The following is a 57,216-nucleotide window of genomic DNA, read 5'->3' as shown; positions in this document are numbered from 1 at the left end:
GTGACGACCAGCCTGACCTGCGCGTACGTGCCGGAGACGGGGATCGTCGCGGAGTTGCCGGTGGAGGGGGTGAAGTTCCGGTCCACGGTCGGGGCCAGCGTGGTCCACGCACCGGTGGAGGAGTTGCGGCCCTCGACGCCGATCTTCTGGGTGCGGGCGCCCCAGGCCTGGTCGGGGTTCAGCTTGACCAGGACGGAGTCGAGGACGCCCTTGGCGCCCAGGTCGACCGCGAGGGTCGCCGGGTAGGCGCCGCCCGCCGACTCCCAGTACGTGGCGAGGCTGCCGTCGTTGGCGTTCGGGCCGAGGAAGGTGAAGACCGTCGAGGAGGCGGTGATGGGCTTGCCCGCCGCAAGGTTGGAGAAGGTGCCGGTGCCCTGGCGGGTGACGGTGTTGGAGTTCCCCGACACGTTGCCCGCGGCGTCCCTGGCGCGCACGGTGTAGGAGACCGTCGCGCTCGTGGGCTGGCCGTCGGTGTAGGTCAGGACGTTGCCCGCGACGCTGCCGCGCAGCTGGTCGTTGGCGTAGACGTCGTAACCGGTGACGCCGACGAGGTCCGAGGAGGCGCCCCACGTCAGCTTGACCTGGCCGGGCGTCTGCTCGGTGAAGGCCAGTCCGGACGGGGCGGTCGGGGCGGTCTGGTCGCCGGCCGACGGGCCGTAGACCTCGACCTCCGAGAGCTGCCCCGCGGGCCAGCCGGTGTTCCCGGTGACGTTGATCCGCACGTAGCGGGTCGGCGTGGAGCCGTAGTTCAGCGTCACGGTGTTGTTCGCCGCGGGGTCGAAGACCCGGCCGCCGGAGCCGACGAGGTCGGTGAAGCTCGTGCCGTTGGTGCTGCCCTGGACCGAGAGCGTCTCGGTGCGGGCGCCCCAGTTCGCGGCGGGCAGCTTCAGCACGACCTTGTTGGTGTCCACCGAGGAACCGAGGTCGATCTGCACCCACTGCGGGAAGGCGTTGTTCGCGCTCTCCCAGTAGGTGCCCTGGTCGCCGTCGGTGACGTTGGGCGGGTTGTAGGGGTTGGTGCTGGTGCTGGCCGACGTGGCCCTGCCCAGCGCCAGGTTGGTCTCCGCCGCGGCGGCCGGCGCCGTCAGCACGAAGGTTCCTGGTACGGCCAGCGCTATCGCCAGCAGCAGACGGGAGTGCCTGGATCTCATCCCGGATCCGCAACCTCTCAGGTCAGCGCGCAGCCGTGCGCCGCGCGTCGGGGGGTGGCACCTGCCGTGGGAGGGCGGCATGTGGGACGCGTCACAGACGATAAGGAACTGGACAGAACAATGCAAGAGTTCAACAGCAATGAGAAAAATCTGTGCAAGAGAGGTTCACTCTCGCGAGGGAGGGCACTCGCCCGGGTGAGGGAAGTGGTCTTCCGGGCGACGGCGCAGGCTGGACCCCATGAGCGTCACGTGGAAGTGGGCGCCGGTCGCGTGGCTCGGCGGATACGCGGCTCTGCGCGTCTGGTGGGCGGCCTCCGGGCTGCCCGGCGGCCTGTCGGGCAGGTTCGGCGACCTGGTCGTCTTCACCGGCTGGGGCGCCGCGGGACTGTGCCTCGCGGCGCTGGTCACGGCCGTCGCGGTGGCCTCCAGCGACCCCGCCGGGGCACCGCGCCCGGCACTGCTGGGCGCGGGATGGGCCGCGAGCGCCGCGCTGGCAGCGGCGGCGGCCATGCTGCTCCTGGACGCCGTAGGCGCGATCTTTCCCGGCCTCGGCCTGGACTTCTCCTTCGCCGAGGCGCTGAACCGGGCGGCCTGCGCGCTGGGCGGCGTGCTGCTCGGCCGGGCCACCCTGACCGCGCAGCGCCGGTGGGGAGGAGGCCCCGCATCGGCGCTCGACCGCACCCCGGCCTGGGCCTACGCGGCGGCCCACGGCGCGGTCGTCGGCTGCCTGGTGCGGATCCTCGCCCAGGCCGTCGTCGGGTTCGGCTCGTCGCCGCTCGACATGGCGTCGGCGCTGGCGTTCGAGGCGGCGTTCCTGCTCGCGGGGACCCTGCTGCCGCTGGCGCTCGTGCACCGGTGGGGACGGATCTGGCCGCGCTGGGTGCCGTTCCTGCGCGGCCGGGCGGTGCCGCGCAGGCTGGTGCTGTGGCCCGCGACCGGGGTGGCCTCGGGCATCGTCGTCTACTTCGGGCTCATGCTGCTCCAGATGGTGTGGGAACGGCAGCACGGCCGCAACCCGTTCCCCGCGGGGAACGGGCTCGACCTGCCGGAGACGTTCTTCTGGGTGGCCGTCCCGGCGTACTTCGCGTGGGGGGTGGGGCTGGCGTTCGCGGCCGTCGCCGACGACCGCGGGACGCGTCCCGGCTCAGGGCAGCAGGCGCCGCTCCAGCCTGCGGACCCCGAAACGCAGGCCCGCCAGCCCCATCACTGACAGATAGACCACCGGGACCAGCAGTCCCGGCCCGACGTCGCCGAGCGCGGGGCCGCGCAGCAGCTCGATGCACTGGTAGAGCGGCAGGCAGGCGATCAGCGGCCGGAGCCATCCCGGATAGACCGACAGCGGGTAGAAGGTCGTCGCGAACAGGAACATCGGCAGCATCACGAGCTGGACGAGCTGGAAGTCGTGCCAGTCCCGCAGCCAGGTCACCGCGTACAGTCCCGCCCCCGCGAACGCGAACCCGATCAGGGCCGCGCCCGGTACGGTCAGCACCGCCCACGGCGAGTGGACCAGGCCGAAGACCGTCACGAGCACCAGGAACCCGCACGAGGCGATCAGCCCGCGCAGCACCGCCCACCAGGCCTCGCCCATCGCGACGTCCCGGACGGTCATCGGCGTCGCGAGGATCGGGGTGTAGGTCCGGTCGGCCGTGATCCGGCCGAAGACCGTGAACACGGTCTCGTTGACGGCGCCGTTCATCGCCGAGGTGGCCAGCAGGGCCGGCGCCACGAACTCCGCGTACGGGACGCCGTCGAGACCGGGCACGTCGCCCACCAGCTTCCCGACGCCCACCCCGATCGAGAACAGGTAGAGCAGCGGTTCGAGCACCTCGGCCGCGAGATAGGGCCAGCCGCGCCGGTAGACGAGCAGATTGCGCTCCACCATCAGACGTGCGCTCACGCGTGCAGCCTCCTCCGGTAACGGTGGGCCCCTGCGACGAGACCGGCGCCCGCGAGGACGCACAGATAGGTGACATGGATCGCGGCCGGGCCCGCGGCCGCGGTGCCGAGGGACAGGGACCTGCACAGCTCCACCCCGTGCCACAGCGGCAGCGCCTCGACGATCCAGCGGGGCACGTCCGGCAACGAGTCCGTCTCGAAGAAGGTGCCGGAGAACATGTACATCGGCATGATCCCGAACCTGAACAGCGCCTCCAGCGCCTGCGGCCGGTCGAGCCCGACCGCCCAGGCCGTGATCGGCGTCGCGAACGCGAGACCGGTCAGCAGCGAGGCCGCCAGCAGCGGCGCCGCCCGCGCCGGGCCGGTCACCCGGAACAGGACCATGACCAGCACGAACGCCGCGCCGCTGGTCACGATCCTGAAGGCCTGGAAGGACAGGTGGGCGCGCTGGATCGCGCCGGGGCCGAGCGGGGTCGCGGCGGCGGCGAGGTAGCTGCCGCGCACCGCCCGGTAGACCGGCCGCATCGCCTCGACGGCCGCCGTCTGCATCATCGCGGCGGCCAGCAGCCCCGGTGCGAGGAAGGCGACGTAGTCCATGCGGTCGACCAGAGCGCCGAGCCCCACCCCGAGCCCGGACAGGAACAGCAGCGGATTGAGCACACTGATCACGAACGTGCCGCGCCAGATCCGCCGGTAGTGGAGCATCCAGTAGGCGAACATCTCACTCCACCAGGCTTCGGCCGGTCAGGGTCAGGAAGACGTCCTCCAGGGTGGCCCTGCGGACCAGCGAGGTGATCGGCGAGACCGCGCGGCCGTGCGCGGCGGCCAGCGCCCGCTCACCGTCGTCGGCGTAGAGCAGCACCCGGTCGGGCAGGACCTCGAGCCGTTCGGCGATCCCGCCGAGCTTGTCGGCTGCTGCCTCCTGCTCGCCCGGAGCGAAGCGCAGTTCGAGGACCTCGCGGGTGGAGTGGGCCTCGATCAGTTCACGCGGCGAGCCCTCCGCCACGAACCTCCCCTGGTCCATCACGGCGATCCGGTCGCAGAGCTGCTCGGCCTCGTCCATGTAGTGGGTGGTCAGGACGAGGGTGACCCCGTCCTGCTTGAGGCGGAACAGCCGGTCCCACAGCACGTGCCTGGCCTGCGGGTCGAGGCCCGTGGTCGGCTCGTCCAGGAGCAGGATCTCCGGTTCGTTGATCAACGACCGGGCGATCGTCAGGCGGCGCTTCATGCCGCCCGACAGGGCCGACACCCGGTCGTCGAGCTTCTCGGTGAGCTGGGCGAACTCCAGCAGCCGGGCGGAGCGCTCCCTGATCTCGGGGCGCCTCAGCCCGAAGTACCTGCCGTAGATGTAGAGGTTCTCCGCCACGGTCAGCTCGTCGTCGAGCGTGTCCTCCTGCGGGACGACGCCCAGCCTGGCCCGGATCCGGGGACCGTCCGCGACGGGGTCGAGCCCCAGCAGGGAGAGCGATCCGCCGGACGGCCGGGACACGCACGCGATCATGCGCATGGTCGTCGACTTCCCCGCACCGTTCGGGCCGAGGAAACCGAAGGCCTCGCCGCGCCGGAGTTCGAAGGAGATGCCGTCGACGGCCGTCAGGCCGGTTCCGTGGATCTTGGTCAGTGCTTCGGCGCGGACGAGGACGTCGGTCATCGCAGCCACACCGCCGTGTCCGGTGGCAGGAGGGCGCCGTCGAGCTGGCCGCTGGCCAGCAGCACCTCGCCCTCGAACGGCACCGCGACCTGGGACAGGTTCACCACGACCCGGACGCCGTTCTCGCGCCGGAAGGCCAGCACGTCCCCCTCCGACGGCAGCCAGCTCATCGAGCCGTCGCCGAGCTCGGCCGAGCGGATCGCCAGGCCCTGCCGGTAGAGGGCGAGCATCGAGGACGGGTCGGCGTCCTGCGCCTCGACCGTCAGGTCCTTCCAGTCCGCCGGCTGCGGCAGCCACGGGTCGCCGTCGCCGAAGCCGAACGGGGCCTCTCCGCCCGACCACGGGAGCGGGACCCGGCAGCCGTCGCGGCCCCGGTCGGTGTGGCCGGAACGTTCCCAGATCGGGTCCTGCAGCAGGTGGTCAGGAAGATCCTCGACCTCGGGCAGCCCCAGCTCCTCCCCCTGGTAGACGTAGACCGAGCCGGGCAGCGCCAGTGACAGCAGCGCGGCGGCGCGGGCGCGGCGGGTGCCGAGGACCGGATCGGTCTCCATGCCGTGCTTGCGGTCCTCGTGCGAGAAGGACGTGTCGGTCCGGCCGTAGCGGGTCGGCGGGCGGGTCACGTCGTGGTTGGACAGCACCCAGGTCGCCGGGGCGTCGCCGAGCGTCGCGAAGGTGTCGTCGATGACGGCCCTGAGCGCGGGTGCCTCCCACGGCGCGCCGAGGAAGGGGAAGTTGAAGACGGTGTGCAGCTCGTCCGGGCGCAGGTAGCGGGCCAGCCGCTCGGCGTCGGGGAGCCAGACCTCGCCGATCAGCATCCGGTCGGCGTAGCCGTCGGACAGCCGGCGCCAGGCGCGGTAGACGTCGTGGCAGGCGTCGCGGTCGGTGTAGGGGTCGAGGCCGTCGGGCTCGGCGTCCGGGTCCTTGATGAGGACGGCCGCCGAGTCGATGCGGATGCCGTCCACGCCCCTGTCGAACCAGAAACGGAGCACGTCGAGGAAGTCCTGGTGGACCTCGGGATGGGTCCAGTTGAAGTCGGGCTGCTCCGGAGCGAACAGGTGGAGGTACCACTCGCCGTCCGGGACCTGCGTCCACGCGGGGCCGCCGAAGATCGACTGCCAGTCGTTGGGCGGCCCGTCGCCTGTTCCCGGGCGGAACCAGAAGCGGGCGCGCTCCGGGGAGCCCGGTGCCGCTGCGAGCGCCTGCCGGAACCAGTCGCTCGCCACGGACGTGTGGTTCGGCACGACGTCGATGATCACGCGTATGCCCAGGTCGTGGGCCTCTTCGATGAAGGTCTCGGCCTCGCCGAGCGTCCCGAAGGAGGGCTCGATGTCCCGGTAGTCGGCCACGTCGTAGCCGCCGTCGGCCATCGGCGAGGGGTACCAGGGGTTCAGCCAGATCGCGTCGATCCCCAGCTCTGCGAGGTAGGGCAGGCGGGCGCGCAGCCCGGCCAGGTCACCCACACCGTCGCCGTTACCGTCGGCGAAACTCCGCAGGTAGACCTGGTAGATCGCGGCTCCCCGCCACCACGTTTCGGGCATGCTGACGCACTCCTTATTGCAAATGGATTGGATGACTGCTTTGGGAGGAGGTGGATCAGCCCTTCAGGCTTCCGGCCGTGAGTCCGGCCATGATGTGCCTTTGGAACAGGAAGAAGACCAGGATCGTCGGCACGCTGGCGATCACGAGTCCGGCCGTGAGCGTGGTCTGCGGCATGTTCGCCGAGGAGTGCACGAGGCCGACGCTGATCGTCATCTTGTCCGGGTCGGACAGCGTGATCAACGGCCACGCGTAGTCCTTCCAGACCGCGACGACCGTGAAGATCGACACCACGCCCAGGATGGGGCGCGAGATCGGCAGGATGATCGACCACAGGATCCGGAACGCCGACGCGCCGTCGAGCTGGGCGGCCTCGAGCAGATCCGTCGGGATCGAGTCGAAGAACCGCTTGAGCAGGAAGATGCTGAAGCCGTTGGCGACCGCCGGGAGCCACAGGGCCCACGGGCTGTTCTGCAGGTCGAGATGGACGATCGGGACGTCCTTGATGGTCAGGTAGGCCGGCAGCAGGATCACCAGCGGCGGGATCATCAGGGTCGACAGCATCATGAACAGCACGACGTTGCCGAACACCGGACGCAGCTTGGACAGCGCGTAGGCCGCCGCCACGTCGAAGCCCAGCGAGAACGCCCAGGCGCCGCCCGCGTAGTAGATCGTGTTGACCAGGTACCGGTCGAGGTTCATCAGGTTCCAGGCGTCCTTGTAGGACTGGAAGTTGAAACTCGACGGGAAGTAGGTCGGCGGTACCTTCGCGAACTCCTCGCCCGACTTCAGCGCCCCGGTGACCATCCAGTACAGCGGGAAGACGAAGACGGCGGTGAAGAGGACGACCATGAACACGACGGTCGCCCAGTAGATCCGCCTGCCCCAGCGCGAGCTGAGCTGGAGCGGCGAGACGATGGTCCGGTTGACGGAGCTCACTTCTCCTCCCGGGAGATGCGCAGGTAGGCGGCCGAGAAGACCAGCAGGACGAGCATGAGCATCACGCCGAGCGCGCTGCCGCCGCCGTAGTTACCGAAGTTGAAGGCGTACTGGTACATCAGGTACACGACCGAGACCGTGGCGTCCTCGGGCCCGCCGCCGGTCAGCAGCATCGGCTCGATGAACACCTGCATGGTCGCGATGATCTGGATCAGCAGCATGACCAGCAGGATCAGCCGGGTCTGCGGGATCGTCACATGCCAGATCCGGCGGAAGATGCCCGCCCCGTCCAGTTCGGCGGCCTCGTACAGTTCCGGCGGCACCGACTGGAGCGCCGCGAGGTAGATCAGGGTGCCGCTGCCGAGGTTCATCCACGTGCTCACGATCACCAGCGAGATCAGCGCGGTGTCCGTGGAGTCCAGCCAGGCCAGGGTCGGCAGGTGGAACAGGTCGAGGATCTGGTTGAACAGCCCGGGTCCCGGGTCGTAGAACCACTTGAACAGCAGCACGGAGACGGCCGGCGGAAGCATGACCGGCAGGTACACCACGAAGCGGAGGTAGCCGCGGGCGTGGCGCAGCTCGTTCAGGACCAGGGCGATCACGAACGGGATGATGTATCCGCACAGCAGGGCCAGCAGGGTGAACATCGCGGTGTTCTTCCAGGCCGGCGCGAAGGCGGAGTCCTGGAAGACGTCCGTGTAGTTCTGCGTGCCGACCCAGACCGGCGGGTCGACGAAGTTGTTCTCCTGGAAGCTCAGGATGATCTCGCGGATCATCGGATACCAGGAGAACAGCGCGAAGCAGATCAGCGCACCGCTCAGGAAGCCGTAGGCCGTCAGGTTGTCGCGGACCTTCCGGCCCCCCTTGCGGGGCTTTCTCTCCACCACCTCTGGCACGGGGCGGAAGTCGTTCTTCTGCAGAACCGTCATGGTCGTCCTCATCGGGAGGGCCCGGAGGCGCGGTTCGCGCGCCTCCGGGCGTCCGGTGCTCTGTTACTTGGTGCGGGCGAGAAGGGTGTTGACCTTCTTCTCCGCGTCGCTCAGGAGCTTGGCGATGTCCGCGTCCTTACGGGTGAGCACGGCCGACATGACCGTGTCGAGGATCGCGTAGACGGCCTGCGCGTTCGGGGGCTCGGTCCGCGGGGTGATGCCGACGGAACCCTGGATGTAGGGCGAGAAGTTCTCGGTCGGAACGGTGCTGTACTGCTTGGCCAGCTCCTGCTCCTTCTGACCGGTGGCGTTGGCGCCCCAGAGGATGTTCTCCGGGATGCCGACCGGGCGTCCGCTGGTCTTGTTGCGGGCGTAGTCGAACTGGCCCTGGCCGAGGGTGAGCTCGTGGAAGTCGAGCCACATGACGGCGGCCTTGATCTCGTCCGGGGTCGCCTTCGGGTTGATCATGTAGCCGTCGCCGCCGAGCAGGGAGCCCTGGGCCTCGGGGAGGGTGGTGACGCCGATGTTCTTGGGGTCGGCGCCGAAGTTGTTGAACGTCTCGGTGACCACGTCAGGGGCGCCGATCATCATGCCGAGCTTGCCGGAGCCCATGAGCTTCATGAGGTCCTCCCAGCGGTACAGCTGCTTGGTGCCCATGCTGTCGTCGGTCCAGCGCATGTCCTTGAGGTTCTGCAGGACGGCCTGGCCCTCGGGGGTGTTGAAGGCGGCGGTCTTGCCGTCCTCGGACACGACGCTGCCGCCGCGGCCGTAGATCGAGGTGGTGAAGTGCCAGCCGCCGGTGTTGCCCGCGGAGTACTCGCCGTAGCCGATGGTGCCGTTGCCGAGACCGGCGATCTTCTTGGCGGCGTCGCGGACCTCGGCCCAGGTCTTGGGCGGATTCGCCGGGTCGAGACCGGCGTCGGTGAAGAGCTTGCGGTTGAAGACCAGGCCGGTGGTGTAGGCCTTGCGCGGCAGGCCGTAGGTCTTGCCGCCGGTGTCCTGGAAGGCCTTCATGAACAGCGGGTTGACGTCCTTCACGGACTGGAGGCCCGCGATGTAGGGCGTGATGTCCGCGGCCTGCTTGTTGTTGATGATCCGCTGTGTGTCCGTGTAGTAGACGTAGTACGCGGTGTCCATCTGACCGCCGGCCAGCTTCGCGTTGAACGTCTCGGGGACGATGCAGGGGAACGCGTCGTCACTCTTGATCGTGATGTTCGGGTGCTGCTGGGTGAACTTCGCGATGTCGGCGTCCCAGTCGGCGCGGAAGGCCTTCGCCGTCTTGGGCGGGGCGCACCCGACGGAGATCGACACCTTGGTGTTCGGGTCGAGCGGAGCGACCGCTTCGGCCGTCGCGCCCGCCGCGGGCTTCTTCTCGTCCTTGCTGGACTTGGCACCACAGGCGGTGGCGGTGAGGGCGAGTGCCGCGGTGAGCAGCACCGCCACAGGACGGGTTCTCATCTGTTGTTCCTCCTGGGGGCGATTGCGAGAAACATACAGAGACGGGCATCACACGGCAAGACCTGAACAGATCTACGCAAATTTGCGACACAAGATCGCACGAACGCAGTGTGACGCCAGTTTTCGCAGCTAGAACGCAAGAAGCCGCCGCCCGGGGCCGGGCAGCGGCTTCGTAAGGAATCGATTCAGAAGCGAAAAGTAGCCGTCACAATCACGTAACAGGGGTGCGCGCCGGGGCGGTGGAGCCCCGGACGACGAGCTCGGGCTCGTACAGGAGCTCCTCCCCCGCCTCGCCCGCGACGGCGCCCCGCTCCATGGCGTTGACCAGGATCGCGACGGCCGCCCGTCCCATGGCCTCGATGGGCTGCCGGACGGTCGTGAGCGGCGGATGGGTGCAGTTGATGAACGCCGAGTCGTCGAAGCCGACCACGGACAGGTCCTCGGGCGCGGACAGGCCGGCCCGCCGGATCGCCCTGATGGCCCCCAGGGCGAGGATGTCGGAGGCGCAGATGACGCCGGTGAATCCGTTGGCGATGATCCTCGACGTCACCGAATGGCCGCCCTCTATGGAGAACATCGCGTGCTCCACGGCGTTGTCGGGCACCTTCATCCCGGTCCGCTCGGCGATCTGGCGGAACGCCGCCAGCTTCCGCACGGACGGTATGTGGTCCTCGGGCCCCAGCAGGAGCGCGATCCGCTCGTGCCCGAGCGAGGTGAGATGGGTGAACGCCTGCTCGACGGCCACCGCGTCGTCGGTCGACACCCGCGGGAAGGTGAGCTCCGGCACCGCCGCGTTGACCAGGACGACGGGCAGGCCCAGCTCCATCAGCCGCAGGTAGTGCTCGTGCGGTGAATCGGTCTCCGCGTAGTGCCCTCCGGCGAACACCATCCCCGAGACGTGCTGGTCGACGAGCATGTCGACGTAGTCGGCCTCCGACAGGCCGCCGGCCGTCCTGGTGCACAGCACCGGCGTGAAGCCCCGCTGCGCCAGTGCCCCTCCGATGACCTCGGCGAGCGCCGGGAAGATCGGGTTGCCCAGTTCGGGCAGGACCAGCCCCACCAGCCTGGCCCGTTCGCCCCGCAGCTGCGTGGGCCGTTCGTATCCCAGCACGTCGAGTGCCGTGAGCACCGCCGCCCGCGTGGCGTCGGAGACCCCCGGCCGCCCGTTGAGCACCCGGCTGACGGTGGCCTCGCTGACCCCGACCTTCTTCGCGACCTCGGCCAACCGCCGAGTCTTCGCGTTCTCCCCTGCAGGCTGACTCATCGCGCAAGCATACGACGCCCTCACGAAATTTGCAGACAATCTTGCACCCAGTCAACTCAAGTCACGGCCTCCGGGTCGGCGCCGCTTGCGCAATCGGCGTCGAGGCCCTTGCCCGCAGGGGCTCCCGCGCCCGGGACGATCGTCCGGTGCGCGGCCCGTTCCATCCGCCCGCCGGACGGGACACCGCATGCCGGTGACACATGGTGACAGTCTGGACGCGGAATGTCGTACCGGGTGCGTAGCGTTCGGAGAGCCCGGAGAGTCCGGGCGGAAGGAGCCGTGATGCCCAGGAAGAACGGCGCGCCCCACCGGCGCGCGAACGGCGTCATCTCGGCGGCGCTGCCGGTGCTGTGCCGCGAGGCCGACCTGCTGACCCTCGCCGCCGCCTCTCCCACCCGCGCCTACCCCTCGCACCGCGGGTACCTCGGCGCCCTGGCATTAACGCTGACGTCCCTGCGCCGCACCGGAGCCGAGATCCACCTCTACCCGCTCGACCCGGCCGACTTCCTGCAGTTCTGCCGCGAGCTCGACCTCCCGCCGGACGCCCCCGACGCCCGCACCGCCTACGCCACCGAACCGCGCCTGCTCCCCCCGCTGCTCTACCGGGGCGAGCCCCTGCCCGAGGTCCTGCACGCCCTCCAGCATCTGAGGGACGACGAGCAGACCCTCCTCGCCGCCGACTCCCTCCTCATCGCCGAGGCCGCCAACGAGGCCGAACTGTCCTGGATGCGCACCCGCGCCACCGACTTCGCCGCCGCGACCCTCCCCTCCCTCCTCAAGGCCGCCGGCCCCGGCCGCCACACCCTCTCGATCCACCTGGGCCCCCTCAGCGCCCACACCGTCGCCACTCTCTCCCCCGAACCGCCCTTCTCCCTCCTCCAGCCCTCCCCCGAGGCCTTCTGCGACCTCCTCGGCACCGCTTATGTCCTCGCCGACCCCGCCCTGGTCACCCTCCGCACCCACCACCCCGACCACCCCGTCCTCCGCGGCTGGCAGACCACCGCCCAGGGCCTGGTCCCCCTCACCCCGGCCCAGCTCCGTACCGCCTACAACGCCCACGCCCCCACCCCCGCCGACCCGTCCCTCACCTTCAAACCGGCCCACCCGCTCCCACCCGCCTGACCCCACCCACCCGCCTGACTCCGCCCAGCCGCCTGACCCCTCCACCCACCTGTCCCTGCCCGGGGAGCGGGCCGGGCCCTCTCCCCGGCCCGTCCGTGAGGCCCCGCCCCTCCCGGAACCGGATGGTTCCGGGAGGGGCACCGGTGCGGAGGGCTCAGGCGAAGGCGGTGAGGTCCAGGGCGTCGAGGCGGTCGGGATCGGCGAGGACGTCGATGGAGAGGATTCTGCCGTTGACCACCGAGAAGGCCATGATCGAGAACGGGCGGCCGTTGATGATCACGACGGCGCCGGGGGTGCCGTTGATCAGGGCCGGGTGCATGTACTGGGCGAGGGTGCGTGCCCTCGACGCCTGGGAGGCGACCGTGCCGGGGCCGCGGAGCACGACCGTCTGGGCCGGGCGGGCGGTGCCGCCGTCGGAGCGCAGGACGACGTCCGGGTCGAGGACGGCCAGCAGCGCGTCGAGGTCGCCGTTCCTGGTGGCGGCGAAGAACGCGGCGACGACCTCCCGCTGGAGCACGGGATCCGGATCGGGTGCGGGAGCCTGCTCCCGCACCCTGCGCCGGGCCCGGCTGGCGAGCTGCCGGGTCGCCGTGGGCGTCCGCTCGACCAGTCCGGCGATCTCCTCGAACGGCACGGCGAACATGTCGTGCAGCACGAACGCCACCCGCTCGGCCGGTGCCAGCGTCCCCAGCACCACCAGGAGGGCCAGCCCGACCGAGTCGGCCAGCAGTGCCTCGTGCTCCGGATGGCCGCCGTCGTCGCGGCCGATGATCGGATCCGGCATCGACACCTCGAGCGGCTCCTCGCGCCGCTGCTCGCGCGAGCGCAGCACGTTCAGGCAGACGCGCCCCATGACGGTCGTGAGCCATCCGCCCAGGTTCTCGATCTCACCGGCCCCGGTCCGGCTGAGCCGCAGCCAGGTCTCCTGGACGGCGTCGTCGGCCTCGCCGACCGAGCCGAGCATCCGGTATCCGATCGACCGCAACCGCCCCCGGTGCTCCTCGAACAGACCCGCCAGAACATTCTCTTCGCTCAACCCGTCACGTTCCCCACGCCCCGCGGGTCATCAGGCCAGACCCTTCGAACTCAGGAGAAGATCATGGCACTCATCCTGGTCACCGGCGGCACCGGCACCCTCGGCACCCATGTCACCCCGCTGCTGCGCGCCGCGGGCCACGACGTCCGCGTCCTCACCCGCACCCCTCGGGAGGGCGCGGGATATGTCACCGGCGACCTCGTGCGGAACGAGGGACTGGCCGAGGCCGTCGCCGGAGCCGAGATCGTCCTCCATCTCGCGGGCGGTCCCAAGGCCGACGACGTGGCCGCCCGCCACCTGGTCGCCGCCGCGCGGGACGCCGGTGTCGCGCACCTCGTCCACATCTCGGTCATCGGCGCCGACCGGGTGCCGCTGGCCTGGCTCAGGACCAAGCTGGACGCCGAGCGGGCGATCGAGGATTCGGGGATCCCCTGGACGATCCTGCGCGCCGCCCAGTTCCACGACCTCCTGTTCAAGGTCGTCGCGAAGATGGCGAAGCTGCCCGTCCTGCCCGTCCCCGGCGGCCTCCGCTTCCAGCCCGTCGACGCCCGCGAGGTCGCCGCCCGCCTGGTCGAGCTCACCCTGGGCACCCCGCAGGGCCATGTCCCCGACCTGGCGGGCCCGAAGCTCTACACCCTCCCCGAACTGGCCCGCCCCTACCTGGAGGCCCGGGCCAAGCGCCGTCCGAGGCTCCCCGTCCGCATCCCCGGCAAGGCCGGGCGCGCCTACCGCGAGGGCGCCAACCTGACCCTGAAGGGAGCGACCCTCGGAGAACGCACCTGGGAGCAGTACCTCACCGACCACGCCGCCTGACCCGTGCGCCAGTCCCATGAGAACGCGAAAGGGGATCCGGACGGATCCGGATCCCCTCATGTCACAGCGCCCCTCAGGGCACCGGACCTAGCTCTGTCCCAAAGCCGGCTGCCTTGAAACGGACCCTAGCTGCAGCCGCTGGTGCTGCCGCAGCCTTCGCAGACGTAGCAGGAGCCCGCGGGGCGCATGTTGGTGCCGCAGGTCATGCAGAGCGGGGCGTCGGCGGTGCGGCGGCCGTGGGACTCGGTGGCGTCGACGCGGGCCGACGGCACCGGGACGATCGGCAGCGACGGCTTCTGCTCGATCGGAGCCGACTGCCCGAGGATGTCGAGCTGCTCCTCCACCTGGTTGTGGAGGGAGGCGGGGTCCTCGCCCGCGGCCTGCAGGGCACGCTCCTCCGCGGAGAAGATGCCCAGCTCGGCGCGCGACTCGAAGGGCAGGTGGTCGAGCGCCAGCCGGCGGAAGATGTAGTCCATCATCGAGCTGGCCATGCGGATGTCCGGGTCGTCGGTCATGCCGGCCGGCTCGAAGCGCATGTTGGTGAACTTGTCGACCCAGGTCTCGAGCGGGACGCCGTACTGGAGGCTGATGGAGATCGCCATGGAGAAGGCGTCCATCACACCGGCCAGAGTGGAGCCCTGCTTGCCGAGCTTGAGGAAGACCTCGCCGAGCTCGTCGTTCTCGTACGTCGAGGCGGTCATGTATCCCTCGGCGCCCGCGACGGAGAAGCGGGTGACGGTGGCCGAGCGCTTCTTGGGCAGGCGCTTGCGGACCGGGCGGACCTCGGCGGGAGCGGCGGCGGCGACCGGGGCGGAGACCTCGGCGGCGACCGGCGCCTCCTTCTTCTTCGCGACCGACAGCGGCTGGCCGACCTTGCAGTTGTCGCGGTAGATCGCGAGAGCCTTGAGGCCCATCTTCCAGCCCTCGAAGTACACCTTCTCGATGTCCTCGATGGTGGCGCTCTCCGGCATGTTGACCGTCTTGGAGATCGCGCCGGACAGGAACGGCTGGGTCGCCGCCATCATCCGGACGTGGCCCATCGGGCTGATCGACCGCTCGCCCATCGCGCAGTCGAACACCTCGTAGTGCTCGCGCTTGAGGCCGGGGGCGTCGACGATGTGGCCGTTCTCGGCGATGAACTCGACGATCGCCTCGACCTGCTCGGCCTGGTAGCCGAGCTTGCGCAGCGCCCGCGGCACCGTGTGGTTGACGATCTCCATGGAGCCGCCGCCGACCAGCTTCTTGAACTTCTTGAGCGCCAGGTCGGGCTCGATGCCGGTGGTGTCGCAGTCCATCATCAGGCCGATGGTGCCGGTCGGCGCGAGCAGCGAGGCCTGCGCGTTGCGGTAGCCGTTCTTCTCGCCCAGCTTGAGGCAGTCGGCCCACTCGCGGGTGGCCTCGGCGTGGATGGCCTTGTCGATCGCGTCGATCGTGCGGATGTCGTCGTTGGCCGCGGCGTGCTTGCGCATGACCCGCTTGTGGCCCTCGGCGTTGCGGGCGTAGCCGTCGTAGACGCCGACCGCACCGGCGAGCTCGGCGGACCGGCGGTAGGCCGCGCCCGTCATGAGCGAGGTGATCGCGGCGGCGATGGAGCGGCCGCCCTCGGAGTCGTAGGCGTGGCCGCTGGCCATGAGCAGGGCGCCGAGGTTGGCGTAGCCGATGCCGAGCTGGCGGAACGCGCGGGTCGTCTCGGTGATCTTCTCGGTCGGGAAGTCCGCGAAGGTGATCGAGATGTCCATCGCCGTGATGATCAGCTCGGTGAGCTTCACGAACGGGGCGATGTCGAAGGAGTTGTCCGGCTTCAGGAACTTCAGCAGGTTGATCGACGCCAGGTTGCACGAGGAGTTGTCCAGGTGCAGGTACTCCGAGCAGGGGTTGGACGCGGTGATGCGGCCCGACTCCGGCGAGGTGTGCCAGTCGTTGATCGTGTCGTCGTACTGGACGCCCGGGTCGGCGCACTCCCACGCGGCCTGCGCCATCAGGCGGAACAGGTCCTTGGCCCGGATGGTCTCGATGATCTCGCCGTTGAGGCGGGCGCGGAGCCCGAACTCGCCGTCGCTCTCGACCGCCCGCATGAACTCGTCCGAGACGCGCACCGAGTTGTTCGCGTTCTGGTACTGCACGGACACGATGTCCTTGCCGCCCAGGTCCATGTCGTAGCCGGCGTCGCGCAGGGCGCGGATCTTGTCTTCCTCGCGCGCCTTGGTCTCGATGAACTCGGCGATGTCGGGGTGGTCGACGTCCAGGACGACCATCTTGGCCGCGCGGCGGGTCGCGCCGCCCGACTTGATCGTCCCCGCGGACGCGTCGGCGCCGCGCATGAAGGAGACCGGGCCGCTGGCGGTGCCGCCGGAGGACAGCAGCTCCTTGGACGAGCGGATGCGGGAGAGGTTGACCCCGGAGCCGGAGCCCCCCTTGAAGATCACACCCTCTTCCTTGTACCACTCCAGGATCGACTCCATCTGGTCGTCCACGGAGAGGATGAAACAGGCGCTGACCTGCTGCGGGGACTTCGTGCCCACGTTGAACCACACCGGTGAGTTGAAGCTGAACACCTGGTGGGCGAGCGCGTACTTCAGCTCGTGGTCGAAGATCTCGGCGTCCTCGTCGGACGCGAAGTAGCCGTGCTCGACGCCGGTGCGGGTGTAAACGTCCACGACCCGGTCGATGAGCTGGCGCAGCGAGGACTCGCGCTGCGGGGTGCCGACGGCGCCCCGGAAGTACTTGGTGGTGACGATGTTGGCGGCGTTGACCGACCAGAAGCCGGGGAACTCGACGCCGCGCTGCTCGAAGTTGACGGACCCGTCACGCCAGTTGGTCATGACGACGTCACGACGCTCCCAGGTGATGTCGTCGTAGGGGTGCACGCCCGGCCGGGTGAAGATGCGCTGCATCTTCAGCCCTTTGCGTGGTGCCTTCCGCCGTGCTGTCCCGCTGACGGTCTCCGTCATAGTCTTCCCCCACTCCCGGGTCCCTCCCGCAGGACCCACAATGCGTACACATGACTGATAACGCCCGATCGAGCGTGCCGGACGGGCGGCCGGACGTTCGGGGCGTTTTTATGATGCGCTCGCGGTAGTTACAGCACTCGCGCCGGCTTCCTCATTCCGGCGGCGACGCTGACACCCTCCGCAGGGCGTCGATCTCCTTCTCGAAGTCGTCCAGCGACTCGAAGCCCCGGTAGACCGAGGCGAATCGCAGATAGGCGACCTCGTCGAGCTCCTGCAGGGGTCCCAGGATCGCCAAGCCGATCTCGTGGGACTGGATCTCGGCGGCGCCGGTCGCCCGGATCGCCTCCTCCACCTTCTGGCCCAGCAGAGCCAGCGCATCCTCGTCGACCGGACGGCCCTGGCAGGCCCTGCGCACACCGGCGATGATCTTCTCCCGGATGAACGGCTCGGTGACCCCGCTGCGCTTGGCCACCATCTGGAGCACGCTCTCCTGCGTGGTGAATCGTTTGCCGCACTCCGGGCACGAGCGGCGGCGCCGGATGGCGGCCCCGTCCTCGGTCGAGCGGCTGTCGATGACCCGGCTGTCGGTGTTGCGGCAGAACGGACAGTGCATGCTCCCTCTCCCTCTTCCCCGGTGTAGACCGTTGGTCAACGCTCCGCCACGAGAACACAACCTGTGGCGAACTACATCTGTGTAAGTACTAGATGTTGTGGTCCAAACCTAGGGCTCCGCCACTCCCTACGCAAGCCGAACGAGGGGTCCCGGCCATAGACGCCCGTCACACGCGCCCCCTTCGGCGTGTCGGACGAGGCACCTGACGGAGAGTGCGGAATTCAGGGGAGGACGAGCCGCTGCCCGGGCTCCACGACGACGCCGGACAGATGGTTCAGGTCGACGATCCGGGCCACCACGAGCCTCGGGTCCTTGCGGGGCTCGGCCGCGACCGCGATGTCCCACAGCGTGTCCCCCGGCTCCACCACGACGCTCTCGCGCGCGCTCGAGGGCCCGCCCGCGAACGCCGCCCGGCCACCCACCCCCAGCCCCAGGACGGCCAGGGCCGCGAAGGCCACCACGACGATCCGTCCCCGCCGGGTCAGCCTGATCGGCTCTCTGCTCATGCCACCCACCTCACACCAGGTCTTCGAATAGCTTTTCGATAGAACGGATGTACGATGTTCTAGCGCATGAGGGGAACAGAACACCAGTACCAATCTCGAACAATTGTTTGATCATTCGGCCGGGAGACGATAACGTTCTGTGTTGCACAAGACACCAGAGCTGCAAACACGAGACAGGAGGCGAAGGCGCCATGAGCAAGGTCTCGGAGACGCCTGACGGACCCCTGGACGAAAGCGGCCTCACCCAGCGCCAGCGGATGGTGCTCGAGGTGATCCGGGACTCGGTCCAGCGGCGGGGCTACCCGCCGTCGATGCGGGAGATCGGCGAGGCCGTCGGGCTGACCAGCACGTCCAGTGTGTCCCACCAGCTGCGCACGCTGCAGCGAAAGGGCTATCTCCGGCGCGATCCGAACCGTCCGCGCGCCGTCGAGGTGCGGGGGCCCGCGGGGACGCGCCCTGTGGTCAGCGATGACTACGCCGAAGGGCCGACCCCGGCTTACGTGCCGCTCGTCGGGCGGATCGCGGCCGGTGGCCCGATCCTCGCCGAGGAGTCGGTGGAAGACATCTTCACCCTGCCCAAGCAGCTGATCGGCGAGGGCGAGCACTACCTCCTGAAGGTCCAGGGCGACTCGATGATCGAGGCCGCCATCGCCGACGGCGACTGGGTCGTCGTCCGGCAGCAGCCCGACGCCGACAACGGCGACATCGTCGCCGCGATGATCGACGGCGAGGCCACGGTCAAGACCTTCAAGCGCAAGGACGGCCATGTGTGGCTGATGCCGCAGAACGCCGCCTACGACCCGATCCCGGGTGACGAGTCCAGCGTGCTCGGCAAGGTCGTCGCGGTTCTCCGCAAGATCTGACGCCTCCTGCCCCCGTGATCGCCGCGCGTCACGGGGGCGGGATCGCACCGAAGGTCAGGCGGCCCAGCCGAGATCGCGGATCTCGCGGTTGGCCTCCTTGAGGTCCTTGGCATTGTCGATGCCGCGCCAGTAGCCGTCGATCTCGAAGGCGCCGAGCAGCCCCTCCTCCGCGAGACGGGGGAACGTGGCGGTCTCGTGGTCGCCCAGGTCCGGCAGCAGCGCGGCGGCCTCCGGCTCGAAGAGATAGACCCCGGCGTTCACCCAGTGCGGCAGCACGGGTGCCTCGCGGAAGCGCTCGATCCGCCCGCCGGGCGCGAGATCGACGATCCCGTAGGGCGACTTCAGCTCGGTGACGCCGATCGTGGCGAGCGCGCCGGAAGCGGCGTGGCGGGCCTCGAGGCCCGCGAGCGGGAAGCGGGTGACGATGTCGCCGTTGAGCCCGATCCAGCGTTCTCCGGGGAACGGGAGCGACCGGGCGGCGTGCTTGAGGCCGCCGCCCCGGCCGAGCGGCCTGTCCTCGACCACGACCGTCACCGCGAGCGGGAGCGCGCGCTCCATGACATGTCTCCTGAGGACCTCGGCGAGGTAGCCGCAGGAGACGACGGCGTGCTCCACGCCCTCGCTCGCCAGCCACTCCACCTGGTGCTCGAAGATCGGCTTGCCGCCGACGTCGACCAGGGCCTTGGGCACCCGGTCGGTGTAGGGCCTGAGCCGGGTGGCGTTGCCCCCGGCCAGGATCACGGCCTGCCTCACACGCGTCACGCTGGTTCCTCCTCGTTGCGGGTGGAACCAGCGTGACGCGTGAAAGTTACGCCAGAATGACCAGAGGCTGACGCTTTGTTACGAAGGCCCTGGTCAGGACGCCCGGGTCAGCACCCGGTCAGACGACGATGTTGACGATCTTCGGCGCCTTGACGATCACCTTCCGCACCGGACGTCCGGCGATGTCGGCCTGGACCTTCTCGCTCGCCAGCGCCAGCGCCTCCAGGTCCCCCGCGGAGATCTCCGGGGAGACCTCCAGCCGGTCACGGACCTTGCCCAGCACCTGCACGACACAGGTGACCGAGTCCTGGACCAGCAGCGCGGGATCGGCGACCGGCCACTGCACCCGGGCGATGGAGCCCTCGTGACCCAGCGCCTCCCAGCCCTCCTCGGTGACGTACGGGCTGATGATCGACAGCATGATCGCCAGCGCCTCGGCGGCCTCGCGCACGGCCGGGTCGCCCGCGCCGGGGCCGGAGTCGATCGCCTTGCGGGCGGCCGAGGTCAGCTCCATCATGCGGGCGATCGCGACGTTGAACCGGTAGCCGTCGACCAGCTTGGTCACCTCGGCGACCGTCTTGTGGGTGAAGCGGCGCAGGTCCAGATCACCGGAGGCGAAGTCCACGCCGGGCGCGCTGCTCACCTCGGTCATGATCCGGTGGGCACGGGCCAGGAACTTCAGCGACGCGGCCGGCGACATGTCGGCCCAGTCGATGTCCTCCTCGGGCGGACCGGCGAACAGCATCGTCAGCCGGACGGCGTCGACGCCGAACTCGTCGATCTGCTTGCCCAGGTCGACCCCGTTGCCCAGCGACTTCGACATCGCCTTGCCCTGGTTGATCACCTGGCCCTGGTTCAGCAGCCGGGTGAACGGCTCGACGAAGTCGATCATGCCCAGGTCGTGGATCACCTTGGTGAAGAACCGGCAGTACAGCAGGTGCATGACGGCGTGTTCCTTGCCGCCGATGTACTGGCCGGCGGGCATCCACCGGCGGACCTGCTCGGGGTCGAACGGGCCCGCGGTGTAGCCGGGCGAGGTGTAGCGGAAGAAGTACCAGGACGAGTCGACGAAGGTGTCCATCGTGTCGGTGTCGCGCTTGGCGTCGGCTCCGCACGAGGGGCACTTGACGTTGACCCACTCCTCGACCCCGGCCAGCGGGGACACGCCCTTGGGCGCCAGCGCCTCGCCGCGCACGCCCTCGGGCAGCCTGACCGGCAGGTCCTCGTCCGGGACCGCGACCTCACCGCAGGACGGGCAGTGGATGATCGGGATCGGGGTGCCCCAGAACCGCTGGCGGGACAGCAGCCAGTCGCGCAGGCGGAAGTTGACCGTGCCGTGGCCCAGGTCCTTCTCCTCCAGCACTTCGATGATCTTGGAGATGGCCTCGGTCTTGCTCAGGCCGTCCAGGGGGCCGGAGTTGATCAGCCGGCCCTCGCCGGGGGTGGCGGTGCCGGTCTCGGCCGGGTCGGCCGCACCGGTCTCCAGGACGACCCGAACGGGCAGGTCGAAGGTCTTGGCGAAGTCCAGGTCGCGCTGGTCGTGCGCCGGGACGGCCATGATCGCGCCATGCCCGTAGTCGGCCAGGACGTAGTCGGCGGCCCAGACGGGGATCCGCTCGCCGTTGACCGGGTTGACCGCGTGGACGCCCAGGAAGACGCCGGTCTTCTCCTTCTCCGTGGACAGCCGGTCGATGTCGGTCAGCTTGGCGACCTCGGCCTTGTAGGCCTCCAGCGCCGGACGCCGCTCGTCGGTGACGATCCGGTCGGCCAGCGCGGCGTCGGCGGCCACGACGAAGAACGTGGCGCCGTACAGGGTGTCGGGCCTGGTCGTGTAGACCGTGACGGCCCCGTGCCCCTCGATCTCGAAGGTGACGTCGGCGCCCTCGGACCGCCCGATCCAGTTGCGCTGCATGGTCAGGATCGGCTCGGGCCAGCCGCTCAGCTGGTCCATGTCGTCCAGCAGCCGCTGGGCGTAGTCAGTGATCTTGAAGTACCACTGGGTCAGCTCGCGCCGGATCACGACCGCACCGCAGCGCTCGCACTGCCCGGCGACGACCTGCTCGTTGGCCAGCACGGTCTGGTCGTTGGGGCACCAGTTGACCAGGCCGCCCTTGCGGTAGGCCAGGCCGCGCTCGAAGAACCGGGTGAACAGCCACTGGTTCCACTTGTAGTAGTCGGGGTCGCTGGTGTGCAGCCTGCGGGTCCAGTCGAAGGAGATCCCGTAGCGGCGGAAGGAGTTGGCCTGGGTCTCGATGTTGGCGTAGGTCCACTCGGCGGGGTGGGCGTTGCGCTTGATCGCCGCGTTCTCGGCGGGCAGGCCGAAGGAGTCCCAGCCGATGGGGTGCAGGACGTTGTGGCCCTGGTGGAACCAGTAGCGGGCGACGACGTCGCCGATCGCGAAGACCTCGCCGTGCCCCATGTGCAGGTCACCGGACGGATAGGGGAACATGTCCAGCATGTAGCGGCGTTCGCGCGGGTCCGCGGGATCGTCACTGGCCACGAAGGTGCCGAGTTCCTCCCAGCGGGCCTGCCACTTCTCCTGGACGGCTGCCGGGTCGTACGTCTGCTCGTCTTCGCTCACTGCTGGTTCCTCTGTGGGGTCCGGAATGGGCTGCATCAATGCAAAAGCCCCTCACACAGGGAGGGGCTGCCGTACTGATGCTTCGTGATCAGTACGGCGGGCTGAGAAGCAGCCTCGATCGCATACCCCAAGCCTAGCGCACAAGCAAGCGCGACGAGCTTGCCAGTGCCAACTGGCAAGTTTTATGTTCGCCCTACTAGAGGTTGATCTTGTGTTGGGCTTGGATGTGGTTACCCGTAAGTAAACTCCACCCATATGCCCCAGGCGCGAGAAGAGGAAACTCCATGCTCAACCTGTCCGTGCTGATCGAAGACGCCGCCCGCGAAACCCCGGATCGGGACGCGCTCGTCTTCGGGGACATGCGTCTGTCGTATTCCTTCGTCAACACGGTCGCGAACCAGGTGGCCAACCTCCTGGTGTCGCGGGGCATCCAGCCGGGCGACAAGGTCGCCATCTCGTGTCCGAACCTCCCGTACTTCCCGATGATCTACTTCGGCATCCTCAAGGCCGGAGCGGTCGTGGTCCCGCTGAACGTGCTGCTCAAGCCGCGCGAGGTCGCCTACCACCTCGGCGACTCCGACGCCAAGGCGCTGTTCTGCTTCGAGGGCACCCCCGAGCTCCCCATCGGCGAGGTCGGGCACGCCGGCTACCAGCAGGCCGACGGCTGCGAGCACTTCTTCCTCCTCCCCGCCTCCCTCGCGACCACCGAGTCGCCGATCGAGGGCGCGGAGCTGTTCTGGGCCGCCCTCGGCGGCCAGCCGGGCACGTTCGAGCCGGTGCTCACCGAGGCGACCGACACCGCGGTCGTCCTCTACACCTCGGGCACCACCGGCCAGCCCAAGGGCGCCGAGCTCTCGCACGGCAACCTGCTGAGCAACGCGATGGTCTCCGACACCCTCTTCCAGCGGACCCTGCACGACACCTTCCTGGTGACGCTGCCGCTGTTCCACATCTTCGGCCAGACCTGCGTGATGAACGTCGGGATCTACCGGCGGGCCACGCTGGTCCTGGTGCCGCGCTTCGAGCCGAAGGCCGCCGTCGAGCTGATGGTGAAGGAGAAGGTCAACCAGTTCGCGGGCGTCCCGACCATGTACTGGGCGCTGCTGACCGACGACACCGCCGAGTCCGACATCGCCGCCATCCGCGACAACCTGCGGGTCGCGGTCTCCGGCGGCGCGGCCCTGCCGCTCGAGGTCCTGAAGGGCATCAAGGCCAAGTTCGACGTCGACATCCTCGAGGGCTACGGGCTCTCGGAGACCTCTCCGGTCGCGGCCTTCAACCGTCCCGACCGCGACACCAAGGCGGGCTCGGTCGGCCTGCCGGTGTGGGGCGTCGAGCTCAAGCTGATCGACGACGAGTGGAAGACCGTCGAGGGCGAGGGCCCCGGCGAGATCGCCATCCGCGGCCACAACGTCATGAAGGGCTACTACAAGCGGCCCGAGGCGACCGCCGAGGCGATCAAGGACGGCTGGTTCCGCACCGGCGACCTCGCCACCCGCGACTCCGAGGGCTACTACTTCATCGTCGACCGGTCCAAGGACATGATCATCCGCGGCGGCTTCAACGTGTACCCGCGCGAGATCGAGGAGGTCCTGATGACCCATCCGGCCGTCTCCCTGGCCGCGGTCGTCGGCGTCCCGCACGACACCCACGGCGAGGAGGTCAAGGCGTACGTCATCAGGACGCCCGGCGACACCACCACCGAGGAGGAGCTCGTGGCCTGGGGCAAGGAGCAGTTCGCCTCCTACAAGTACCCGCGGCTCGTCGAGTTCCGCGAGGCCCTGCCGATGACCGCCACCGGAAAGATCCTCAAGCGCGAACTCCGGTAGTCCATAGTGGGGTGATGCCGAAAGGTACCCCCGCGAACCGGCTCGGCCCCGCACTGCTCGCCCTGGCCGTCATCGGACCCCCGGTGGCGGCCGGCGCCTCGCTCTGGGACGCCCTGCGCGCGCATCCCGTCCAGTTCGTCCTGGGCCTGGTGGTCTACGAGATCGTCGTGTTCGTCCTGGCCGTCACCGGAACGGCCTTCACCAGGGCGCAGAAGAGCTGGGGCGAGTCCCTCGGCACGGCCCTGGACGGCGCCGTCCGCCGCGGGCTGTCGCGCTACGGCCGGCACTACCGGCGCTATCTGATCCAGGAGAACACCGACCTCGATCTCAAGGGCCTGTCGACGGTCGGCCAGTACGCCCTCCCCCTCGACACGGTCTTCGTCGACCTCGGCCTCGCCCCGCGGCCCGCGCACGAGGCCTCCGACGCGGTCGTGTCCGCGGCTCCCCCCGCCGCCACCGCGGAACGCTCGACGATCTGGGAGCTGCTGCGCGCCCGCGAGCCGCTGGCCGTGATCGGCGCTCCGGGCGGCGGGAAGTCCACGCTGCTCCGCCATGTGACGCTGGTCCTGGCCAGGGGCGGGCGCTCCGCGCGCAGGATCGGCGCCCCGCGCGACCGCGTCCCCGTCCTGCTCCAGATCCGCAAAGTCGCGCCGGCCATCGTCGGGAACCCGTCGATCTCGCTGCCGGACGTCATCCGCGGCTCGCTCCAGACCTCGCGCGGGGAGCCGCCCCGCTGGTTCGACCGGCAGCTGGACGGCGGCCGCTGCGTCGTCATGCTGGACGGCCTGGACGAGGTCGCGACCCAGGCGGACCGCCGCGCGGTCGTCGACTGGGTGGACCGGCAGATCGCGACCCATCCGCGGAACGTCTTCGTCGTCACCTCCCGCCCCTACGGCTACCGCGGCCACCCGCTGAGGTCGGCGACAGTCGTGCAGGTCAGGCCGTTCACCCGGCAGCAGATCGCCCGGTTCCTGGCGACCTGGTACCTGGCGAGCCTGCGCCGCAGCGCGGGCCGGACCGACGAGTCGATCGAGCGGCACGCCCGCGAGGACTCCGACGACCTGCTGTCCCGGCTGCGCGGCAATCCCGAACTGCTCGACCTCGCCGCCAACCCGCTCATCCTCACGATGATCGCCAACGTGCACCGCTACCGGGGCGCGCTGCCGGGCGGCCGGGGCGACCTCTACAAGGAGATCAGCGAGGTCCTGCTGGTCAAGCGGCAGGAGGCCAAAGGCATGGTCGTGGAGATGACCATCTCCCAGAAGCAGTCGGTGCTCCAGCGGCTCGCGTTCCGGATGATGACCGACGAGGTCGGCGAGCTCCCCCTGGACGACGCCGCCGACGCCATCGCGGGCGAGCTCCTGCGGGTCCGCCCCGACGCCGACCCCTACGAGTTCATCACGGAGATCGAGCAGGGCAGCGGGATGCTCCAGGAGCCCGAGAGCGGCGTCTACGCCTTCGCCCACCTCACCTTCCAGGAGTACCTCGCCTCGGTGCATCTGCGGGAGCGGGGCGAGGCCGCCTTCCTCGCCGGCAAGGTCGACCGCGGCTGGTGGCGGGAGACGACACGGCTGTTCGCGAGCCAGGCGGACGTGTCGCCGATCGTCCGGGCGTGCATCGACGCCGCCGAGCCGCGCCTGACCTTCGCGGCCGAGCTCGCCAGGGAGGCCCGCCAGCTCGATCCCTCGATCCGCGCCGAGCTGGCCGGCCTCCTCGCGCCGAGCGGCGACACCACGACCGGGCGCTGGCGCGCCGCGGTCACGGCGGACCTGGTGCGGAAGGCCGCCGAGGTCGTCACGGTCGCGGAGGAGCTGGCGGTGCTGCCCGCCCCCGTCTCGGTCGCCGCGTACCGGCTGTTCCTCCAGAGCCCCGACGGCCGGGACCGCCATCCCGACCACTGGCCCGCGGACCGGCGCACCGCCACCCTGGCCGGGGAGGAGGAGGCCGCCGAGCCGATCCTCGGCATGCGCCGCCAGGACGCCGTCGAGTACGCGAGGTTCGCCGGAAGCCTGCTGCCCGGCGGCTGGACCTACCGCCTCCCGCGGGTCGACGAGGCGCGGCGGATCCACGCCGGGCTCGGTCTCGACCTGCTGACCGGCCTGTGGTGCGAGGACTCCCACGAGCCCTGGGGCGGCAAGGAGAGCGCCATCACCGCCGTGCTCAACGGGCAGAACCGCGAGGGCTTCCCCGACACGACCGAGATCGAGTTCGGACGGGTGCTGCACGGTTTCGGCGTCATCAACCAGATGGACCTCGACCGGCTCACCGAGCCGCCCGAGGTGGCCGTCCGGCTCGCCGCCCTCGGCCGGCGGCTCCCCTCCCCCGAAGAACGCGGGGAACTGCGCCGGACGGCCGCCGAACAGCTCCTCTCGGCGGGCACCGACACGTCCGTGAACCAGGCCCGCTGGACGACCTGGACCGAACTGTGCGTCTGGGAGGAACGGATCGCCGGTGCCCTCCAGCCTCGGGAGGCCATCGTCCTGGTCAGGGAGTGACGACGCGGAGCCTTTCCACCTTTTCGACACGGAGGCGCACAGGCGTCAAATGGTTGAAAAATCAATTTTCAAGCGGCCGACGGCCGCAAAAGCACGCGCCCGGCGGCAATGAAAGGTGCCGATTTGCGGTCCTTACCCCTAGCATGTGAGTAGTTCACATCGGGGAGGGTTCTGTGGCGGAGAGGGCACCTTCGTGGGTGAGTGACCCCCACATTCCGAGTGTCGCCCGGATGTACGACTACTACCTGGGCGGGAAGGACAACTTCGCCGCCGATCGCGAGGTCGGCGACCGGGTGCTCGCTGCGATGCCGTATGTGCGCGCGTTCACCAGGGCCAACCGGGTTTTCCTGGCGCGGGCGGTGACGCTGGCCGCCGAGGACGGGGTGCGGCAGTTCCTCGACATCGGGTCCGGCCTGCCGACGCAGGAGAACACCCACGAGGTGGCGCAGCGCAACGACCCCGACGCGCGGGTCGTCTACGTCGACCGGGATCCGATCGTCATCACGCACGCTCGGGCTCTGCTCGAGGGCAACGGCCAGACCTCCGTGGTGCAGGGCGACCTGCTCGACATCCGGCGGATCCTCGACGATCCCGGCGTACTCGAACGCATCGACTTCACCCGGCCCGTCGCGGTGCTCCTCCTGGCGATCCTGCATTTCGTGGCCCGCGACGAGGACGTCCTGGAGATCCTCTCGGTCCTGCGGTCGCGGATGGTCTCCGGCAGCTACCTCGTCCTGTCGCACGGGCACGCCGGCGACGTCGGCGAGGAGCTCGAGGCGGAGGTGCGCAGCGCCTACGAGAAGACCAGCGCGGGCGACATCATCCCCCGCCCCTACGCGCAGGTGCTCACCTACTTCGACGGCCTGGAGCTCGTCGACCCCGGGCTCGTGCCGGTCGAGTTCTGGCGGGCCGGGGACTCCCACGAAGACCACGACCTGTCCAGAGCCGGATTCCTCGGCGCTGTCGCGAAGGTGCCTTGATGCTGCCCACCGGGTTCTTTTTCAGCGAAGAGTTCAGCCGCGACCCCTACGCCGTGTACGCGGAGCTGCGCAAGCACGGGCCCGTCCACGCCGTGGACTTCCCGCCGGGCGCCACCGCCTTCCTGGTCGTCGACCACGAGCACGCGAAGGCCGCGCTGAACGACCCGCGGCTGTCGAAGGACTCGCGGAACAGCGAGGTGCCCGTCCCGGCCGAGCTGTTCTTCGGCGACACGATGCTCGGCGCCGATCCGCCCGACCACACCCGGCTGCGCGGCGCGGTGTCGAGGGCGTTCACGGCGCGGCGGGTCGAGGAGCTGCGGCCGCGCGTCCAGGAGATCACCGACGAGCTGCTCGACGGGCTCGGGACCGACGCCGACCTCATCGAGGAGTTCGCCGTCCCGCTGCCCATCCGGGTGATCTGCGAGCTGCTGGGCGTTCCCGCGGAGGACCAGCCGAGCTTCCGGGCCTGGACGGCGGTCCTCACCGTCCCCGCCCTCGGCCGGGAGGCGCGTGAGCGCAGGCGGACCGCGGCCGGCGAGTTCAACGCCTACCTGAGCGAGATCTTCGCCGAGCGGCGGGCCACTCCCGCCGACGACCTGATCAGCGCCCTGCTCACCGACGGGACGCTAAGCGAGCCCGAGCTCCTCAACACCATCGCCCTGCTGATCATCGCGGGGCACGAGACGACCGTGAACCTGATCGGCAACGGGGTCCTGGCCCTGCTCACCCATCCCGGCCAGCTGAAACTGCTGCGCGACCGGCCGGAGCTGCTGCCGTCGGCCGTCGAGGAGCTCCTGCGCTACGACGGGCCGCTCGAGCGCGCCAGCCAGCGCATCGCCCTGGAGGATCTGGAGATCGCGGGGACCCCGGTGCCGAAGGGCGCCTGGGTGCACGTCTCGCTGGCGGCCACCCACCGTGACCCGGCGGCCCACGACTTCCCCGACGAGCTCGACATCGCCCGCAGGCAACCGCGCCACCTCGCCTTCGGCCACGGCCTCCACTTCTGCCTCGGCGCGCCGCTGGCCAGGCTCGAGGGGCAGATCGCCTTCGGATCCCTGCTCGACCGCTTTCCCCACCTGGCCCTGTCCGTCTCCGCCGAGGAGCTGGTCTGGCATCGGGGCGGATCGATCGTCCGGGGACTCACGCGCCTGCCGGTCCGCCTGCACTGAGCGGGCGTTGCCGCACCGGTGATGATCATGCCGTGGTCCGCCCCGGCCGGAGCGACGGGGGTCACGGCGGCCGTGGTCGACCCGCCGAACTGTCGGTGCCGTTTCCTATGCTCGGGCCATGGCCACCGTCCAAGGTGTGCGGGAGCTGGCGCTGAGCCTGCCGCGCACGCACGAAGCGCTCGTCCACGACCGCGTGAAGTTCCGGGTGGGCCGGATCGTCTACCTGGCCTTCTCCCGCGATGAGACGATCATGGGCTTCGCCTTCCCCAGGGAGGAGCGCGCCTCGCTCGTCGCGTCCCGGCCCGCCGTCTTCCATCTGCCCCGGCCCTCGGAGCTCCGCTACAACTGGGTCCAGGCGCATCTGGCCGCCCTCGGCGAGAGCGAGACCCGCGAGCTGGTCGTCGAGGCCTGGCGGATGGCCGTCCCCCAGAAGGTCTCCCGTACCGTCCCCTGAGAGCCTGGTCTCATGAAGTACCTGATGATGATCTACGGCAACACCGAGAAGTGGTCCTCGCTCCCGCAGGAGGAATGGAAAGCGCTCACCGAGAAGGTCGACGCCTACAGCCGTCCGCTGCTGGAGTCCGGCGAGATGCTGAGCGGCTTCGGCCTGGCCGACGCCGACAGAGCCCGCGTCGTCCGCTCGCGGCCGGGCGGCACCATCGTCACCGACGGCCCCTACCTGGAGACCAAGGAGTACATGGCCAGCGGCTATCTGCTCGACGTCGCCTCCGAGGCCCGCGCCCTGGAGATCGCCGCCACCCACCCCTACGCCGCGGAGGAGTCCATCGAACTCTGGCCGATCGAACACGAGGCCCGCGCCTGAGGGTGCCCGGGGCCTCACCGGGGGGTGAGGTCCTCCGGCCCTCCGTGGCCATGGCGGCGCCGTTCCGCTGAGCGCACGCTTGACTACACAGAGCAACTAGTTGCCGCTCCCTATGTCATCCGAGCGTTCTGAGGAGTCCGCCATGAAGCATCCGGGCGCGATCGTCCTGGCCATCATCCTGACCCTCGGCGGGAGCTTCGTGCTCACCACGGACAGGCCGTCCCTCGCCGCGCCCCTCGGATACTGCGCCGGGGCGCAGAGGGCTCCGGCGTCCGAGGCGCGGCGCGTCCGCGTCGCGGCCGTCGCCGAGGCCCGGGGGCTTCCGGGAAGGTGCTGGTAGCGGGGCTCAGTCCCGGCCCATGAAGCGGGCGGGGACGAGCGCCTTGGCCGGAACGAGCCCCTTGGTGGGGACGAGCGCCCGGGAGGGAGAGAAGGCCTCCGGGGAGGCGAAGGTCTGCGCCGTGGCCATCGTGGCCACCGGCGTGGAGGCCTGGGCCGCGGTGAAGACCGAGGCGGGGAACTCGCGGCCGCCGTCGGACAGGCCGACCGGCCGCGCGATCCGCACGAGGGCCGGCAGGACGGCCAGAAGCACCAGGACGATCCCGGCGGCGAGCTGGTAGCGTCCGGCCAGCTCCAAGCCCCGGTCCGCGGCGGCGGACCCCTTGCCGACCATGAAGAAGCAGATGAATCCGGCGGCGGAACCGGTGAGGTAGCCCGTCGCGAGCATCCCGGCCGTGATCTTCCAGCCCCTCCCGGTCCACAGGCCGTACAGGGCGATTCCCGCGGCGATGATCAGCGCCACCGCGGAGATCAGGCCCAGCGAGATCAGCAGGCCCATCAGGAGCTCCGGAGGGTCACCCTCCGTCGAGCGCCCGACCCTCGACTGGGGCCGCCCGCTGAACAGGGAGGCCAGGGAGACCGCCCCCATCCCCGCGGCCGGCCACAGCATCAGCCCGGACGCGGTCAAGCGGGCGATCCGCGCCATCACCGGTGTCTTCTCCACGGACCCTCCATTCCTCGGACTTCGAACTTCTCACCTCACCCAAAGTAGGCGCCTCTTCACCAAGCGAACCTCCCGAAACCTCATTCCCGACCACATGAGGCACCAAGGAATGGAAAAACGCCAATTGATTCCCCGCTCCGGGTAAAAGGTCACGTCCGGGTACGGTCCGGTCCAGAGCCGGTACAACCCCCTGGAATCAGGGGTTCTTGATGAGGTCGGCGGCCTTTTCGCCGATCATGACGCTGGGGGCGTGGGTGTGGCCGCGGTTGATGCGCGGCATGATCGAGGCGTCGGCGACGCGGAGGCCCGCGATGCCCCGGACCCGGAGGTCGGGATCGACGACGGAGGTCTCGGCGGTGCCCATGTGGCAGGTGCCGACAGGGTGGTAGAGGGTCTCGCTGTTCGCCCTGACGTGCTGTTCGAGGGCGTCCTCGTCGGCGTCGCCTGGGTAGGGGGCGTAGGGCTCGCCCACGTAGTCCTTCATCGCGGCGCTGGCCAGGAGCTTCTCTGCCGCGTGCATGCCGAACAGCAGGCGCTTCAGATCGGACTCGCCGGTCAGGTAGGCGGGTTCGAGGACCGGGTGGACGGCCGCGTCGGCCGAGGCCAGGGTGATCCGGCCGATGCTGTCGGGCTGGAGCAGCACGACCCCGACGGTCACGCCCTCGCCCGTCGGCTCGTCGAGGCCGTGGTTGACGAAGGGGCCGGGGGCGAAGATCAGCTCAAGGTCGGGCGCCTCGAGAGCCGGGTCGCTCTTGAGGAAGACGACCGCCTCACCGACGTTCGTCGAGAACGGGCCCTTCTTGAACAGCAGGTACTTCGCGAGGTTCAGCGGGTTGTCCGCCCCGGACAGCGTCACCTTCTGCGGGCACTGCCGCATGACGCCCACCGACAGGTGGTCCTCCAGGTGCTCGCCGACCTGCGGGGCGGCGTGCACCAGATCGATGCCGTGCTCGGCCAGCAGGTCGGGGGCTCCGATGCCCGACAGCATGAGGAGCTGGGGCGAGCCGATCGCCCCCGCGCTGAGGATCACCTCGCGGCGGGCGTCGATCTCCTGCGAGCCCGCCAGGACACCCGTGGCCCGTCCGTCCTCGACCAGCACCTTGCTGACCTGCTTGTCGGTGATCACGGTCAGGTTGGGACGGCTCAGGTTCGGCTTCAGATAGGCGTCGTGGGCGCTCCAGCGACGGCCCTTCTTCTGGGTGACCGGAGTGATCGAGAAGCCCTCGTTGGTGGGACCGTTCAGCTCGTCGAGCCTGGTGTAGCCCAGTTCCTCGCAGGCCTTGAGGAAGGCGAGGGTGGTGACGTTCGGAGAGCGCTGCTCCTCGACGTGCAGCGGCCCGTCCGTGCCGTAGACGCCGCCGGTGTTGGACCCGATCCGCTTCTCGGCCTTCTGGAAGTAGGGCAGGACCTCGTCATAGGACCAGCCGGGCACCTCCCAGCCGTCGTAGTCCTCCCTGACGCCCCGCACCCACATCATGGCGTTGATGCTGGAGGAGCCGCCCAGGACCCGTCCGCGCGGCCAGTACAGCTCGCGTCCGGCCAGCTCGGCCTGCTTGGACGTGGTGTAGTTCCAGTCGTAGGCCGTCTTGAAGACCTTGGGGAACGCCGCGGGGATGTGGATCTCCATCTTCTTGTCCGGCCCGCCCGCCTCGATCAGCGCGACCGTCACCCCCGGATCCTCCGACAGGCGTGCCGCCAGCACGCACCCCGCCGACCCCGCTCCGACGATGACGTAGTCGTACTCCACGGCGCGCTCCTCCGGAATGAATGACTGGTCACCCGGACTAAACACCCGCGATAGATCTCTTGTCCAGCAGCAGAACCGGCAAAGCGCGCGCGGAGGAGGCCGGTAACGGTCCCGGCCTCCTCCACGGTCGATCAGATCTTGGTCCAGGCCTCGCTCAGCACGCCCCGGAGCTTCTGCTCGATCTCGTCGAAGATCGCCTGGTCGGCGATCAGCGGCGGCGAGAGCTGGACGACGGGGTCGCCCCGGTCGTCGGCGCGGCAGTACAGCCCGGCCTCGAACAGCGCCTTGGACAGGAAGCCGCGCAGCAGGCGCTCGGACTCGTCGTCGTTGAAGGTCTCCTTGGTGACCTTGTCCTTGACGAGCTCGATGCCGTAGAAGAACCCGTCGCCGCGGACGTCGCCGACGATCGGCAGGTCGAGCAGCTTCTCGAGGGTGGAGCGGAAGGCCCCCTCGTTGCGCCGCACGTGGCCGAGCAGGTCCTCGCGGTCGAACAGGTCGAGGTTGGCCAGCGCGACCGCGGCCGAGACGGGGTGCCCGCCGAAGGTGTAGCCGTGGGCGAACATCGTGTCGCCGTGCTTGAACGGCTCGAACAGCCGGTCGTGCACGAGCATCGCACCGAGCGGCGAGTAGCCCGAGGTCAGGCCCTTGGCCGAGGTGATGATGTCGGGGACGTAGTCGAACTTCTGCCCGCCGAACATCGTGCCCAGCCGCCCGTAGGCGCAGATGACCTCGTCGGAGACCATCAGCACGTCGTACTTGTCGCAGATCTCGCGGACGCGCTGGAAGTACCCCGGCGGCGGCGGGAAGCAGCCGCCGGCGTTCTGGACCGGCTCGAGGAAGATCGCGGCGACGGTGTCGGGACCCTCGAAGATGATCGCCTCTTCGATCCGGTTCGCCGCCCACTGGCCGAAGGCGTACTCGTCGTCGGCGTGGTACTCGGCACGGTAGAAGTTCGTGTTCGGCACCCGGAAGGTGGACGGCACGAGCGGCTCGTACGGGGCCTTGAACGCCGGGATGCCGGTGATCGACAGCGCGCCGTGCGGGGTGCCGTGGTAGGCGACCTGGCGGCCGATGACCTTGTGCTTGGTGGGCTTGCCGACCAGCTTGAAGTACTGCTTGGCCAGCTTCCACGCCGACTCGACGGCCTCGCCGCCGCCGGTGGTGAAGAAGACCCGGTTGATGTCGCCGGGCGCCTCGTTCGCCAGCCGCTCGGCGAGCTCGATCGACTTGGGGTGGGCGTACGACCACAGCGGGAAGAACGCCAGCTCGGCGGCCTGCTTGGCGGCGGCCTCGGCGAGCTCCTGGCGGCCGTGCCCGGCCTGCACCACGAACAGGCCGGCGAGGCCGTCCAGGTACTGCTTGCCCTTGTCGTCGTAGATGTAGGCGCCGTCCCCTCGGACGATCACCGGCACCTCGCCGCCGTTCTCGTAGGTCGAGTGGCGGGTGAAGTGCATCCAGAGGTTGTCCCGGGCTGCTGCTTGCAGGTCGGTCATCACGTCTTCCTCGACTTAATCCGTGGCCGTATTCAAAGATGAGTACGGATTCACGTGTCAGATTACCTAGGAACGACGATATCCGAAGGTCATGGTGATGCGCGACCCGAAACCGGATACCGAATGACGTTCTGGTCATCCCGGACGGTCCGGAGTAGCGTCGGGCGGCATGGACGAGATCATGACGATCAAGGCGAACGGGCTCGAGTTCGGCTACCTCTCGGCCGGGTCGCCGACCGGCCCGCTGGCCCTGCTCCTGCACGGTTTCCCCGACACCCCGCACACCTGGCGGCATCTGATGCCCGCCCTGGCCGAGGCCGGATATCGCGTGGTGGCGCCCTACATGCGAGGGTATGCCCCCACCTCCGTGCCGTCCGACGGGGCCTACCAGACCGGCGCCCTGGCCTCCGACGCCAACGCGCTGCACGAGGCGCTCGGCGGCGGCCCCGACTCTGTGATCATCGGCCATGACTGGGGCGCCGCGACGACCTACGGGGCCACCAACGCCGAGCCCGGACGCTGGCGCAAAGCGGTCACCCTGGCGCTGCCGCCCGTCTCGGCCCTGCTGTCCGGATTCCTGACCTACGATCAGCTCAAGCGCTCCTTCTACATCTTCGTCTTCCAGACGCCGCTGGCCGAGCTGGCGCTCAACGAGCAGTTCCTGGCCTCCCTGTGGCGCGACTGGTCTCCCGGGCACACCGAGGACCTCACCCCGGTCTTCGACGCGATCCTCCGCTCCCCCGAGAACACCGGCGCCGCGCTCGGCTACTACCGGGCCATGCTCGACACGTCGCGGCACCAGTCCGCCTACGCCGAACGCCAGGCGGCCACCGAGACACCCGGTACCGTCCCGACCCTCTACCTGCACGGGGCCGACGACGGCTGCCTGGCCGCCGACGCCATCGGTCTCGACGCCCTGCCCGACCACCTACCGCCGGGCTCGCGCGCCGACCTCGTCCCCCGCTCCGGGCACTTCCTCCAGGTCGAGCGGCCCGCCGAGGTCAACGCCGCGATCCTGGAGTGGCTCGCCCCCTGATCCATCCGTCATCCGCGGGAGAGGTCACGGCCACCGGCCCTCCACCTCGGCGCCCTACGGTCGGACGGTGGCCCTCCTCCTCGCCCTGAGCGTCGCCCTGATGCTCCTCGCCGGTCTCCTCGGCCCCTCGGCCACCCTCCCCGAGGGCGACTGGCCGGTGCGCCTGGGCGACCCCGGCGACCTTCCCGTGATCGCGCTCCTGTGGTCGTCGCTGCTGCTCGGCCTGGGTGGAACCCTGCTGGGGCTGCGCCGCGCCGGGCCGGAGCCGGGGAGCGGGACGGCGCGCGGGCTCTTCCTGTTCGGGACGGCCTCCGCCGTGGTGCTGGCCCTGGTGCCTCCGCTCGGGTCGACCGACCTGATGGACTACGCGACCTACGGCCGGCTCGCGGTGCTCGGGCACAATCCGCACGAGTGGACGCCCGCCGACCTCCGCTCGCTCGGCGATCCCGTCGCGCTGCTGTCCTCGGAGGCCTGGCGGAACACCCCGTCGGTCTACGGTCCCGTGGCGACGGCCGTCCAGTGGGGGGCGGCCCTGCTGGGCGGGGGCTCGGCCGCGGCGATCGTCCTCGTGCTGAAACTCGTCAACGCGCTGTCGTTCGTGGCGGCGGGGGCGGTCCTGACCCGGCTGACCTCCCCCGTGCGCGCCCATCTGCTGTGGACGGCCAACCCGCTGATGCTCTGGGCGGTCTGCGCGGGAGGTCATCTCGACGGCCTCGCCACCGCCGCGGCCATCGGCTTCCTCTACCTGCTGCTGCGCGGGCATCCGCTGGTCGCCGGGGTCCTGCTCGGCTGCGCGAGCGCGGTCAAGGCTCCCTTCGCGCTCTTCGCCTCCGCCGCGCTCGTCACCCCGGGACGGCGCTGCCCGGACGCAGGGCCGGTGGCCGTGGGCGCGGCGGCGGTGCTCCTCGCCGGGTACGCGGCCGTCGGGACCGCCGCGGTCCGCGCGCTGGCCGAACGGGGCGGCACCTGGTCGTTCCTGTCACCGTGGCTCCAGCTCAACCGGTGGGTGCCGGTCGGCTCCTGGCTGCCGTGGGCGGCCGCGGCGCTGCTGGCCTGGGTGTTCCTGCGCGGCCTCCCCGACGGTCCGAGGGAGGTCCGGACGGTCCTGGCCCTCGCGCTGGCCTGGGTGCTGACGACGCCGATCTACCACCCCTGGTACGACGTGATGCTGTTCGGAGCGCTGGCGATCATGCCCGCCTCCCGGCTCGACACCGTGCTGGCGCTGCGCGGGACCGCCACGGCCCTGTGCGTGCTGCCGGGGGTGCGGCTGTCCTCGCCCTGGTTGTCCGACGCCGGGAACAGCGCGTCGACCTCGGTTCCCCTGGTCCTGCTCGCCTTCACGCTGCTGGTGGCCGTCATGGCCGGGCGCGGGGCGTTCGGCGCCGCTCCGGTTCCCCTGCCGCCTCCCGGTGCGCCCCTGGAGCCCGCGGGCGCCGGACTGCGACAATCCGGCACATGAAGCCCGAGGAAGTGAAAGCGGCCGAAGCGAAAGCGGCGGTGGCGGCGGTGTTCGACCGCTCGGCCGGAACCTACGAGCAGACCGGGCCCCGGTTCTTCGCCCCGATGGGACGGGCGCTGGCCGGCCGGGCCGGCATCGCGCCGGGCGACCGGGTCCTGGACGTCGGCTGCGGCCGGGGGCACGTCCTGCGGCCCGCGGCCGAGGCGGCGGGTCCCGGCGGGACGGTCATCGGCACCGATCTCGCACCGGGCATGGTCGCGGGCGCCGCGGAAGCGGTCGCGGACCTGCCGTGGGCCTCGACCCGGCTGGGCGACGCCGCGGCGCCCGACTTCCCCGACGCCTCCTTCGACGTCGTCCTCGCCGGGCTGGTGATCTTCTTTCTGCCCTCGCCCGAGGACGCCCTCGCGGAGTACCGGCGGGTGCTTCGTCCCGGCGGCAGGCTCGCCTTCAGCACGTTCGGGCGGCAGGATCCGGTGTTCGAGGCCGCGGTCAAGGCCATCGCCGCGTTCGCTCCCCCGGGTGGCGGCGAGCGTCCCGTGGACCGCTTCCGCGATCCGGCCTCGATCAGGGAGCTCCTGGCCGGCTGGGACGTCCAGGAGATCACGGACGTCACCGTCGAGACGCGCTTCACCGGCACCGGCCAGTGGTGGGACTGGCTGTGGTCGCACGGCATGCGGGCCCTGCTGGAGCAGCTACCCGAGGAGCGTCTCCCCGAGGCCAGGGCCGCCGCCTTCGAAGCGGTCGCACCGGCCCTCACCTCCGAGGGCGGCCTGGTGATCCACACCGATCTGCGGATCACCACGGCGACGCCGTGAGACCGGCTCAGGCGTCGATCGTCCCGGCGCCGAGCAGGGCGAACAGCAGGATGCCGATCACGATGCGGTAGACGATGAACGCGCCGAGCGTGTGCTTGGCGACGTAGCGGAGCAGCCACGCGATCGAGGCGTAGGCGACCAGGAACGACACGATCGTGCCGACCGCCAGCGGGACCGCGCCGACCTCGCCGCCGACCGCGTCCTTCAGCTCGTAGATCCCGGCGCCGGTCAGCGCCGGGATCGACAGGAAGAACGACAGGCGCGTCGCGGCGACCCGGTCGAGGCCGCGGAACAGGCCGAACGAGAGCGTCGCGCCCGAGCGGGAGAAGCCGGGGAACAGCAGCGCGAGGATCTGCGAGGAACCGACGATCATCGCGTCGGCGAAGGTGATGTCGGCCTCGCCGCGCTTGAGCGTGGCCACCCGGTCGGCGTACCACATCACGCCGGAGCCGACGATCAGCGAGGCGGCGACCACCCACAGAGAGGCCAGCGGCCCGGTGATCAGCGGCTTGGCCGCCAGGCCGACCGCGACGATCGGGATCGTCGCGAAGATCACCCACCAGGCGAACTTGGCGTCGCGGGTCTGCTCGACACGCTCCCCTCCCCTGCTGAGGAGGGCGGGCAGGCCCTGCGCCCAGGCCACGGCGAAGCGCAGGATGTCCTTGAAGAAGTAGACGAGCACCGCCGCGATCGCCCCGACCTGGATCACCGCGCTGAAACCGACCACCGAGTCGTCGTCGACGGGGATGCCCATCAGCCCTTCGACGATCTTCAGATGCCCGGTCGAGGAGATCGGCAGGAACTCCGTGATCCCCTCGACGACGCCCAGCACCACGGCCTGGCCCACATTGATCACGCTCAACCCGGCGATCCCCTCTAAAGACACGGCAGAGAGGCCGCCCTTAACGGACGGCCCCTTGATCGTGCTTCAGAATGTCAGATTCCCCAGGTCGCGCGCAGCGGCATGCCCGATACGCCCGAACTAGGCAGCTTCACGCCCAGAATCTGGTGGAGCTGGATGAAGTTCCGGTCGAACCCGAGCCTGCATCCGGCCATGTAGAGCCGCCAGACCCGCGCCGTGGCCTCGCCGACCTCCTCGACGGCCTCCTCCCAGTGGTCGTCGAGGTTGCGGCACCAGTCCCGCAGCGTCATGGCGTAGTGCTCGCGGAAGTTCTCCTGGTGGCGGATCTCGAACCCGTGGTCGTTCATCTGCGACTGCAGATAGCCGGGGCCCTCGAGCTCGCCGTCCGGGAAGACGTAGCGGTTGATGAACCCGTCGGGACGGATGGAGTCCTGCGTGTTGTCCTGCCGGGTGATCGCGTGGTTGAGCATCCGGCCGCCCGGCTTGAGCTTCCGGTTGAGGAACTGGAAGTAGGCGGGCACGTTGGCCTGGCCGATGTGCTCGGTCAGGCCGATCGAGCTGACCGCGTCGAAGCCGGCCTCGGGAACGTCGCGGTAGTCCATGAAGCGGACCTCGGCCAGCTCGCTCAGCCCGTTCTCGGCGATCGCCTTCTGCGCCCACTCGGCCTGCTGCTTCGACAGCGTCACGCCCAGGGCCTTCACCCCGTACTCGCGCGCCGCGTGCATGACCATGCCGCCCCAGCCGCAGCCTACGTCGAGCAGGCGCATGCCGGGCTCGAGGCCGATCTTGCGGGCGACGAGGTCGAACTTGGTCGCCTGGGCCTCCTCGAGGCTCGCGCCCAGGGACGGGTAGACCGCGCAGGTGTAGGCCATCGAGGGGCCGAGCACCCACTCGTAGAACCGGTTGGACACGTCGTAGTGGTGGTGGATCGCCTCGGCGTCGCGTTCCTTGGAGTGCCGCCGGAACCTGCTCTTGCGCGGGGCCTCCTGGGCGGGCGGCTTCACCCTGGTCGCCGCCGCCGCGCGCAGCAGCGGATCGTCGGCGACACCGCCGAGGACCCGGAGCCGGTCGGCGAACGTCAGCCCGTTGAGGGTGTCCGAGAGCCTGGTGAGGGTCTCGTACATGTCGCCGTGGACGTCGATGTGGCCGGATACGTAGGCGCGGGCCAGGCCGAGCAGGCCCGGCGAACGGATGAGATAGGACACCGCGTACGGGGTCCTGATCTCGATGCGCACGTCGGCGTCGGGGCTTCCCGCCCGGCTGCCGTCGTACGCCGCGAACTCGACGGGGACATCCTCCCCGTTCGTCACTCTCTCAAAGACCTTTGCCAGGGTCATGAGCCCCTCACACACTTCTCGTATAGGTCGTACAGCCGGGATCCGGAGTCGTAACGCTCCTTCAGGGACCGGTAGGTGGTGCCGTCGTAGTGCCTCCAGAACTCCTCACGGGAGTAGTAGGCGGTCGAGTACAGGGACTTGTGACCGTCCAGGGAGTCGACGACACGCTCGATGCGGCGGTTGTGGTGGTCGGGGAGCTTGCCCGGCTGTTGCGGGACCGTTCCCCAGAAACCCACGTTCACATAACTGCGGCCCTGCTCCAGCGGGTAGAGGGGCCATTTCTCCCGTGACTTCAGCGGGCAGAGCCAGATCGGGCTCATCCGCACCTCGTCGTGGAAGAAGTCGAGGAAGCCGGGAAGGTTCTCCGTGGGGACCTCGATGTCCTGGATGACGTCCTCGCGGGGCGGCCTGCCCGTCCAGCGGTCGATGCGCGCCGACAGCTGGGAGCGCTTGTCCCAGGCGACGAGCTTGCGGTAGACGTCGGACCGCTTCTTGGCGTCCGGCCACAGGCGGCGGACCAGTGGCTTCTTGAGACCGAACGCGCCGGAGCACCAGAACCAGTCGGTGTCCCAGCGCCACAGGTAGTCGTGGACGGTCAGGAAGTCCGTGCTGCGTTCGCGCACCGACTGGTAGAAGATCTTCTGCCCCGTGTAGTCGGAGACGTAGGGCGCCTCGTCGGTGAACTCGCCGGTGGTCAGATAGATCTCACCGGGGCCGAACACCGTGCCGTCGAGGAAATCGACCTCGTCGCCGGTCTCCTGGATCGCCCTGGCGGCCTCCGCCGCGTCGGTGAAAAGGCGGTGCCTCAGCCGGACGTACTTCTTGACCGGGATGAGGTCGATGGTCAGTTTCACGGCATAACCGAGAGTTCCGTACGAGTTCGGAAAGCCGTAGAAAAGGTCCGCGTGCTCGTTGTCCCGGCTCGCGGTGACCACCTGGCCGTCTCCGGTCAGGATGTCCATCTCGCGGACGGCCTCATGCGGCAGTCCGTACTTGAACGAGCTGGACTCGATGCCCAGGCCCGTCACGGCACCGCCGAGGGTGATGGTCTTGAGCTGCGGCACCACGGTCGGCATCAGGCCGTGCCGCAGGGTCGCCTCGACGAGGTCCTCGTAGGTGGTCATCCCCTGGACCACCGCGGTCCGCGTCTCCGGGTCCACGTGCAGGACCTTGTCGAAGCCGCTGACGTCGAGCCCCGGAGCCGCCGGAGCGTCCCGGAACCTGAACAGGTTCGATGTGGCTTTCGCCAAGCGCACGGGCGCACCCGGCGGTATGGCGTCATACGACGCACGTAGCGCGATGACGGCTTCGTCATGTGAGGATCCGACTGCGAGCATGGGCGCCTCCCCCCTCCGATCTTCACACTTGTCAGATCACATAAACCTCCGGTCCCCTGGAAAATTCCTCATTCGACGGAGTGACTACTTCAGGAAACGGATGGTGTACGGGTAGTTGAATGTCCCTTGTGCGACGGCCGAGAGGCCCGCCACCAGGGCGACCAGCCATGCGACGACGTACAGGAGAGCGCCGACGCCGAACGTCACGACGGCGACGAGCAGCAGCGTGAGCTGGAAGTTGACCGCCGCGGCGGCGTGCCTGCGGACGTAGGCCGAGCGCCGCCCGCTCAGGAGGAAGAACACCAGCGGGCCGACGAACAGCGTCGCGATGCCGGAGGCGTGGGCCAGTCCCGCCAGCATCCGGTCCTCTCCGGTCGCCTCCTCGGCCACCGCGAGAGCCGAGGGCGCCACCAGATCCCTGGTGAGCACCTCCAGGTCCCCGTAGGTCTTGCTCGTGATCGCGAGATGCACCCGCTGCTCGAGCTCCTCCTCGTCCAGCCGCCCTTCGGCGTACGCCTGGTTGAGCCGCTCGATGACCGGCTCCCGCTCCGCATGCCCGACCCGCAGTTCAGTGAGTTCCATACTTCGATGCTGCCCCCGCCCCGCCCCGATCTCCATCAGGGACAACCCTGACTGACCCCTGGTCCCACCGGGTCGCGGGTGCTATCCCTGCTGCTTGACCTTGGACGGCGGGCGCTCGACGTACTGGTGGCCGGGGACCAGCTTCGCGCCGGCGAACAGGTCGCTGACCGTGACGAAGTGGAAGCCGCGGCCCGAGAGCGAGGCGAGGATCTTCGGGACGGCGCTGACGGTCGTCGGGTGGATGTCGTGCATGAGGACGACGTCGCCGCGGCGGGTATTGGCCAGGACGCGCCGGGCCACCACGCTGGAGCTGTGGTCCTTCCAGTCCAGCGGGTCCACGGCCCACAGGATCTGGGGCATCCCGAAGGACTTCGCGGCGGAGGCGACCCTGGCGTTGGTGGCACCGTAGGGCGGCCTGAGCAGCACCGGCCTGACGCCCGCGGCCTTGTGGACGACGTCCTGGGTGCGCTTGAGCTGGCTGCGGACCCCGCTCGCGGAGAGCCTGGACAGATCGGAATGGTCCCAGCTGTGGTTGGCGATCTCGTGGCCGTGCGCGACCTCCTCCTGGACCATGGCCGGGTCCTCCTCGACCATCGTGCCGACGACGAAGAAGGTCGCCTTGGCGTGGTAGTCGTCGAGGATCTTGAGGAGGCGTCCGGTGTCCTCCATCGGGCCGTCGTCGAACGTCAGCGCCACGCATTTGATCTTCCCGCAGTTCAGGCGCACCACGTCGCGGGTCAGGCCGCGCCGCTCGTCGGGGTCGGCGTCCTTGACCGAGGCCGGTTGCGCCCGGACGTTCGGTGCGACCACACTGACGTTGGTTGCGTCGATCTTCGTTCCGCCACAGGCGGCGGTGACGGTCAAAGCCGCCATTCCCACAATCGGTGCGATGCCTCTCATGTCCTCCCCGTCCCCTTAAACCGTTTGTGATCATGCCCGTACTCAGGGTGGCGGGAACCACTTCGGGGGATTTTTTCGTTATCGTTGCGCATCGTCTTTCCACCTTGGGGGGATCGCTGCGGGGGGATCATGAGGTTCTGGGACAAGTTCGGTATCCGGCGCAACCGGGGCAACACGATCACCAAGTTCGACCGTGAGGCCACCGACTCCGACATCGAGGCGCTCATCGCGTTCGCCAAGAGCCGTCGCGGCGTGGAGTTCTACGTCGAGCCGGAGACCTTCGCGACCGACACCACGGCCGTCGCCGTGGCCCACGACGGGGAGTGGACCCGTCGCAGGGTCGGCGCGCCCGCCGTGATCGCCAAGGTCGCCCGCGATCTCGCCATCCCCTGCTACGACGTGCAGATCATGGGCTACCCGCCCCGGATGCGCGAGTGGAACGCCCGTAACAAGAAGGAACGCGGCACGCTCTAGGCGTACTGACATCCAGGGTTGTCCACAGGGGCCGGAACGGTCTTGGTGGGTTATCTGTTCTGCTCCTGGCATGGACGACATGCGCAAGGCCGCCGCTCCCCTGGTGATCCGCGGCCCGCTCGATCTGGCCGGAGCCGTTCCCTACCTCCTGGGCTTCCACCCGTCGCGGAGCCTGGTCGCCGTCGGCTGCGGGGGCCCGCACGGCACCTGCGCGCTGCGCTTCGGTTTACCGCTGAGCGGTAAGGCCGCGCACCATCTGGCAGCCCTGCTCGCCTGCCATGACTTCACCGCCGCCCTGCTGGTCGGCTACGGCTCCGCCGAGGAGGCGGAACCGGCCGTCGCCGCCGCCCGCGAGGCCCTGTCCACGGCGGGGCTCCAGGTCCGTGAGGCACTGCGCGTCGAGTCCGGACGCTACTGGTCCTATCTCTGCGACGCCCCCGGATGCTGCCCGCCCGAGGGCACGCCCCTGACCACCACGCCGCTCGAGGCGAAGGCCGTCCTCGACGGGCTGGTGGCCCATCCCGACCGATCCGCCCTGGCCGCGACCCTGGCCCCCGTCACGGGGGCCGCCCGTGAGCTGATGCGCGCGGAGACCCTCAGGGCCGAGGCCCGGGCCGCCGCCCCGCCCTTCGCGGCGCGGGCGGGCCTGAAGCTGGTCCGCGAGACGATCGCCAGGGCCCTGCGGGGCGAGGCGTTCCCCGCCCCGCGTGAGGTCGCGGAGCTCACCGTCGCGCTGGCCTCGCTGCGCGTCCGCGACGAGGCCTGGGTCCTGATCGCCCCCGACGAGCTGTCCGCTCACCTGGCCCTGTGGCGCCACGTGATGACCCACGCCGAACCCCGCTACCTGCCCGCCCCCGCCTGCCTGTTCGCCTACGCGGTCTACCTGTCCGGCGACGGCGGGCTGGCCAACCTCGCCCTCGACCGGTCCGACGAGGCCGACCCCGGCTACTCCATGTCCACCCTGCTCCGCCAGGCCCTGCTCTCCGGGCTCCACCCCAGCGACGCCCGCATCACCCTCACCCCCGAGGACCTCGCCGTCGCCTACGACGACCCTCCGGAAACAAAGGCCTCCTTAGCAGGCAGGACACCGGTGACTAGGTGGTCAAAACTGGGTGACGTGGGTCATAGGGTACGGGGGTGAGTTTCATGCGTGAGTGGCCTCGGCCCGCCCGGTGGGGCGTTCGGATCGTGGCGTTGCTGCTGGTCATCGTCGTTCTCGCCGCGCTGTGGCTGGTGTGGACGGTGCGGCGGGCGTTCCCCGACTACAGCGGGACCGTGAAGGTCCCCGGGCTGGCCGCCAAGGTGGAGGTCAAGCGGGACCGCTACGGGATCCCGCAGATCTACGCCGACAGCCCCGACGATCTGCTGAAGGCCCAGGGCTACGTCACCGCGCAGGACCGGTTCTGGGAGATGGACTTCCGCCGCCACGTGACGGCCGGAAGGCTCTCGGAGCTGTTCGGCGACACCACGCTCGACACCGACAAGGTCGTGCGGACCCTGGGCTGGCGCAAGACCGCCGAGCAGGAGGTCGGCCTGCTCAAGCCGGAGACCCGCCGGCTGCTCGAGTCCTACGCCGCGGGCGTCAACACCTGGCTCGACCAGCACGAGAACACCGCGACCCAGGCGTTCGAGTACTCCGTGCTCGGCTTCCAGCGCAGCGGCTACAAGCCCGAGCGCTGGACCCCCGCCGACTCGATCTCCTGGCTCAAGGCCATGGCCTGGGACCTGCGCTCCAACATGGACGAGGAGCTCGGCCGTGCCCTCGCCGACCAGAAGCTCCCGAAGGACAGGGTCGACCAGCTCTACCCCGGCTACGCCTACGACCGCATGCCGGTGATCGTCAAGGACGGGAAGGTGACGGGCGGCACCTTCACCTCGCCCCAGGCCAAGACCGGCTCCGCCCGGGCGCTGAGCAGCGTCTTCGAGGCGATCAACGCCATGCCGGAGATGCTCGGCAACGGCGCGCCCGAGATCGGCTCCAACTCCTGGGTCGTCGGCGGCGCCCACACCACCACCGGCAAGCCGCTGCTCGCCAACGACCCGCACCTCGCGCCGCACCTGCCCTCGGTCTGGTACCAGGCCGGGCTGCACTGCCGCACGGTCTCCGAAGCCTGCCCCTACGACGTCACCGGCTTCACCTTCTCCGGTCTGCCCGGCGTCGTCATCGGCCACAACCAGCGGGTCGCGTGGGGGTTCACCAACCTCGGCCCCGACGTCACCGATCTCTACCTGGAGAAGACCACCCCGACGACCTACGAGTACAAGGGCGTCCAGGAACCGCTCCAGACCCGCAGCGAAACGATCAAGGTCGCGGGCGCGAAGGATGTGACGATCACCGTCCGGGCCTCCCGCCACGGCCCCCTGATCTCCGATGTCATGGACGATCCGAAGAAGCTGGCGACCGGCGGCCAGTCCGTCGCCCTGCGCTGGACCGCCCTCGATCCCGGCACGACCGCCGACGCGATCTTCGCTCTCAACAAGGCCACCGACTGGAAGTCCTTCCGCGCGGGCGCCGCCCAGTTCCAGGTGCCCTCCCAGAACCTGGTCTACGCCGACGTCGACGGCAACATCGGTTACCAGTCCCCCGGCCGGATCCCCGTCCGCACCAAGGGCGACGGCACCCGGCCCGTCCCCGGCTGGGACGGCGCCCACGAGTGGAAGGGCGACATCCCCTTCGAGCAGCTCCCCACCTCTTACAACCCGCCCGAGGGCTACATCGTCACGGCCAACAACGCCGTCGTCGGCCCCTCCTACCAGCCGCTCCTCACCAAGGACTGGGGTTACGGCTACCGGGCCCAGCGCATCGACGAGGTGATCAAGCAGACGGGCAAGCTCGACATCGCGGCGATGAACGCCCTCCAGCTCGACACCCGCAACGGCTTCGCCTCGACCCTCGCCCCCGAGTTCCTGCGCGTCGGCAAGGACGTCAAGGGCGCCGACCTCCTCACCGGCTGGGACTTCACCCAGCCCGCCGGCTCCGCCCCGGCCGCCTTCTACAACGCGGCCTGGCGCCATCTGCTGCTCCGCACCTTCAACGACGACCTCCCCGAGGGCACCCGCCCCGACGGAGGCGACCGCTGGTTCGAGGTCGTCCGCACCCTGCTGACCCACCCGGACGACCCCTACTGGGACGACTCCACCACCCCCACCAGGGAGACCCGCGACACCATCATCAGGGCATCGATGGAGGACGCCTCCGCCGAGCTCACCAAGCGCCTCGGCAAGAACCCCGCCAAGTGGAAGTGGGGCGACCTGCACACCCTCACCCTGACCAACGAGACCTTCGGCACCTCGGGCATCGCCCCCATCGAGAAGCTCTTCAACCGGGGCCCCCTCCATCTCTCCGGCGGCCAGTCCATCGTCAACGCCACCGGCTGGGACGCCCAGGAGGGCTACGGTGTCGACTGGGTCCCCTCCATGCGCCTCGTCGCCGACCTCTCGAACTTCGACAACTCCCGCTACATCAACCTCACCGGTTCCAGCGCCCACCCCTACTCCAAGAACTACTGGGACCAGTCCCCCCTCTGGGCCAGGGGCGAGACCATCCCCTGGCCCTCCACCCCCACCGCCATCACCCCCCGAACAACCGACACCCTCACCCTCACCCCCTGACCCACCCCGGCTCCGCCCTCCCAAGGGCGGAGCCACCCGCTCTCCGCCCCCACCGCTCGACCCGGCTCCGCCCTCCCAGGAGCAGAGCCACCCGCTCCCCCACCCCACCGCTCCACCCGGCTCCGCTCGCCCACCCCACCGCTCCACGCGGCTCCGCCCTCCCAAGGGCGGAGCCGCCGCTCCACCGCCCCGCCCATTTCACCCCCAAGAGCGGAGCCACCTGCGCTCCCACTCCAACCGCTCTGCGCCCGCCCGCCCACCGCTCCGCCCGCCCCTTCGCTCCTCCCTCCCGGACGGCAGAGCGCTGGACTGCTGACGGGGCAGGGCTGGAGCCTGGGTTCGACCTAGAGTGGCGCGCTATGCATGAGTTCGTACTGGGTGCCTCGCTGGGGTTCGGGGCGGGGGTGGCGCCCGGGCCCCTGCTGGCGGTGCTGTTGAGCACGACGCTGCGGGGCGGGGTGCGGGCAGGGGCCAAGGTCGCGTTCGCCCCGATCGTGACCGATCTTCCGATCGTGGTGCTGGCGCTGACGGTGCTGGCGGCGTTGCCGGAGCGGGCTCCATCGGTGCTGGCGCTGGCCGGTGCGGCCTTCGTCGGCGTGCTCGCCGTCGAGACCTATCGGAGCGCTCGCCGTGCGACGCTCGACGCCGAGCCGGGCGAGGAGAACGGCGTCCTGCTCCGAGCGGCCCTGGTCAATCTGCTCAACCCCCACCCGTGGCTGTTCTGGATCACGGTGGGCGCTCCCCTGCTCCTGACGGCCTGGACCACCGGCCCCCTGAACGCGGCGGCCCTCCTCCTGGGGTTCTACGGCGTCTTCGTCCTCTCGAAGCTCACCCTCGCAGCGCTCGTCTCGCAGGCCCGCGGCCACCTCACCGAGTCCCGCTACCGCAACCTCCTGAAGGCCACCTCAGCCCTCCTTCTCGCCACCGGAGCCGCCCTCGTCTGGGAATTCCTCCCCGGCCTCCTCTGACCGCTTGTCCCAACCCGACCCCGGCCCGGGGTGCGGGCGCAGGCCCGCGAGAGGGGTTCAGGTGGAGAGGCGCTTGAGTGCGGAACGGACCGTTTCGGGGTCGGTGGTGGTCCAGAAAGGAGGGAGGGAGGCCTTGAGGAAGGAGCCGTAGCGGGCGGTGGCGAGGCGCGGGTCGAGGATGGCCACGACGCCCTTGTCGGCGGTGCTGCGCAGGAGACGGCCGGCGCCCTGGGCCAGGAGAAGGGCAGCCTGGGAGGCGGCCACCTGCATGAAGCCGTTGCCGCCGCGGGCGCCGATGGCGCGCTGGCGGGCAGAGGCGACCGGGTCGTCGGGGCGGGGGAAGGGGATGCGGTCCATCACCACGAGGGAGAGGGAGCGGCCGGGGACGTCGACGCCCTGCCAGAGGGACAGGGTGCCGAACAGGCAGGTCTCCTCGGACTCGGCGAACTGCTTGACGAGCTGGGAGGTCGAGTCCTCGCCCTGGCACAGGATCGGGAAGTCGACCTTCACCGCCTCCGCTGCCTGCTCGGCGGCGCGCTTGGAGGAGAACAGGCCGAGGGTGCGGCCTCCCGCGGCCTCGATGAGCGCCGTGAGCTCGTCGATGTACTCCTGCTGCAGGCCGTCGCGGCCGGGTGTCGGAAGGTGCTTGGCCAGGTAGAGGATGCCGCTGCGCGGATAGTCGAACGGCGATCCCACGTCGAGGCCCGACCAGATGATCGGACGGTCGTCGTCCTCGGACGTGCCCTCCTTCGGATCGTCCGGGGAGGTCCCCTCCTCGTCGTCCACCGCGGGGGCCGGAGCGGGCACCTCGGCGGGAGCGCCGATCGCCTCCTCGGAGACCACGGTCTCGCCGACGACGGGGGCGCCGGCGGGCGGCGGGCTCGCGAGGGTGGCCGCGGTCCCGGTCGGGTTCCGGGGCAGCCCCCACTGGTGGGCCAGCGGCTCGAAGGAGCCACCGAGGGTGAGGGTCGCCGAGGTCAGGATCGTGGTGCGCGACTTGAACAGCGACTCGCGCAGCAGCCCGCCGACCGCGATCGGCGCGACGTGCAGCGACGGCGGCCACTTGCCGTCGCGGCTCTTGGACAGCCAGACGACGTCCCACCGATCGGGGATCGAGGCCTCGAACGAGCCGAGGATCCGCGAAGCCGTCTCCTTGACGTCCTCCAGCGAGGTCTTGGCGGCCCGCCGCACCGCGGACACCGACGGATCGGCGTCCTTGGCCTCGGGCCCGAGGGCGTTCAGGCACGCCTGGGCCGCGTCGCGGATGGCGACGAGCGTGTGTCCCAGATGGGACGGAAGGTGGTCGAACCGCGACGCCTCCTGCTCCTCCATGCCGAGCCGCAGGTCCTCGCCGAGCTCCTTGAGCCGGTCGGCGGTGGAGTCGGCGACGGCCTTGCCCGCCCGCCGCGCCGCCGCCTCGACCGATCCGGCCGAGATCTCCCCGGTGGCCACCGAGGTCACCCGGTCGACCAGGTCATGGGCCTCGTCGATCACCACGGCCTCGTGCTCGGGCAGGACCTGGAAGTCCTCGAGCGCGTCGATCGCCAGCATGGCGTGGTTGGTGACGACCACGTCGGCCTCGGCCGCCGCGGCCCGCGCCAGCTCGGAGAAGCAGGTCTGCGCCTGCGGGCACCGCTGCCCGCCCAGGCACTCCTTCGCCGAGACGGCCACCTGCCGCCACGCCTGCTCCGGGACGCCCGGCACCAGCTCGTCGCGATCGCCCGTCTCGGTCTCCTCGGCCCACTCGTGCAGCCGCTGGACGTGCCGCCCCATCGTGGAGATCTGAGCGGTGTCGAACAGCGAGTCCTCGGGATCGTCGGGCGCGCCGACCTGGATCCGGTTGAGGCACAGGTAGTTCCGCCGCCCCTTGAGGATCGCGTAGTGCAGATCCCGTCCCAGCAGCGGCTCCAGCGCGGCCGCGACCCGGGGCAGGTCCCGGTCGACGAGCTGCTGCTGCAACGCGATGGTCGCCGTCGAGATCACGACCGTGGACCCCTTCGACACCGCGTACCGCACCGACGGGATCAGGTAGGCCAGCGACTTCCCCGTACCCGTCCCCGCCTGGACGGCCAGGTGTTCCCTGCGCCGCAGGGCGATGTCGACGGCCTCGGCCATCTTCTTCTGCCCTGGTCTCTCCGATCCGCCCACCGCTCCCACACCGGCGGCGAGCAGATCGCCGAGCGGCGGAAGATCCCTGACGGCGATACGAGGCTGAGGAGCAGGCGCAGACACCCCGCAACCGTACCGGCCGCCACCGACCTTCCCGGCCGTTATCCACAGCCCCACGGTCATCCGCGGCGGCGCGGCTCCAGGAAGGCGGCGATCCGCCCGATGGCCTCTTCGAGCACGTCCGCCTGCGGCAGCGTGACGATCCTGAAGTGGTCGGGGGCGGGCCAGTTGAAGCCCGTCCCGTGCACGATCAGGATCTTCTGTTCCTCGAGCAGGTCGAGGCAGAAGCGCATGTCGTCCTCGACCGGGTAGGCCGCCGGGTCCAGCCTCGGGAACACGTACAGGGCTCCCTTGGGCTCGACGCAGCTCACCCCGGGGATCTCGTTGAGCAGCTTGACCGCCCGGTCGCGCTGCTCCAGCAGGCGTCCGCCGGGCAGGATCAGGTCGCGGATGCTCTGCCTGCCGCCGAGCGCGGCCTGGATGGCGTGCTGCGCCGGCGCGTTCGGGCACAACCGCATGTTGGCCATGACGTCCAGGCCCTCGAGGTAGTCCGCCGCCTCGGACTTCGGCCCCGAGACGAGGACCCAGCCGGACCGGAACCCCGCCACCCGGTAGGCCTTCGACAGCCCGCTGAAGGTGAGGCAGAGCAGGTCGGGCGCGAGGGCGGCGATCGAGTGGTGGACCGCGTCGTCGAACAGGATCCGGTCGTAGATCTCGTCCGAGAAGATGATCAGGTTGTGCCGCCGCGCGACGGCCGCGATCTCCAGCAGGGTCTCTTGCGAGTACACCGCGCCGGTCGGGTTGTTCGGGTTGATGATCACCAGTGCCCGCGTGCGGGGCGTGATCTTCGCCTCGATGTCCTCCAGCGACGGCTGCCAGCCCGCCCCCTCGTCGCAGAGGTAGTGGACGGGGGTGCCGCCGCCGAGCGCGACCGAGGCGGTCCACAGCGGGTAGTCCGGGGCGGGGATCAGCACCTCGTCGCCGTTGTCGAGCAGCGCCTGCAGCGTCATGACGATCAGCTCGGACACGCCGTTGCCGAGGTAGACGTCCTCGACGTCGATCCCGGTCAGCCCCTGCGACTCGTAGTGCTGCACGACCGCGCGCCGCGCCGACAGCAGCCCTTTGGAGTCGCTGTACCCGTGCGCCTGCGACAGGTTCCGGATGACGTCCTGAAGGATCTCCGGCGGAGCCTCGAACCCGAAGGGAGCCGGGTTCCCGATGTTCAGCTTGAGCACCCGGTGCCCCGCGTCCTCGAGCTGCTGCGCGCGCTTGAGCACCGGCCCACGGATCTCGTAACAGACGTTGGCCAGTTTGTCCGACTGCTTGACCGCCATGTCACAAGCCTAGTGGTGCCGCAGTCCAGGCTGCCGGACCAGGCTGTGACCCGGACGACATACAAGCAGGCTTGCTTGCTTGTAAGTATGAGACGTATCGTCCACTTATGTCAGTCAGCAGGCGCCGACACCGGCGGCACGACAGCCGCCGCACCCAGGCCGAGCGCCGATCCGCCACCCAGACGAGACTCCTCGACGCCACCGCCGCGACGCTCGCCGACCTCGGCTGGGCCGGTCTGTCGACGACCGAGGTCTCCCGCCGGGCGGGCGTCTCCCGAGGGGCCCAGCAGCACCACTACCCGACCAAGATGGAACTGGTCGCGGCCGCCCTCGAGCACCTGCTCGGCCGGCTCCGCGACGAGTACCAGGACGCCTACGCCGACCTCCCCGACGAGCGGCGCGACGTCGCCGGAGCCCTCGACCTGTTCTGGGAGACGATCCGGCAGCCGCCCGCGATGGCCCTGCTGGAACTGGCCCTCGCCGGCCGCACCGACGACTCCCTCCGCGATCTCTCCAAGCAGCTCAACAACCGCGTCGTGGAGATCGTCAAGGAGGTCTTCCACGAGCTCTTCCCCGAGTCCCTGCCGGAGGAGTCCGTCGACACCCTCATCAGGGGGCTGTTCGCCCTGCTCGTCGGCCTCTCCCTCCAGCACTCCCTGGACGACGACGAGCACGGCCACCAGGAAGCCGTCCTCACCATGATCAAGGCCTTCGCGCGGGACCTGATCCCGCCTGCCGCGACCGAAAGGTAAGAACCATGGCCAAGCCCCCCGCCGAGCTCGCCGAAGAGGTCCGCGAGACCGTCCGCGACCGCAAGTCCTACCTGGGCGTCATCGACCGCCTGAACAAGGCCAGCGTCGACAAGCACTGGGAGGCCTACGCGGACATCCCGTGGGACGACCCCGAGTTCCACATGGACCCCGACGACCCCCGCTGGGTGCTGCCGAGCGTCGACCGGCTCGGCTCCACCGCCTGGTACCAGGCACAGCCCGTCGAGATCCAGGCGCGGATCGGCCTGTGGCGGGTCGCGACGGCCATGAAGATCGGCCTGCAGTTCGAGAACCTGCTCAAGCGCGGCCTGCTGAACTACGCCTACCGCCTGCCGAACGGCCGCCCCGAGTTCCGGTACGTCTACCACGAGACGACCGAGGAGTGTCACCACGGCATGATGTTCCAGGAGTTCGTGAACCGGACCGGGATGCCGATCAAGGGGATGCCGCGGGCGCTCAGCGCGATCGCCCAGCTCGCCCCGCTGATCCCGCTGATCTCCACCGAGCTGTTCTTCGTGTTCGTCCTCGGCGGCGAGGACCCGATCGACTACGTGCAGCGCAAGTCGCTCAAAGAGGGCCACATCAAGCACCCCCTCGAAGAGACGATCATGAAGATCCACATCGCCGAGGAGGCGCGTCACATCTCCTTCGCGCGCCACTACCTCAAGCACCGCGTGCCCGGCATGACCAGGCCCCGCAAGAGGGCCCTGGGCGTGCTCACCCCGATCATCCTCGGCGCGATGGCACGGATCATGCTGTCCCCGCCCGGGTCGATGGTCCGGCACTTCAACATCCCCAGGGACGTCGTCCGCGAGGCCTACAAGAACGAAGCCGCGCAGGAGGAGATCCGCAACTGCGTCGGCAAGATCCGCGAACTGATGAACGAACTGGACGTCACCACCAGCGCCAACAAGCGCATCTGGTCGGCGTTCGGCATCTGGGACGACCCCAGGGCGGCCAAGCCCACCGCTCGCAAGGCCGCGGCATGAGCCACAAGGTGGTGATCGTCGGGACCGGTTTCTCCGGTCTCGGCATGGCCATCGCCCTGAAGCGGGCCGGGGAGCACGACTTCGTCGTCCTGGAGAAGGCCGGCGAGGTGGGCGGCACCTGGCGCGAGAACACCTACCCCGGCGCCGCCTGCGACATCATGTCGCTGCTCTACTCCTACAGCTTCGAGCCCCGCACCACCTGGTCGCGCATGTACCCGCGCCAGGAGGAACTGCTCGACTACATCAGGCACTGCGTGTCCAAGTACGGCATCGCCGACCACATCCGCTACGACACCGAGGTGCTCGGCGCGGAGTACGACGACGCCGGCCAGGTCTGGCACGTCACGACCAACGGTCCCACCTACACCGGCCGCGCCCTGGTCACGGGCATGGGACCGCTCCACCAGCCGAACATCCCCGATCTGCCGGGCCTGGAGACCTTCGAGGGCGTGACCTTCCACTCCGCCCAGTGGAGGCACGACCACGACCTGCGCGGGAAGCGCGTCGCGGTGATCGGGACGGGCGCGAGCGCGATCCAGTTCGTCCCGCAGATCGCGGGGAAGGCCGGGCACCTGACGGTCTTCCAGCGCACGCCCGCCTGGATCCTGCCCAAGCCCGACCGGCCGGTGGCGGGGTTCGAGCGGCGCCTGTGGGAACGCGTCCCGGCCGCCCAGAAGCTCTACCGCGCGGGCATCTACCTGGCCCAGGAGTCGGCCGTGCTCGGCTTCAAGAACCCTCGCGTGATGCGGGCCGGCGAGGCGCTCGCCCGCCGCCACCTGCGCAGGCAGATCCCCGACCCGGCGATGCGGGCCCGGCTGACGCCGAAGTACACGATGGGCTGCAAGCGCACCCTGGTCTCCAGCGACTACTATCCGGCCCTCGTCCGCCCGAACGTCACGGTCGACTTCTCCGGCATCAAGGAGATCCGCGAGAACGCCGTGGTCTCGCACGACGGCACCGTCCACGAGGTGGACACGATCATCTTCGGCACCGGCTTCCACGTGGTCGACGCGATGGAGAACGCCCGCCTCACCGGCGCGGACGGCGTCAAGATCCAGGACGCCTGGCGCGACGGCGTCGAGGCCCACATGGGCGTCGCGGTGAAGGGATTCCCGAACCTGTTCCTGATCCTGGGCCCGAACTCCGGGCTCGGCCACAATTCAATGATCTTCATGATCGAGGCGCAGGTCCGCTACGTGCTCCAGGCGCTGAAGCTCCTCGACGGCCGCACCAGGGTGGCGGTCAGGCCGGGCGCGCAGGACCGCTTCAACGCCTGGGTCCAGCGCAGGTCCGCGGGCGCGGTGTGGGTCTCGGGCGGCTGCACGAGCTGGTACCTCGACGCCTCCGGGACGAACCGCGCCGCCTGGCCGGCCTCGACCCTGAATTACTGGATCAGAACCCGCAGAATTCGCAAGGCAGACTTCGAGCTCACCTGAGTAGATCTCGCGATAATGCGTCTACTACACTCCACTATTATACATTTCGTCTAAGACTTCCTCCCGAGATCCGGAGCCCTCACATGAGCATTGCGATCGTCACCGGTGGAGCCTCCGGCATCGGACGTGCCATCGCCGCCGAGCTCAGCAGCCGCGGCGACACCGTCTACGTGACCGACCGGAACGCCGAGGGCGCCGCCGAGGTCGCCGACACCCTGAACGCCAAGCTCCCCGGCAAGGCGTTCGCCGCGGCCCTCGACGTCACCGACAACGAGGCCGTCGCCGCCTTCTACAACCAGGTCGCCACCGACCACGGCTCGCTCGACCTGGTCTTCAACAACGCGGGCATCGCCATCGGCGGCCTCGCCGAAGAGCTCACGATGGACCACTGGAACCGGGCCATCGACATCAACCTCAAGGGCGTCATCCACGGCGTCGACGCCGCCTACCGGATCATGATCAAGCAGGGATCCGGCCACATCGTCAACACGGCCTCGCTCGCGGGCCTGGTCCCGATGCCGATGGGCATCCCCTACACCGCGACCAAGCACGCCGTCGTCGGCCTGTCCCTCGGCCTGCGCGCCGAGGCCGCCGGCAACGGCGTCAAGGTCAGCGTGGTCTGCCCCGGCTTCGTCGACACCCCCCTGCTCGCGACGGTCAACGACGGGCTCCCCGACACCGCCCTGTCGAGCAAGCCCGGCACCGACGTCAAGGACACCGTCCCCGGCCGCCTCTACACGGCCGAGAAGCTGGCCCGCGACATCATGAAGGGTGTCAAGCGCAACGACGCCCTGATCGTCGCCCCCGCCTCCGGCCGCGCGGCCTGGCGCGGAATGCGGATCAACCCGGCCGGGGCCGTCCGCATCGCCAAGATCGCCGTCGACCAGTTCCGCAAGCAGAGCGCCAAGTAGACCGGCCCTTCGGCCCGGCTTCACCCGTCACCGACAGGAGAGGCCCGGGCCAGGGCGCTGCCCGGGCCCGCCCGCGGGGTCAGGCCCCGGGCGGTCCCGCATCGTGATCGCGGTGGCCGCCCTGGTGGTCAGCCTGTCGAGCACCTTGAGGAACGGCCTCCGGTCGGCACCGTGTCCACCACGGTGCGCCGCCTGACCTCTCCGGTGGTCTTCGGGGCGAAGACTCCCCCGCCCGCGACCTGCTGACAGGCCTCGGCGAACTTCCTCCAACTCCACCCGCTCCCCTACCGTGTGCCGACCGCTCACCCGTCAGCGTCGGTGATCTCCTTGACCGTCTCCGGCTCCCGCCGTGGGTGGTGCAGGTCGAAGGCCGGGCGGACGCTGCGGATCCGCGGGATCCGGACGAAGTTGTGGCGCGGCGGCGGGCAGGACGTCGCCCACTCCAGCGATCCGCCGTACCCCCAGGGGTCGTCGGCGGCCACCCGCCTGCCGTTCCTCGCGGTGATGAAGACGTTCCAGAGGAAGACCAGGGTCGATCCGCCGAGCACGAACGCGCCGACGCTGGAGAGCAGATTCATGCCCTCGTACTCCTTGGCGTAGTCGGCGTACCGGCGCGGCATCCCCTCCGCCCCCAGCAGGTGCTGGACCAGGAACGTGGTGTGGAAGCCGATGAACAGCAGCCAGAAGTGCACCTTGCCGAGCCGGTCGTCCAGGAGCTTGCCGGTCATCTTCGGCCACCAGAAGTAGAAGCCGGAGAACATGGCGAAAACGACCGTCCCGAACACGACGTAGTGGAAGTGCGCGACGACGAAGTAACTGTCCTGGAGCTGGAAGTCCAGCGGCGGGGAGGCCAGGATGATGCCGGTCAGGCCGCCGAACAGGAACGTCACCAGGAAGCCGACGGCGAAGAGCATCGGCGACTCGAACGAGAGGTGCCCGCGCCACATCGTCCCGACCCAGTTGAAGAACTTCACCCCGGTCGGCACCGCGATCAGATAGGTCATGAACGAGAAGAACGGCAGCAGGACCTGGCCGGTCGTGAACATGTGGTGCGCCCACACCGCCATCGAAAGGCCCGCGATCGAGATCGTCGCCCCGACCATCCCGACGTACCCGAACAGCGGCTTGCGGCTGAAGACCGGGATGACCTCGGTGATGATCCCGAAGAACGGCAGGGCGATGATGTAGACCTCGGGATGGCCGAAGAACCAGAACAGGTGCTGCCACAGCAGCGCACCGCCGTTCTCGGCGTCGAAGACGTGCGAGCCCAACTTGCGGTCCGACTCCAGCACGAGCAGCGCGGCCGCGAGGATCGGGAACGCCATCAGCACCAGCAGGCTCGTCAGCAGGATGTTCCAGACGAAGATCGGCAGCCGGAACATGGTCATGCCGGGCGCTCTCATGCAGATGATCGTCGTCACGAAGTTGACGCCGCCGAGGATCGTCCCGAGGCCCGACAGCGCCAGACCCATGATCCACAGATCGGCGCCCATGTTCGGCGAGTGGGCGCCCCCGCTGAGCGGCGCGTACCCCGTCCAGCCGAAGCTCGCCGCGCCCCCGGGCAGGAAGAACCCGATGACGACCATCGTCCCGCCGAACAGGAACAGCCAGTAGCTGAACGCGTTGAGCCGGGGGAAGGCGACGTCGGGAGAACCGATCTGCAGCGGCATGATCACATTGGCGAAGCCGACGAAAAGCGGGGTGGCGAACAACAGCAGCATCACCGTGCCGTGCATCGTGAACAGCTGGTTGTACTGCTCACGGCTGACCAGCTGGAGGCCCGTCTCCGCGAGCTCTGCCCTGATGACCATCGCCATGAGGCCGGCCAGCAGGAAGAACACGAAGCTCGTGATGAGGTAGAGGTAGCCGATGACCTTGTGGTCCGTCGTCGTCAGCCAGGAGACGATCATCCCCCGCTGCCTGTCCGGCGACGGTGCTTCCGGCGGACGACGTCCCAGCAGAACCATGAGCGCTCCCTCGTCGATACAGGGTGACCCTCACTATTCGCCCGGGTTCTGGGCGGTGCAAGGCCCCATTACCGTGGAAGAGTGGAACGCATTCTGGTGAGCAGCTGCCTGCTCGGCGCGCCGGTCCGCTACGACGGCCGGGCCAAGACCAGTGGATCGGCGATCCTCGCGCGCTGGCGCAGGGAAGGACGCGTCCTCTCCTTCTGCCCCGAACTCGCCGGAGGTCTCGCCGTTCCCCGGCCCGCCGCCGAACGCCGCGGCCTCCAGGTGATCACCATCGACGGGCAGGACGTGACGCCCGCCTTCCGCCTCGGCGCCTCCCTCGCACTCGCCGCAGCCCAGAAGGAGGAGATCAGATTCGCCGTCCTCAAGGAGAACAGCCCCTCCTGCGGCAGCAACACCATCGCCGACGGAACCTTCACCGGAACGAAAATCCCCGATGTCGGAGTGACGACCGAACTCCTGCGCTCCCACGGAATCCGCGTCTTCAACGAGAACCAGCTCGAAACCGTCGACGCCATGCTCACCGAATGAATCGCAACAGCCCCGGAAAATGCGAAAGGCCCCGGACATTTGTCCGGGGCCTTTCAGCATGTTGATTGCGGCGGTGTCCTACTCTCCCACACAGTCTCCCGTGCAGTACCATCG

49 protein-coding genes (1 of these 49 only partly in view) are annotated in these 57,216 nt (G+C 69.6%); 23 read left to right on the top strand and 26 right to left on the bottom strand.

The features are described from left to right. A protein-coding gene (locus ABD785_RS30115; protein ID WP_344835153.1) for a discoidin domain-containing protein crosses the window boundary here: on the bottom strand, positions 1-1,151 show its start. Its footprint begins 2,425 nt before the window's first position; 1,151 of the gene's 3,576 nt are visible here — the first part of the coding sequence; its start codon is at positions 1,149-1,151; its stop codon lies beyond the left edge, outside the window. 238 nt (positions 1,152-1,389) lie between these two features. On the opposite strand from ABD785_RS30115, the gene ABD785_RS30110 reads away from it, so the two are divergent. Beyond that, positions 1,390-2,361 carry a hypothetical protein gene (locus ABD785_RS30110; RefSeq protein WP_344835152.1) on the top strand — a complete coding sequence of 324 codons (972 nt, stop codon included), beginning with the start codon at positions 1,390-1,392 and terminating at the stop codon, positions 2,359-2,361. On the opposite strand, the gene ABD785_RS30105 is transcribed toward ABD785_RS30110, so the two are convergent. The 8 genes from ABD785_RS30105 to ABD785_RS30070 form a co-directional block, all read right to left on the bottom strand. Then, entirely contained in the window at positions 2,296-3,048 is a 753-nt protein-coding gene (locus tag ABD785_RS30105) for an ABC transporter permease (RefSeq protein WP_344835150.1), read from the bottom strand. The genes ABD785_RS30110 and ABD785_RS30105 overlap by 66 nt on opposite strands. Further along, positions 3,045-3,767 carry an ABC transporter permease gene (locus ABD785_RS30100; RefSeq protein ID WP_344835148.1) on the bottom strand — a complete coding sequence of 241 codons (723 nt, stop codon included), beginning with the start codon at positions 3,765-3,767 and terminating at the stop codon, positions 3,045-3,047. The genes ABD785_RS30105 and ABD785_RS30100 overlap by 4 nt, the downstream gene beginning before the upstream one ends. A 1-nt stretch (position 3,768) precedes the next feature. Then, positions 3,769-4,698 carry an ABC transporter ATP-binding protein gene (locus ABD785_RS30095; RefSeq protein WP_344835146.1) on the bottom strand — a complete coding sequence of 310 codons (930 nt, stop codon included), beginning with the start codon at positions 4,696-4,698 and terminating at the stop codon, positions 3,769-3,771. Further along, positions 4,695-6,236: a glycoside hydrolase family 13 protein gene (locus ABD785_RS30090; protein WP_344835144.1), complete on the bottom strand. Its 1,542-nt coding sequence runs from the start codon at positions 6,234-6,236 to the stop codon at positions 4,695-4,697. The genes ABD785_RS30095 and ABD785_RS30090 overlap by 4 nt, the downstream gene beginning before the upstream one ends. A gap of 55 nt (positions 6,237-6,291) precedes the next feature. Then, positions 6,292-7,173, bottom strand: coding sequence for a carbohydrate ABC transporter permease (locus tag ABD785_RS30085; RefSeq protein ID WP_344835143.1), 882 nt, complete (start codon positions 7,171-7,173; stop codon positions 6,292-6,294). Continuing rightward, positions 7,170-8,102, bottom strand: a complete 933-nt coding sequence (locus ABD785_RS30080; protein ID WP_344835142.1) for a carbohydrate ABC transporter permease — start codon at positions 8,100-8,102, stop codon at positions 7,170-7,172. Before ABD785_RS30080 ends, ABD785_RS30085 begins: the two co-directional genes overlap by 4 nt. A gap of 63 nt (positions 8,103-8,165) precedes the next feature. Then, positions 8,166-9,560 carry an ABC transporter substrate-binding protein gene (locus ABD785_RS30075; protein ID WP_344835141.1) on the bottom strand — a complete coding sequence of 465 codons (1,395 nt, stop codon included), beginning with the start codon at positions 9,558-9,560 and terminating at the stop codon, positions 8,166-8,168. Positions 9,561-9,771: 211 nt separating this feature from the next. Then, entirely contained in the window at positions 9,772-10,824 is a 1,053-nt protein-coding gene (locus ABD785_RS30070; RefSeq protein ID WP_344835139.1) for a LacI family DNA-binding transcriptional regulator, read from the bottom strand. A 282-nt stretch (positions 10,825-11,106) separates the two neighbouring features. Between ABD785_RS30070 and ABD785_RS30065 the strand changes: the two genes are divergently transcribed. Further along, a complete protein-coding gene (locus ABD785_RS30065; RefSeq protein ID WP_344835138.1) occupies positions 11,107-11,946 on the top strand; it encodes a hypothetical protein in 840 nt (279 codons plus the stop codon). A gap of 154 nt (positions 11,947-12,100) precedes the next feature. On the opposite strand, the gene ABD785_RS30060 is transcribed toward ABD785_RS30065, so the two are convergent. Beyond that, positions 12,101-12,982, bottom strand: coding sequence for a sigma-70 family RNA polymerase sigma factor (locus ABD785_RS30060; protein ID WP_344835137.1), 882 nt, complete (start codon positions 12,980-12,982; stop codon positions 12,101-12,103). A gap of 63 nt (positions 12,983-13,045) precedes the next feature. On the opposite strand from ABD785_RS30060, the gene ABD785_RS30055 reads away from it, so the two are divergent. Continuing rightward, positions 13,046-13,795: an SDR family oxidoreductase gene (locus ABD785_RS30055; RefSeq protein WP_344835135.1), complete on the top strand. Its 750-nt coding sequence runs from the start codon at positions 13,046-13,048 to the stop codon at positions 13,793-13,795. Between the two features lie 125 nt (positions 13,796-13,920). Here the strand turns inward: ABD785_RS30055 and ABD785_RS30050 are convergent, their stop codons facing one another. From ABD785_RS30050 to ABD785_RS30040, 3 genes are all read right to left on the bottom strand, one after another. Further along, positions 13,921-16,746 carry a vitamin B12-dependent ribonucleotide reductase gene (locus tag ABD785_RS30050; protein ID WP_344835134.1) on the bottom strand — a complete coding sequence of 942 codons (2,826 nt, stop codon included), beginning with the start codon at positions 16,744-16,746 and terminating at the stop codon, positions 13,921-13,923. Positions 16,747-16,897: 151 nt separating this feature from the next. Next, positions 16,898-17,359: a transcriptional regulator NrdR gene (gene nrdR / locus ABD785_RS30045; protein ID WP_344835133.1), complete on the bottom strand. Its 462-nt coding sequence runs from the start codon at positions 17,357-17,359 to the stop codon at positions 16,898-16,900. A gap of 221 nt (positions 17,360-17,580) precedes the next feature. Further along, positions 17,581-17,865, bottom strand: a complete 285-nt coding sequence (locus tag ABD785_RS30040) for a LysM peptidoglycan-binding domain-containing protein (protein WP_344835132.1) — start codon at positions 17,863-17,865, stop codon at positions 17,581-17,583. Positions 17,866-18,056: 191 nt separating this feature from the next. Here ABD785_RS30040 and lexA point away from each other — a divergent pair, with 191 nt between their 5' ends. Further along, positions 18,057-18,728: a transcriptional repressor LexA gene (lexA, locus tag ABD785_RS30035; protein ID WP_344835131.1), complete on the top strand. Its 672-nt coding sequence runs from the start codon at positions 18,057-18,059 to the stop codon at positions 18,726-18,728. Between the two features lie 54 nt (positions 18,729-18,782). Here the strand turns inward: lexA and ABD785_RS30030 are convergent, their stop codons facing one another. Continuing rightward, positions 18,783-19,490, bottom strand: a complete 708-nt coding sequence (locus ABD785_RS30030; protein WP_344835130.1) for a nucleotidyltransferase family protein — start codon at positions 19,488-19,490, stop codon at positions 18,783-18,785. A 118-nt stretch (positions 19,491-19,608) separates the two neighbouring features. Continuing rightward, positions 19,609-22,107, bottom strand: a complete 2,499-nt coding sequence (gene leuS / locus ABD785_RS30025) for a leucine--tRNA ligase (RefSeq protein ID WP_344835128.1) — start codon at positions 22,105-22,107, stop codon at positions 19,609-19,611. Positions 22,108-22,355: 248 nt separating this feature from the next. Here leuS and ABD785_RS30020 point away from each other — a divergent pair, with 248 nt between their 5' ends. The 7 genes from ABD785_RS30020 to ABD785_RS29990 all read left to right on the top strand — a co-directional run bounded on the left by ABD785_RS30020 (position 22,356) and on the right by ABD785_RS29990 (position 29,707). After that, positions 22,356-23,900, top strand: a complete 1,545-nt coding sequence (locus ABD785_RS30020; RefSeq protein WP_344835126.1) for a long-chain-fatty-acid--CoA ligase — start codon at positions 22,356-22,358, stop codon at positions 23,898-23,900. 14 nt (positions 23,901-23,914) lie between these two features. Beyond that, positions 23,915-26,395: an NACHT domain-containing protein gene (locus ABD785_RS30015; protein ID WP_344835125.1), complete on the top strand. Its 2,481-nt coding sequence runs from the start codon at positions 23,915-23,917 to the stop codon at positions 26,393-26,395. 173 nt (positions 26,396-26,568) lie between these two features. After that, positions 26,569-27,375, top strand: coding sequence for an SAM-dependent methyltransferase (locus ABD785_RS30010; protein ID WP_344835124.1), 807 nt, complete (start codon positions 26,569-26,571; stop codon positions 27,373-27,375). Continuing rightward, on the top strand, positions 27,375-28,544 hold the full coding sequence (locus ABD785_RS30005) for a cytochrome P450 family protein (protein WP_344835123.1): 1,170 nt from the start codon (positions 27,375-27,377) through the stop codon (positions 28,542-28,544). The genes ABD785_RS30010 and ABD785_RS30005 overlap by 1 nt, the downstream gene beginning before the upstream one ends. A gap of 118 nt (positions 28,545-28,662) precedes the next feature. Then, positions 28,663-28,998, top strand: a complete 336-nt coding sequence (locus ABD785_RS30000; protein WP_344835122.1) for an MmcQ/YjbR family DNA-binding protein — start codon at positions 28,663-28,665, stop codon at positions 28,996-28,998. Positions 28,999-29,010: 12 nt separating this feature from the next. Then, positions 29,011-29,367, top strand: coding sequence for a YciI family protein (locus tag ABD785_RS29995; protein ID WP_344835120.1), 357 nt, complete (start codon positions 29,011-29,013; stop codon positions 29,365-29,367). 142 nt (positions 29,368-29,509) lie between these two features. Further along, positions 29,510-29,707, top strand: a complete 198-nt coding sequence (locus ABD785_RS29990; protein ID WP_344835118.1) for a hypothetical protein — start codon at positions 29,510-29,512, stop codon at positions 29,705-29,707. Between the two features lie 6 nt (positions 29,708-29,713). Here the strand turns inward: ABD785_RS29990 and ABD785_RS29985 are convergent, their stop codons facing one another. The 3 genes from ABD785_RS29985 to ABD785_RS29975 form a co-directional block, all read right to left on the bottom strand. Beyond that, the gene (locus ABD785_RS29985) at positions 29,714-30,370 is read right to left on the bottom strand and encodes a hypothetical protein (protein ID WP_344835117.1); all 657 of its coding nucleotides are present in this window, start codon (positions 30,368-30,370) and stop codon (positions 29,714-29,716) included. Positions 30,371-30,566: 196 nt separating this feature from the next. Further along, positions 30,567-32,117 (bottom strand): GMC family oxidoreductase, encoded by a 1,551-nt coding sequence (locus tag ABD785_RS29980; RefSeq protein ID WP_344835116.1) that lies wholly within the window; start codon positions 32,115-32,117, stop codon positions 30,567-30,569. Positions 32,118-32,248: 131 nt separating this feature from the next. Beyond that, positions 32,249-33,610, bottom strand: coding sequence for an aspartate aminotransferase family protein (locus tag ABD785_RS29975; RefSeq protein ID WP_344835114.1), 1,362 nt, complete (start codon positions 33,608-33,610; stop codon positions 32,249-32,251). A 169-nt stretch (positions 33,611-33,779) separates the two neighbouring features. On the opposite strand from ABD785_RS29975, the gene ABD785_RS29970 reads away from it, so the two are divergent. The 3 genes from ABD785_RS29970 (at position 33,780) to ABD785_RS29960 (ending at position 36,920) form a co-directional block, all read left to right on the top strand. Then, a complete protein-coding gene (locus ABD785_RS29970) occupies positions 33,780-34,646 on the top strand; it encodes an alpha/beta fold hydrolase (protein ID WP_344835112.1) in 867 nt (288 codons plus the stop codon). 67 nt (positions 34,647-34,713) lie between these two features. After that, positions 34,714-36,105: an MptA/MptB family glycosyltransferase gene (locus ABD785_RS29965; protein ID WP_344835111.1), complete on the top strand. Its 1,392-nt coding sequence runs from the start codon at positions 34,714-34,716 to the stop codon at positions 36,103-36,105. Continuing rightward, positions 36,102-36,920 carry a class I SAM-dependent methyltransferase gene (locus tag ABD785_RS29960; RefSeq protein ID WP_344835109.1) on the top strand — a complete coding sequence of 273 codons (819 nt, stop codon included), beginning with the start codon at positions 36,102-36,104 and terminating at the stop codon, positions 36,918-36,920. The genes ABD785_RS29965 and ABD785_RS29960 overlap by 4 nt, the downstream gene beginning before the upstream one ends. A gap of 7 nt (positions 36,921-36,927) precedes the next feature. Here the strand turns inward: ABD785_RS29960 and ABD785_RS29955 are convergent, their stop codons facing one another. From ABD785_RS29955 to ABD785_RS29935, 5 genes are all read right to left on the bottom strand, one after another. Then, entirely contained in the window at positions 36,928-37,776 is an 849-nt protein-coding gene (locus ABD785_RS29955) for an undecaprenyl-diphosphate phosphatase (protein ID WP_344835300.1), read from the bottom strand. An 80-nt stretch (positions 37,777-37,856) separates the two neighbouring features. Continuing rightward, complete coding sequence (locus ABD785_RS29950; protein WP_344835108.1) at positions 37,857-39,119, bottom strand: class I SAM-dependent methyltransferase; 1,263 nt, start codon at positions 39,117-39,119, stop codon at positions 37,857-37,859. Continuing rightward, on the bottom strand, positions 39,116-40,456 hold the full coding sequence (locus ABD785_RS29945) for an FAD-binding oxidoreductase (RefSeq protein ID WP_344835107.1): 1,341 nt from the start codon (positions 40,454-40,456) through the stop codon (positions 39,116-39,118). Before ABD785_RS29945 ends, ABD785_RS29950 begins: the two co-directional genes overlap by 4 nt. An 84-nt stretch (positions 40,457-40,540) precedes the next feature. Next, positions 40,541-41,038: a DUF1707 and DUF4870 domain-containing protein gene (locus ABD785_RS29940; protein WP_344835106.1), complete on the bottom strand. Its 498-nt coding sequence runs from the start codon at positions 41,036-41,038 to the stop codon at positions 40,541-40,543. Positions 41,039-41,119: 81 nt separating this feature from the next. After that, positions 41,120-41,911, bottom strand: coding sequence for a polysaccharide deacetylase family protein (locus ABD785_RS29935; RefSeq protein WP_344835105.1), 792 nt, complete (start codon positions 41,909-41,911; stop codon positions 41,120-41,122). Between the two features lie 156 nt (positions 41,912-42,067). Between ABD785_RS29935 and ABD785_RS29930 the strand changes: the two genes are divergently transcribed. From ABD785_RS29930 to ABD785_RS29915, 4 genes are all read left to right on the top strand, one after another. Then, on the top strand, positions 42,068-42,412 hold the full coding sequence (locus ABD785_RS29930) for a hypothetical protein (RefSeq protein ID WP_344835104.1): 345 nt from the start codon (positions 42,068-42,070) through the stop codon (positions 42,410-42,412). A 70-nt stretch (positions 42,413-42,482) separates the two neighbouring features. Then, complete coding sequence (locus ABD785_RS29925) at positions 42,483-43,553, top strand: DUF4192 domain-containing protein (RefSeq protein WP_344835102.1); 1,071 nt, start codon at positions 42,483-42,485, stop codon at positions 43,551-43,553. 5 nt (positions 43,554-43,558) lie between these two features. Further along, a complete protein-coding gene (locus tag ABD785_RS29920; RefSeq protein WP_344835100.1) occupies positions 43,559-46,024 on the top strand; it encodes a penicillin acylase family protein in 2,466 nt (821 codons plus the stop codon). A gap of 359 nt (positions 46,025-46,383) precedes the next feature. Next, positions 46,384-46,992 carry a LysE family translocator gene (locus tag ABD785_RS29915; protein ID WP_344835098.1) on the top strand — a complete coding sequence of 203 codons (609 nt, stop codon included), beginning with the start codon at positions 46,384-46,386 and terminating at the stop codon, positions 46,990-46,992. Between the two features lie 57 nt (positions 46,993-47,049). On the opposite strand, the gene ABD785_RS29910 is transcribed toward ABD785_RS29915, so the two are convergent. Further along, positions 47,050-49,284, bottom strand: coding sequence for an ATP-dependent DNA helicase (locus ABD785_RS29910; RefSeq protein WP_425547836.1), 2,235 nt, complete (start codon positions 49,282-49,284; stop codon positions 47,050-47,052). Continuing rightward, on the bottom strand, positions 49,281-50,495 hold the full coding sequence (locus tag ABD785_RS29905; RefSeq protein ID WP_344835096.1) for a pyridoxal phosphate-dependent aminotransferase: 1,215 nt from the start codon (positions 50,493-50,495) through the stop codon (positions 49,281-49,283). The genes ABD785_RS29910 and ABD785_RS29905 overlap by 4 nt, the downstream gene beginning before the upstream one ends. Positions 50,496-50,602: 107 nt before the next feature. On the opposite strand from ABD785_RS29905, the gene ABD785_RS29900 reads away from it, so the two are divergent. The 4 genes from ABD785_RS29900 to ABD785_RS29885 all read left to right on the top strand — a co-directional run bounded on the left by ABD785_RS29900 (position 50,603) and on the right by ABD785_RS29885 (position 54,601). Next, entirely contained in the window at positions 50,603-51,247 is a 645-nt protein-coding gene (locus ABD785_RS29900) for a TetR/AcrR family transcriptional regulator (RefSeq protein WP_344835095.1), read from the top strand. A 5-nt stretch (positions 51,248-51,252) separates the two neighbouring features. Beyond that, on the top strand, positions 51,253-52,254 hold the full coding sequence (locus ABD785_RS29895) for an AurF N-oxygenase family protein (protein WP_344835093.1): 1,002 nt from the start codon (positions 51,253-51,255) through the stop codon (positions 52,252-52,254). Then, entirely contained in the window at positions 52,251-53,690 is a 1,440-nt protein-coding gene (locus tag ABD785_RS29890) for a flavin-containing monooxygenase (RefSeq protein ID WP_344835091.1), read from the top strand. Before ABD785_RS29895 ends, ABD785_RS29890 begins: the two co-directional genes overlap by 4 nt. Positions 53,691-53,773: 83 nt before the next feature. Continuing rightward, positions 53,774-54,601 (top strand): SDR family oxidoreductase, encoded by an 828-nt coding sequence (locus ABD785_RS29885; RefSeq protein WP_344835088.1) that lies wholly within the window; start codon positions 53,774-53,776, stop codon positions 54,599-54,601. 302 nt (positions 54,602-54,903) lie between these two features. Here the strand turns inward: ABD785_RS29885 and ctaD are convergent, their stop codons facing one another. Then, positions 54,904-56,568, bottom strand: coding sequence for an aa3-type cytochrome oxidase subunit I (ctaD, locus tag ABD785_RS29880; protein ID WP_344835086.1), 1,665 nt, complete (start codon positions 56,566-56,568; stop codon positions 54,904-54,906). Between the two features lie 81 nt (positions 56,569-56,649). On the opposite strand from ctaD, the gene ABD785_RS29875 reads away from it, so the two are divergent. Next, entirely contained in the window at positions 56,650-57,102 is a 453-nt protein-coding gene (locus ABD785_RS29875; RefSeq protein ID WP_344835084.1) for a 2-thiouracil desulfurase family protein, read from the top strand. Positions 57,103-57,216 lie beyond the last annotated feature (114 nt).

The organism is Actinocorallia longicatena, assembly GCF_039534125.1.
Lineage (GTDB): Bacteria > Actinomycetota > Actinomycetes > Streptosporangiales > Streptosporangiaceae > Actinocorallia > Actinocorallia longicatena.
The sequence above is the reverse complement of the archived record's forward strand: the minus strand, read 5'-3'. Positions and strand labels throughout refer to the sequence as shown.

Coding starts and splice junctions, on each gene's coding strand:
- ABD785_RS30110 (WP_344835152.1), top strand. CDS start 1,390: ATGAGCGTCACGTGGAAGTGGGCGCCGGTCGCGTGGCTCGGCGGATAC.
- ABD785_RS30100 (WP_344835148.1), bottom strand. CDS start 3,767: ATGTTCGCCTACTGGATGCTCCACTACCGGCGGATCTGGCGCGGCACG.
- ABD785_RS30095 (WP_344835146.1), bottom strand. CDS start 4,698: ATGACCGACGTCCTCGTCCGCGCCGAAGCACTGACCAAGATCCACGGA.
- ABD785_RS30090 (WP_344835144.1), bottom strand. CDS start 6,236: ATGCCCGAAACGTGGTGGCGGGGAGCCGCGATCTACCAGGTCTACCTG.
- ABD785_RS30080 (WP_344835142.1), bottom strand. CDS start 8,102: ATGACGGTTCTGCAGAAGAACGACTTCCGCCCCGTGCCAGAGGTGGTG.
- ABD785_RS30075 (WP_344835141.1), bottom strand. CDS start 9,560: ATGAGAACCCGTCCTGTGGCGGTGCTGCTCACCGCGGCACTCGCCCTC.
- ABD785_RS30070 (WP_344835139.1), bottom strand. CDS start 10,824: ATGAGTCAGCCTGCAGGGGAGAACGCGAAGACTCGGCGGTTGGCCGAG.
- ABD785_RS30065 (WP_344835138.1), top strand. CDS start 11,107: ATGCCCAGGAAGAACGGCGCGCCCCACCGGCGCGCGAACGGCGTCATC.
- ABD785_RS30055 (WP_344835135.1), top strand. CDS start 13,046: ATGGCACTCATCCTGGTCACCGGCGGCACCGGCACCCTCGGCACCCAT.
- ABD785_RS30050 (WP_344835134.1), bottom strand. CDS start 16,746: ATGACGGAGACCGTCAGCGGGACAGCACGGCGGAAGGCACCACGCAAA.
- nrdR (WP_344835133.1), bottom strand. CDS start 17,359: ATGCACTGTCCGTTCTGCCGCAACACCGACAGCCGGGTCATCGACAGC.
- ABD785_RS30040 (WP_344835132.1), bottom strand. CDS start 17,865: ATGAGCAGAGAGCCGATCAGGCTGACCCGGCGGGGACGGATCGTCGTG.
- lexA (WP_344835131.1), top strand. CDS start 18,057: ATGAGCAAGGTCTCGGAGACGCCTGACGGACCCCTGGACGAAAGCGGC.
- leuS (WP_344835128.1), bottom strand. CDS start 22,107: ATGCAGCCCATTCCGGACCCCACAGAGGAACCAGCAGTGAGCGAAGAC.
- ABD785_RS30020 (WP_344835126.1), top strand. CDS start 22,356: ATGCTCAACCTGTCCGTGCTGATCGAAGACGCCGCCCGCGAAACCCCG.
- ABD785_RS30015 (WP_344835125.1), top strand. CDS start 23,915: ATGCCGAAAGGTACCCCCGCGAACCGGCTCGGCCCCGCACTGCTCGCC.
- ABD785_RS30005 (WP_344835123.1), top strand. CDS start 27,375: ATGCTGCCCACCGGGTTCTTTTTCAGCGAAGAGTTCAGCCGCGACCCC.
- ABD785_RS30000 (WP_344835122.1), top strand. CDS start 28,663: ATGGCCACCGTCCAAGGTGTGCGGGAGCTGGCGCTGAGCCTGCCGCGC.
- ABD785_RS29995 (WP_344835120.1), top strand. CDS start 29,011: ATGAAGTACCTGATGATGATCTACGGCAACACCGAGAAGTGGTCCTCG.
- ABD785_RS29990 (WP_344835118.1), top strand. CDS start 29,510: ATGAAGCATCCGGGCGCGATCGTCCTGGCCATCATCCTGACCCTCGGC.
- ABD785_RS29975 (WP_344835114.1), bottom strand. CDS start 33,610: ATGACCGACCTGCAAGCAGCAGCCCGGGACAACCTCTGGATGCACTTC.
- ABD785_RS29970 (WP_344835112.1), top strand. CDS start 33,780: ATGGACGAGATCATGACGATCAAGGCGAACGGGCTCGAGTTCGGCTAC.
- ABD785_RS29960 (WP_344835109.1), top strand. CDS start 36,102: ATGAAGCCCGAGGAAGTGAAAGCGGCCGAAGCGAAAGCGGCGGTGGCG.
- ABD785_RS29950 (WP_344835108.1), bottom strand. CDS start 39,119: ATGACCCTGGCAAAGGTCTTTGAGAGAGTGACGAACGGGGAGGATGTC.
- ABD785_RS29945 (WP_344835107.1), bottom strand. CDS start 40,456: ATGCTCGCAGTCGGATCCTCACATGACGAAGCCGTCATCGCGCTACGT.
- ABD785_RS29940 (WP_344835106.1), bottom strand. CDS start 41,038: ATGGAACTCACTGAACTGCGGGTCGGGCATGCGGAGCGGGAGCCGGTC.
- ABD785_RS29935 (WP_344835105.1), bottom strand. CDS start 41,911: ATGGCGGCTTTGACCGTCACCGCCGCCTGTGGCGGAACGAAGATCGAC.
- ABD785_RS29930 (WP_344835104.1), top strand. CDS start 42,068: ATGAGGTTCTGGGACAAGTTCGGTATCCGGCGCAACCGGGGCAACACG.
- ABD785_RS29925 (WP_344835102.1), top strand. CDS start 42,483: ATGGACGACATGCGCAAGGCCGCCGCTCCCCTGGTGATCCGCGGCCCG.
- ABD785_RS29920 (WP_344835100.1), top strand. CDS start 43,559: ATGCGTGAGTGGCCTCGGCCCGCCCGGTGGGGCGTTCGGATCGTGGCG.
- ABD785_RS29915 (WP_344835098.1), top strand. CDS start 46,384: ATGCATGAGTTCGTACTGGGTGCCTCGCTGGGGTTCGGGGCGGGGGTG.
- ABD785_RS29910 (WP_425547836.1), bottom strand. CDS start 49,284: ATGACCGTGGGGCTGTGGATAACGGCCGGGAAGGTCGGTGGCGGCCGG.
- ABD785_RS29905 (WP_344835096.1), bottom strand. CDS start 50,495: ATGGCGGTCAAGCAGTCGGACAAACTGGCCAACGTCTGTTACGAGATC.
- ABD785_RS29900 (WP_344835095.1), top strand. CDS start 50,603: ATGTCAGTCAGCAGGCGCCGACACCGGCGGCACGACAGCCGCCGCACC.
- ABD785_RS29895 (WP_344835093.1), top strand. CDS start 51,253: ATGGCCAAGCCCCCCGCCGAGCTCGCCGAAGAGGTCCGCGAGACCGTC.
- ABD785_RS29890 (WP_344835091.1), top strand. CDS start 52,251: ATGAGCCACAAGGTGGTGATCGTCGGGACCGGTTTCTCCGGTCTCGGC.
- ABD785_RS29885 (WP_344835088.1), top strand. CDS start 53,774: ATGAGCATTGCGATCGTCACCGGTGGAGCCTCCGGCATCGGACGTGCC.
- ctaD (WP_344835086.1), bottom strand. CDS start 56,568: ATGGTTCTGCTGGGACGTCGTCCGCCGGAAGCACCGTCGCCGGACAGG.